The organism is Vibrio sp. 1641 (genome assembly GCF_033339995.1).
GTDB lineage: Bacteria > Pseudomonadota > Gammaproteobacteria > Enterobacterales > Vibrionaceae > Vibrio > Vibrio alginolyticus.
On record NZ_JAWOVP010000004.1, the window covers coordinates 1 to 56,540 of the forward strand.

At 45.1% G+C, this 56,540-nt stretch carries 59 protein-coding genes, 5 tRNA genes and 1 other RNA gene (1 of these 65 running past the window's edge); 29 read left to right on the top strand and 36 right to left on the bottom strand.

Translation table 11 applies throughout. From position 1 onward, the window contains the following. Position 1 precedes the first annotated feature (1 nt). From R7Z47_RS10485 to mutY, 8 genes are all read right to left on the bottom strand, one after another. Positions 2–74, bottom strand: a tRNA-Thr gene (locus R7Z47_RS10485). A gap of 72 nt (positions 75–146) precedes the next feature. Next, positions 147–222, bottom strand: a tRNA-Asn gene (locus tag R7Z47_RS10490). 44 nt (positions 223–266) lie between these two features. Then, a tRNA-Phe gene (locus R7Z47_RS10495) sits at positions 267–342 on the bottom strand. 7 nt (positions 343–349) lie between these two features. After that, positions 350–425 (bottom strand) — tRNA-Thr (locus R7Z47_RS10500). A gap of 66 nt (positions 426–491) precedes the next feature. Continuing rightward, a tRNA-Phe gene (locus tag R7Z47_RS10505) sits at positions 492–567 on the bottom strand. A 100-nt stretch (positions 568–667) separates the two neighbouring features. Next, on the bottom strand, positions 668–1,807 hold the full coding sequence (gene mltC / locus R7Z47_RS10510; RefSeq protein ID WP_136976888.1) for a membrane-bound lytic murein transglycosylase MltC: 1,140 nt from the start codon (positions 1,805–1,807) through the stop codon (positions 668–670). A 77-nt stretch (positions 1,808–1,884) separates the two neighbouring features. Beyond that, complete coding sequence (locus tag R7Z47_RS10515) at positions 1,885–2,157, bottom strand: oxidative damage protection protein (protein ID WP_005381002.1); 273 nt, start codon at positions 2,155–2,157, stop codon at positions 1,885–1,887. Positions 2,158–2,176: 19 nt separating this feature from the next. After that, the gene (gene mutY / locus R7Z47_RS10520; protein WP_017635575.1) at positions 2,177–3,253 is read right to left on the bottom strand and encodes an A/G-specific adenine glycosylase; all 1,077 of its coding nucleotides are present in this window, start codon (positions 3,251–3,253) and stop codon (positions 2,177–2,179) included. A 203-nt stretch (positions 3,254–3,456) separates the two neighbouring features. Here mutY and trmB point away from each other — a divergent pair, with 203 nt between their 5' ends. The 3 genes from trmB (at position 3,457) to glsB (ending at position 6,241) form a co-directional block, all read left to right on the top strand. Continuing rightward, positions 3,457–4,176, top strand: a complete 720-nt coding sequence (trmB, locus tag R7Z47_RS10525; protein WP_005384506.1) for a tRNA (guanosine(46)-N7)-methyltransferase TrmB — start codon at positions 3,457–3,459, stop codon at positions 4,174–4,176. 17 nt (positions 4,177–4,193) lie between these two features. Continuing rightward, positions 4,194–5,222, top strand: coding sequence for a TRM11 family SAM-dependent methyltransferase (locus tag R7Z47_RS10530; protein WP_136976889.1), 1,029 nt, complete (start codon positions 4,194–4,196; stop codon positions 5,220–5,222). A 98-nt stretch (positions 5,223–5,320) separates the two neighbouring features. Then, the gene (gene glsB, locus R7Z47_RS10535) at positions 5,321–6,241 is read left to right on the top strand and encodes a glutaminase B (protein WP_005381007.1); all 921 of its coding nucleotides are present in this window, start codon (positions 5,321–5,323) and stop codon (positions 6,239–6,241) included. A 90-nt stretch (positions 6,242–6,331) separates the two neighbouring features. Here glsB and hemW read toward each other — a convergent pair whose 3' ends face one another. The 7 genes from hemW to R7Z47_RS10570 all read right to left on the bottom strand — a co-directional run bounded on the left by hemW (position 6,332) and on the right by R7Z47_RS10570 (position 11,389). Continuing rightward, complete coding sequence (gene hemW, locus R7Z47_RS10540; RefSeq protein ID WP_005384511.1) at positions 6,332–7,510, bottom strand: radical SAM family heme chaperone HemW; 1,179 nt, start codon at positions 7,508–7,510, stop codon at positions 6,332–6,334. A gap of 18 nt (positions 7,511–7,528) precedes the next feature. Further along, positions 7,529–8,131, bottom strand: coding sequence for an XTP/dITP diphosphatase (locus tag R7Z47_RS10545; RefSeq protein ID WP_005381009.1), 603 nt, complete (start codon positions 8,129–8,131; stop codon positions 7,529–7,531). A 118-nt stretch (positions 8,132–8,249) separates the two neighbouring features. Then, positions 8,250–8,681, bottom strand: a complete 432-nt coding sequence (locus tag R7Z47_RS10550) for a DUF4426 domain-containing protein (protein ID WP_005384513.1) — start codon at positions 8,679–8,681, stop codon at positions 8,250–8,252. A 128-nt stretch (positions 8,682–8,809) separates the two neighbouring features. Beyond that, positions 8,810–9,100 (bottom strand): DUF167 family protein YggU, encoded by a 291-nt coding sequence (gene yggU / locus R7Z47_RS10555; RefSeq protein WP_005384515.1) that lies wholly within the window; start codon positions 9,098–9,100, stop codon positions 8,810–8,812. Then, a complete protein-coding gene (locus tag R7Z47_RS10560) occupies positions 9,100–9,657 on the bottom strand; it encodes a YggT family protein (RefSeq protein WP_005381012.1) in 558 nt (185 codons plus the stop codon). The genes yggU and R7Z47_RS10560 overlap by 1 nt, the downstream gene beginning before the upstream one ends. Before the next feature lie 52 nt (positions 9,658–9,709). Next, positions 9,710–10,528: a pyrroline-5-carboxylate reductase gene (gene proC / locus R7Z47_RS10565; RefSeq protein ID WP_005381013.1), complete on the bottom strand. Its 819-nt coding sequence runs from the start codon at positions 10,526–10,528 to the stop codon at positions 9,710–9,712. Between the two features lie 159 nt (positions 10,529–10,687). Then, positions 10,688–11,389 (bottom strand): YggS family pyridoxal phosphate-dependent enzyme, encoded by a 702-nt coding sequence (locus tag R7Z47_RS10570; RefSeq protein WP_206958365.1) that lies wholly within the window; start codon positions 11,387–11,389, stop codon positions 10,688–10,690. A 28-nt stretch (positions 11,390–11,417) separates the two neighbouring features. Here R7Z47_RS10570 and R7Z47_RS10575 point away from each other — a divergent pair, with 28 nt between their 5' ends. Then, entirely contained in the window at positions 11,418–12,458 is a 1,041-nt protein-coding gene (locus R7Z47_RS10575; protein WP_005381015.1) for a type IV pilus twitching motility protein PilT, read from the top strand. A gap of 30 nt (positions 12,459–12,488) precedes the next feature. After that, entirely contained in the window at positions 12,489–13,595 is a 1,107-nt protein-coding gene (locus R7Z47_RS10580) for a PilT/PilU family type 4a pilus ATPase (RefSeq protein WP_005381016.1), read from the top strand. Between the two features lie 62 nt (positions 13,596–13,657). Here R7Z47_RS10580 and ruvX read toward each other — a convergent pair whose 3' ends face one another. From ruvX to metK, 8 genes are all read right to left on the bottom strand, one after another. Further along, positions 13,658–14,083, bottom strand: a complete 426-nt coding sequence (gene ruvX / locus R7Z47_RS10585) for a Holliday junction resolvase RuvX (protein WP_005381017.1) — start codon at positions 14,081–14,083, stop codon at positions 13,658–13,660. A gap of 35 nt (positions 14,084–14,118) precedes the next feature. Then, positions 14,119–14,682: a YqgE/AlgH family protein gene (locus R7Z47_RS10590; RefSeq protein ID WP_005381020.1), complete on the bottom strand. Its 564-nt coding sequence runs from the start codon at positions 14,680–14,682 to the stop codon at positions 14,119–14,121. A gap of 127 nt (positions 14,683–14,809) precedes the next feature. Beyond that, positions 14,810–15,760 (bottom strand): glutathione synthase, encoded by a 951-nt coding sequence (gene gshB / locus R7Z47_RS10595; RefSeq protein WP_005381021.1) that lies wholly within the window; start codon positions 15,758–15,760, stop codon positions 14,810–14,812. A gap of 13 nt (positions 15,761–15,773) precedes the next feature. Then, entirely contained in the window at positions 15,774–16,505 is a 732-nt protein-coding gene (gene rsmE, locus R7Z47_RS10600) for a 16S rRNA (uracil(1498)-N(3))-methyltransferase (protein WP_154205024.1), read from the bottom strand. Between the two features lie 113 nt (positions 16,506–16,618). Beyond that, positions 16,619–17,314 carry a deoxyribonuclease I gene (endA, locus tag R7Z47_RS10605; protein ID WP_005384533.1) on the bottom strand — a complete coding sequence of 232 codons (696 nt, stop codon included), beginning with the start codon at positions 17,312–17,314 and terminating at the stop codon, positions 16,619–16,621. A 150-nt stretch (positions 17,315–17,464) separates the two neighbouring features. Next, entirely contained in the window at positions 17,465–17,962 is a 498-nt protein-coding gene (locus R7Z47_RS10610) for a SprT family zinc-dependent metalloprotease (protein WP_005381025.1), read from the bottom strand. A gap of 67 nt (positions 17,963–18,029) precedes the next feature. After that, positions 18,030–18,827, bottom strand: coding sequence for a DUF2189 domain-containing protein (locus R7Z47_RS10615; RefSeq protein WP_005381026.1), 798 nt, complete (start codon positions 18,825–18,827; stop codon positions 18,030–18,032). 402 nt (positions 18,828–19,229) lie between these two features. Further along, positions 19,230–20,384, bottom strand: a complete 1,155-nt coding sequence (metK, locus tag R7Z47_RS10620) for a methionine adenosyltransferase (RefSeq protein WP_005381027.1) — start codon at positions 20,382–20,384, stop codon at positions 19,230–19,232. 315 nt (positions 20,385–20,699) lie between these two features. Between metK and tkt the strand changes: the two genes are divergently transcribed. Beyond that, positions 20,700–22,694 carry a transketolase gene (gene tkt / locus R7Z47_RS10625; protein ID WP_318130061.1) on the top strand — a complete coding sequence of 665 codons (1,995 nt, stop codon included), beginning with the start codon at positions 20,700–20,702 and terminating at the stop codon, positions 22,692–22,694. Between the two features lie 91 nt (positions 22,695–22,785). On the opposite strand, the gene R7Z47_RS10630 is transcribed toward tkt, so the two are convergent. Further along, complete coding sequence (locus R7Z47_RS10630) at positions 22,786–23,679, bottom strand: LysR family transcriptional regulator (protein WP_017633561.1); 894 nt, start codon at positions 23,677–23,679, stop codon at positions 22,786–22,788. Between the two features lie 140 nt (positions 23,680–23,819). Between R7Z47_RS10630 and R7Z47_RS10635 the strand changes: the two genes are divergently transcribed. The 5 genes from R7Z47_RS10635 to mscS all read left to right on the top strand — a co-directional run bounded on the left by R7Z47_RS10635 (position 23,820) and on the right by mscS (position 30,785). Next, positions 23,820–25,778, top strand: a complete 1,959-nt coding sequence (locus R7Z47_RS10635; protein WP_005380999.1) for a ligand-gated channel protein — start codon at positions 23,820–23,822, stop codon at positions 25,776–25,778. 135 nt (positions 25,779–25,913) lie between these two features. Continuing rightward, positions 25,914–26,951 carry an erythrose-4-phosphate dehydrogenase gene (gene epd / locus R7Z47_RS10640; RefSeq protein WP_005384545.1) on the top strand — a complete coding sequence of 346 codons (1,038 nt, stop codon included), beginning with the start codon at positions 25,914–25,916 and terminating at the stop codon, positions 26,949–26,951. 151 nt (positions 26,952–27,102) lie between these two features. Then, complete coding sequence (locus R7Z47_RS10645; RefSeq protein ID WP_005384547.1) at positions 27,103–28,263, top strand: phosphoglycerate kinase; 1,161 nt, start codon at positions 27,103–27,105, stop codon at positions 28,261–28,263. Between the two features lie 154 nt (positions 28,264–28,417). Beyond that, complete coding sequence (gene fbaA, locus R7Z47_RS10650; RefSeq protein ID WP_005380996.1) at positions 28,418–29,494, top strand: class II fructose-bisphosphate aldolase; 1,077 nt, start codon at positions 28,418–28,420, stop codon at positions 29,492–29,494. Between the two features lie 424 nt (positions 29,495–29,918). Next, entirely contained in the window at positions 29,919–30,785 is an 867-nt protein-coding gene (gene mscS / locus R7Z47_RS10655) for a small-conductance mechanosensitive channel MscS (RefSeq protein WP_005380995.1), read from the top strand. A 47-nt stretch (positions 30,786–30,832) separates the two neighbouring features. On the opposite strand, the gene R7Z47_RS10660 is transcribed toward mscS, so the two are convergent. Both R7Z47_RS10660 and R7Z47_RS10665 read right to left on the bottom strand, forming a co-directional pair. Next, positions 30,833–31,315 carry a YbaK/EbsC family protein gene (locus R7Z47_RS10660; protein ID WP_005380994.1) on the bottom strand — a complete coding sequence of 161 codons (483 nt, stop codon included), beginning with the start codon at positions 31,313–31,315 and terminating at the stop codon, positions 30,833–30,835. A gap of 26 nt (positions 31,316–31,341) precedes the next feature. Continuing rightward, positions 31,342–31,971, bottom strand: coding sequence for a LysE/ArgO family amino acid transporter (locus tag R7Z47_RS10665; protein ID WP_005380992.1), 630 nt, complete (start codon positions 31,969–31,971; stop codon positions 31,342–31,344). A gap of 147 nt (positions 31,972–32,118) precedes the next feature. Between R7Z47_RS10665 and R7Z47_RS10670 the strand changes: the two genes are divergently transcribed. Both R7Z47_RS10670 and R7Z47_RS10675 read left to right on the top strand, forming a co-directional pair. After that, positions 32,119–33,015 (top strand): LysR family transcriptional regulator ArgP, encoded by an 897-nt coding sequence (locus tag R7Z47_RS10670; RefSeq protein WP_005380990.1) that lies wholly within the window; start codon positions 32,119–32,121, stop codon positions 33,013–33,015. A gap of 207 nt (positions 33,016–33,222) precedes the next feature. Next, positions 33,223–33,915, top strand: a complete 693-nt coding sequence (locus tag R7Z47_RS10675; RefSeq protein ID WP_005384550.1) for an oxidative stress defense protein — start codon at positions 33,223–33,225, stop codon at positions 33,913–33,915. Between the two features lie 71 nt (positions 33,916–33,986). On the opposite strand, the gene serA is transcribed toward R7Z47_RS10675, so the two are convergent. From serA to R7Z47_RS10700, 5 genes are all read right to left on the bottom strand, one after another. Beyond that, positions 33,987–35,219: a phosphoglycerate dehydrogenase gene (gene serA / locus R7Z47_RS10680; protein WP_017821632.1), complete on the bottom strand. Its 1,233-nt coding sequence runs from the start codon at positions 35,217–35,219 to the stop codon at positions 33,987–33,989. 274 nt (positions 35,220–35,493) lie between these two features. Further along, positions 35,494–36,150: a ribose-5-phosphate isomerase RpiA gene (gene rpiA / locus R7Z47_RS10685; protein WP_005380982.1), complete on the bottom strand. Its 657-nt coding sequence runs from the start codon at positions 36,148–36,150 to the stop codon at positions 35,494–35,496. Positions 36,151–36,203: 53 nt separating this feature from the next. Continuing rightward, positions 36,204–36,803 carry a 5-formyltetrahydrofolate cyclo-ligase gene (locus R7Z47_RS10690; protein ID WP_213916170.1) on the bottom strand — a complete coding sequence of 200 codons (600 nt, stop codon included), beginning with the start codon at positions 36,801–36,803 and terminating at the stop codon, positions 36,204–36,206. A gap of 5 nt (positions 36,804–36,808) precedes the next feature. Further along, positions 36,809–36,993: non-coding RNA, 6S RNA (gene ssrS, locus R7Z47_RS10695), on the bottom strand. 8 nt (positions 36,994–37,001) lie between these two features. Next, complete coding sequence (locus R7Z47_RS10700) at positions 37,002–37,310, bottom strand: cell division protein ZapA (RefSeq protein ID WP_005384553.1); 309 nt, start codon at positions 37,308–37,310, stop codon at positions 37,002–37,004. 249 nt (positions 37,311–37,559) lie between these two features. On the opposite strand from R7Z47_RS10700, the gene R7Z47_RS10705 reads away from it, so the two are divergent. The 3 genes from R7Z47_RS10705 to R7Z47_RS10715 are packed head-to-tail and all read left to right on the top strand — an operon-like array spanning position 37,560 to position 40,580. Continuing rightward, positions 37,560–38,138 carry a YecA family protein gene (locus R7Z47_RS10705; RefSeq protein WP_033907447.1) on the top strand — a complete coding sequence of 193 codons (579 nt, stop codon included), beginning with the start codon at positions 37,560–37,562 and terminating at the stop codon, positions 38,136–38,138. Between the two features lie 23 nt (positions 38,139–38,161). Further along, a complete protein-coding gene (gene ubiH, locus R7Z47_RS10710; RefSeq protein WP_005380974.1) occupies positions 38,162–39,340 on the top strand; it encodes a 2-octaprenyl-6-methoxyphenyl hydroxylase in 1,179 nt (392 codons plus the stop codon). Between the two features lie 31 nt (positions 39,341–39,371). Beyond that, positions 39,372–40,580 (top strand): FAD-dependent 2-octaprenylphenol hydroxylase, encoded by a 1,209-nt coding sequence (locus R7Z47_RS10715; protein WP_017633554.1) that lies wholly within the window; start codon positions 39,372–39,374, stop codon positions 40,578–40,580. A gap of 65 nt (positions 40,581–40,645) precedes the next feature. Here R7Z47_RS10715 and R7Z47_RS10720 read toward each other — a convergent pair whose 3' ends face one another. The 3 genes from R7Z47_RS10720 to ygfZ all read right to left on the bottom strand — a co-directional run bounded on the left by R7Z47_RS10720 (position 40,646) and on the right by ygfZ (position 42,926). Then, complete coding sequence (locus R7Z47_RS10720; protein ID WP_005380970.1) at positions 40,646–40,852, bottom strand: DUF1107 domain-containing protein; 207 nt, start codon at positions 40,850–40,852, stop codon at positions 40,646–40,648. Positions 40,853–41,491: 639 nt separating this feature from the next. Further along, a complete protein-coding gene (locus R7Z47_RS10725) occupies positions 41,492–41,965 on the bottom strand; it encodes an aminoacyl-tRNA deacylase (RefSeq protein WP_053306796.1) in 474 nt (157 codons plus the stop codon). Further along, positions 41,958–42,926, bottom strand: a complete 969-nt coding sequence (gene ygfZ, locus R7Z47_RS10730; RefSeq protein WP_104975591.1) for a tRNA-modifying protein YgfZ — start codon at positions 42,924–42,926, stop codon at positions 41,958–41,960. Before ygfZ ends, R7Z47_RS10725 begins: the two co-directional genes overlap by 8 nt. A 189-nt stretch (positions 42,927–43,115) precedes the next feature. Between ygfZ and R7Z47_RS10735 the strand changes: the two genes are divergently transcribed. Together R7Z47_RS10735 and R7Z47_RS10740 are read left to right on the top strand one after the other, a co-directional pair. Next, on the top strand, positions 43,116–43,376 hold the full coding sequence (locus R7Z47_RS10735) for a succinate dehydrogenase assembly factor 2 (protein WP_005380951.1): 261 nt from the start codon (positions 43,116–43,118) through the stop codon (positions 43,374–43,376). Continuing rightward, the gene (locus R7Z47_RS10740) at positions 43,345–43,806 is read left to right on the top strand and encodes a protein YgfX (protein WP_226977255.1); all 462 of its coding nucleotides are present in this window, start codon (positions 43,345–43,347) and stop codon (positions 43,804–43,806) included. Before R7Z47_RS10735 ends, R7Z47_RS10740 begins: the two co-directional genes overlap by 32 nt. Before the next feature lie 22 nt (positions 43,807–43,828). Here R7Z47_RS10740 and nadB read toward each other — a convergent pair whose 3' ends face one another. Continuing rightward, entirely contained in the window at positions 43,829–45,442 is a 1,614-nt protein-coding gene (gene nadB / locus R7Z47_RS10745; RefSeq protein ID WP_005380947.1) for an L-aspartate oxidase, read from the bottom strand. 554 nt (positions 45,443–45,996) lie between these two features. On the opposite strand from nadB, the gene rpoE reads away from it, so the two are divergent. The 11 genes from rpoE (at position 45,997) to acpS (ending at position 55,236) form a co-directional block, all read left to right on the top strand. After that, on the top strand, positions 45,997–46,575 hold the full coding sequence (rpoE, locus tag R7Z47_RS10750) for an RNA polymerase sigma factor RpoE (protein ID WP_005380946.1): 579 nt from the start codon (positions 45,997–45,999) through the stop codon (positions 46,573–46,575). A 26-nt stretch (positions 46,576–46,601) separates the two neighbouring features. Further along, positions 46,602–47,228, top strand: a complete 627-nt coding sequence (locus tag R7Z47_RS10755; protein ID WP_005380944.1) for a sigma-E factor negative regulatory protein — start codon at positions 46,602–46,604, stop codon at positions 47,226–47,228. Beyond that, positions 47,225–48,184: a sigma-E factor regulatory protein RseB gene (gene rseB / locus R7Z47_RS10760; RefSeq protein ID WP_005380941.1), complete on the top strand. Its 960-nt coding sequence runs from the start codon at positions 47,225–47,227 to the stop codon at positions 48,182–48,184. The genes R7Z47_RS10755 and rseB overlap by 4 nt, the downstream gene beginning before the upstream one ends. Positions 48,185–48,186: 2 nt before the next feature. Further along, positions 48,187–48,657, top strand: coding sequence for a SoxR reducing system RseC family protein (locus R7Z47_RS10765; protein WP_005380936.1), 471 nt, complete (start codon positions 48,187–48,189; stop codon positions 48,655–48,657). A 158-nt stretch (positions 48,658–48,815) separates the two neighbouring features. After that, positions 48,816–50,609, top strand: coding sequence for a translation elongation factor 4 (gene lepA, locus R7Z47_RS10770; protein ID WP_005384577.1), 1,794 nt, complete (start codon positions 48,816–48,818; stop codon positions 50,607–50,609). A gap of 104 nt (positions 50,610–50,713) precedes the next feature. After that, positions 50,714–51,613, top strand: a complete 900-nt coding sequence (gene lepB, locus R7Z47_RS10775; RefSeq protein WP_005380933.1) for a signal peptidase I — start codon at positions 50,714–50,716, stop codon at positions 51,611–51,613. Positions 51,614–51,634: 21 nt separating this feature from the next. Then, complete coding sequence (gene rnc / locus R7Z47_RS10780; RefSeq protein WP_005380932.1) at positions 51,635–52,312, top strand: ribonuclease III; 678 nt, start codon at positions 51,635–51,637, stop codon at positions 52,310–52,312. After that, positions 52,305–53,267, top strand: a complete 963-nt coding sequence (gene era, locus R7Z47_RS10785) for a GTPase Era (protein WP_005380931.1) — start codon at positions 52,305–52,307, stop codon at positions 53,265–53,267. The genes rnc and era overlap by 8 nt, the downstream gene beginning before the upstream one ends. 115 nt (positions 53,268–53,382) lie before the next feature. Beyond that, a complete protein-coding gene (gene recO / locus R7Z47_RS10790) occupies positions 53,383–54,114 on the top strand; it encodes a DNA repair protein RecO (protein WP_005384578.1) in 732 nt (243 codons plus the stop codon). Further along, the gene (gene pdxJ / locus R7Z47_RS10795; protein WP_005384579.1) at positions 54,111–54,845 is read left to right on the top strand and encodes a pyridoxine 5'-phosphate synthase; all 735 of its coding nucleotides are present in this window, start codon (positions 54,111–54,113) and stop codon (positions 54,843–54,845) included. Before recO ends, pdxJ begins: the two co-directional genes overlap by 4 nt. Before the next feature lie 10 nt (positions 54,846–54,855). Then, complete coding sequence (acpS, locus tag R7Z47_RS10800) at positions 54,856–55,236, top strand: holo-ACP synthase (RefSeq protein WP_005380927.1); 381 nt, start codon at positions 54,856–54,858, stop codon at positions 55,234–55,236. A 69-nt stretch (positions 55,237–55,305) separates the two neighbouring features. Here acpS and barA read toward each other — a convergent pair whose 3' ends face one another. After that, on the bottom strand, positions 55,306–56,540 hold the 3' portion of the coding sequence (gene barA / locus R7Z47_RS10805; RefSeq protein ID WP_033907441.1) for a two-component sensor histidine kinase BarA. The gene runs 1,564 nt beyond the window's last position; only the last 1,235 of its 2,799 coding nucleotides appear in the window; its start codon lies beyond the right edge, outside the window — the gene reads right to left on this strand; the stop codon is at positions 55,306–55,308.

Below are 56,540 nucleotides of genomic sequence, written 5' to 3' on the forward strand. Positions count from 1 at the left end.
GTGCCGACTACCGGAATCGAACTGGTGACCTACTGATTACAAGTCAGTTGCTCTACCTACTGAGCTAAGTCGGCACACTGTATTCTTTTTTAGAAGAGATTATCTCTTCAGTTTTTAAAATCTCACTTAAGTAAGATTCTAGAAATTGGCTCCTCCTGCTGGGCTCGAACCAGCGACCTGCGGATTAACAGTCCGTCGCTCTACCAACTGAGCTAAGGAGGAACTATTCTTTTTGTGTCTTGCTTATGAAGCAAACGCACCAAGTATGGTGCCTCGAGGCGGAATCGAACCACCGACACGAGGATTTTCAATCCTCTGCTCTACCGACTGAGCTATCGAGGCAAAAGAATGGTGCCGACTACCGGAATCGAACTGGTGACCTACTGATTACAAGTCAGTTGCTCTACCTACTGAGCTAAGTCGGCACACTTTATTCTTTGTGCTTTTGTCCGTGTTATAACATTTCGTTAAGACACCAACAAATCAAATTGTGGTGCCCGGAGGCGGAATCGAACCACCGACACGAGGATTTTCAATCCTCTGCTCTACCGACTGAGCTATCCGGGCAACGGAGCGCTATTAAACGGATTTTCCCGCGTTGCGTCAACCACTTTTTTTAAATAATTTCAAAAAAGTGGTTGTTCGAACGCTTTTTATTCAACTGTCACTACAAAGTTTGCTTCGAGTTAAATTCCTTTTTGAAATTTGTAACTTTTTCTAGGTAGCGACGCGCTTCTGCGTTCGGGTGTTTCTTGGTTAACGCCCAATAAACTTGGTTGGGTTGCAATGAATTAAGATCTTGCATTGCGCGTTTGCGATCACTGCGATGAAATGTGTTTAAAACTCCTCCAGTACCGCCATTGTAAGCTGAAATCATGCTGTACTCGAGAGAGGTAGGGTGGCGGACTTCTCTTAAATAACGATTTTTTAAGATATAGAAATACGCAGTACCAGTATCTATGTTGTTTTCTGGATTAAACAAATATTCAGGGCTTGGTTGGCCCGAGCGCTTTTTCACGAGTTTGAACACATCTCGTCCCGCTGTTTTAGGTACAACTTGCATTAGGCCATATGCATTTGCCCAACTTACCGCGTATGGGTTGAAACTGCTCTCGGTTTTAATAATGGCGTATATCAAGTCTTCTGGAATGTCGTATTTCTTGGAAGCTCGACGAACGATATCGGCGTATTGGTAGCTGCGTGTTGAAAAGTGGTCTTCAACCATGGGAATTTCGACATAATACGCTTTCTTGAAATCTACATTTTTGGTTTTTATTTTATTTGCGATGAGGTATTCCGCAAATCGGTTTGCCCGCCAAGACCATTGAATTGGCTTATTGTCTTGGTCGACAACTTGTTTATACAGGAATGGTTGCCCCTCTAACCTGATACCTTTAGAGGAGAATAAGTCGACATGAGCGGGATCGTCTGGTGTTAATAAGGTGGTGACAATCGCGTCTTTTAGGTGTTTTTGGGGCTCGGTCGGTGATACGGTCTCTATCGTGATCACGCCTTTGCGAAAGTCGACCTCGGCGCGGCTAAGGTAGTTATCGATGTACTTAACGTAATTACTTTTGCCAGCGTACTTGATTTCTTTTTTACCCCAGCGCTTTTGAATATTGCCTGAAAAGCTATTGATTAAGGCATCTAGCGCCGCAGTATCTTTTTCAAATTGTCCTGGTAGCTCAGCTAAGTTATTGGCAAAACGGTTTGTTGGCTCGTAGTTGACGTCATAAATCTTTTCGACGAATTCACGGCTACAGCCTGCCATTAAAAGTGCGGCAGCGATAAAGACAATTTTTTTCATAAGTATCAGAGTTATTGAAGGTAATAGAAAAATGACACCACAAATGGTTGTGATGTCATTGTTTAACTCAAGCGACTTTATTCGCTCGGCGGTGTGTAACCTTCGATATGAACGTCTTTTCCTTCAAAGAGGAAATTTACCATTTCTGTTTCGATCAATTTGCGGTGTTCTGGATCCATCATGTTGAGTTTCTTCTCGTTGATCAACATGGTTTGTTTGTGTTGCCACTGAGCCCACGCTTCTTTCGAGATGTTGTCGAAAATGCGTTTACCTAGTTCACCAGGGTAAAGTTGAAAGTCTAGACCTTCGCCTTCTTTCTTTAGTCGAGCACAAAATACAGTGCGGCTCATAATGACTCCTTGTATTCAATTAACGAAGTTCGTGGGGTAGCGTTTCCAGCAATAGTTTTACTGGCGCGGCTAAACCGACTTCTTCAGGTTTAGATAAGTTATACCAAAGACCTTTGTTGCCTTCCATTATCACGTCCGGTTGCTTTGATAAATCAATCAAAATTGGCGTGATATCTAGGTGGTAATGGCTGAATGTATGACGAAAGGTAATCAGTGTTTGCTTCTGTTTGATATTGCTGGCTTGAATGCCGCGTTGATCCAGTAGCAATTCAATGTCGCTTTCTGCATCCACATGTTCGGTTTGTGGGAAGCAGAATAAGCCACCCCAAATGCCTGTTTGTGGTCTTTGCTCCAACCACACCTCATGACCATTTTCGGTGTTGTGGTGAAGCATCACGAAACGAGTTTGCTTGATTGGTTTATCTTTCTTCGGTTTTTTGCCCGGGTAGTCGAGCACATTACCTTGTTGTTTTGCCACACACAGGTCAGCAACAGGGCAGAGGCTACATTTGGGTTTGCTGCGAGTGCAGACCATTGCGCCCATGTCCATCATTGCCTGGTTATACTTATCTACATCCGTTTGTGGGGTATGCGTTTCGGCAATTTCCCACAGCTGGTTTTCAACCTTTTTTTGTCCTGGCCATCCTGCAACTGCGAAACAGCGGGATAGGGTGCGCTTCACGTTACCATCAAGAATCGCGTGTGGTTGTTTATACACAGACGATAAAATGGCGGCAGCAGTAGAGCGACCAATCCCCGGTAGGGCGTTCATTTTCTCTATATCAAGAGGAAACTCACCATTGTATGTAGAGGCGACCTCTTGTGCTGCTTTGTGAAGGTTACGGGCTCGGGCGTAATACCCTAAGCCAGTCCAAAGGTGTAGGACTTCATCTTGCTCAGCATTGGCAAGATCGATTACGGTTGGAAAGCGCTCCAAGAAACGTTGGTAATACGGAATAACCGTAGTGACCTGAGTTTGCTGAAGCATAATTTCAGACAACCAGACACTGTATGCGGTCTTATTTTGTTGCCACGGAAGATCTTTTCTTCCATATGCGTCATACCATTCTAGGATGGCACTGGCGAAAGGTGTCACGACTTGCTCTGTATTCTATTATTGGTTAGGTGCAAAATTGCACCACATAATGGGCAAGAAGTACAACGGATAAACAGTAGGGATATAAAGAGGTGTTTCGTTGCTTTTGGGTTGCCATAGACCAAGAGCTCAACAAATACTTGCACCTAAGTAAATTCTTTGGATAATCCCCGCTTTGATTAATCAATGTGCAGGCAAAATCAATGAGTGAAGTAACCACTAACGAATACAACGAAGACGGAAAGCTGATCCGCAAAATCCGCAGCTTTGTACGCCGTGAAGGGCGTTTGACTAAAGGTCAAGAGAGCGCGATGAATGAATGCTGGCCTACGATGGGTATTGACTTCAAAGCTGAACTTCTCGATTGGAAAGAGGTGTTTGGCAACGATAACCCAGTAGTGCTTGAGATCGGTTTTGGTATGGGTGCTTCATTGGTTGAAATGGCAAAGAACGCGCCAGAGAAAAACTTCATCGGTATCGAAGTTCATAGCCCAGGCGTTGGTGCTTGTCTTGCCGATGCTCGCGAAGCGGGAATTACTAACCTGCGTGTAATGTGTCACGATGCGGTAGAAGTATTCGAACACATGATCCCAAATGGCAGCTTATCGACACTGCAATTGTTCTTCCCAGACCCTTGGCATAAGAAGCGTCACCACAAGCGTCGTATTGTTCAATTAGGTTTTGCGGAAATGGTGCGTGAGAAGCTTATCCCTAATGAAGGTATTTTCCACATGGCGACCGACTGGGAAAACTACGCAGAGCACATGATTGAAGTGATGAACCAAGCGCCAGGTTTCGAAAACATTGCTAAAGATGGTGATTTCGTTCCTCGTCCAGACGATCGCCCGCTAACGAAGTTTGAAGCTCGTGGTCACCGTCTTGGTCACGGTGTTTGGGATATCAAATATAAGCGTATTGCGTAACCAGAGGAGTTCATGGGATGTACCATTACGCGATATTAGCGAATCCGGGTCATAACCGAATTTACTTTGATAGCGCAATGACCATTGCCTGTTCTGAGCTAAAAGCAATTTTAGCTTCACAAGGCGTGGATGTGACAGAAATTGGTAGTAAAGACGTTGGCTTACCTGCTGCGTTGGTGTTTTCTTGTCAGGAAGCGCTAACCGATGAGCAGGCGCGAAGAATCGCAGCCTCTTCGATTTACTATGCGCTATTTGAAGTGCGCGAAGATGGTTTACTTCGACCAGTTCAATCGCCCGTATTTAACACTTTCCCGGAAAGTATGAGCCAGATTTTGCGCTACACCGGGAAAACAAACGAGCAGTTTACCCGTTTGATGGTGAATATCGGCATTAGTGCGTCCAATACGGGAAGTGAACAACTGACCTTAATGGATCCAATGTGTGGTAAAGGTACAACCTTATTTGAAGGCTTGATCCACGGTTTGAACGTGGTAGGGGTTGAGATCAACGCCAAGTGGGTGCAAGAGATCCAGACCTTTATTGTTAAGTTCATGAAGAATGGCCGCTTTAAGCACAAAGTGAGCAAAGAAAAGCGCACTGCGGGTGGCAAGAAAGTGGCGGATGGTTTCGTGGTTGAAGCTGCAGCAAATAAAGAAGATTACAACCAAGGCAATCTTCAGTTTATGAAGCTGTATTCGGCTGATACTCGTATCGCTGATCAAGTCGTGAAAAAGAACTCAGTTGATGTGATGGTGTCTGATCTGCCTTATGGCGTGCAACACGGCAGCAAAAATGCTAAGGACAGCAAACTGAACCGCAGTCCACTAGAGCTTTTAAACGAGGCTCTGCCTGCATGGAAAGTGGTATTGAAAAAGCAAGGTTCAGTGGTGTTGTCTTTCAATGAATTCACATTGAAATGGAAAGATGTCGCGGCATTATTTGAAGAGCAAGGTTGGAAGGTACTTTCAGAAGAGCCTTACATCGGTTATCTTCACCGTGTTGATCAATCTATCAACCGCAATATTATTGTGGCAGTAAAACCATAATCGACTTGAGTCGAACGAACCCTATGGAAAAGCCAACGACACGTTGGCTTTTTTTACCTCTGAGCTCAACGAGTTCTCTTGTAAATAGAAGGTAGAGAATGAAACCGACAGTGGAAATTTTGACAGATATTTTGGCGGAAGTACGCCCTTTAATCGGCCAAGGTAAAGTGGCTGATTACATTCCTGCTCTGGCAAAAGTACCCAGCAACAAGTTAGGTATTGCGGTATACACCAACGAAGGTGAGGTTATTAAGGCGGGTGATGCCGATGAACCTTTCTCTATCCAATCTATTTCAAAAGCATTGAGCTTGACGTTAGCGATGTGCTTGTACAAGCAAGAAGAAATTTGGTCTCGAGTGGGAAAAGAGCCTTCGGGGCAGGCATTTAATTCGCTAATCCAGCTAGAAATGGAGCAAGGTATTCCTCGTAATCCATTTATAAATGCTGGAGCGATAGTAGTGGCAGATTTGTTACAAACTCGCTTATCTGCACCTCGTCAGCGCCTGTTGGAATTTGTGCGTCAGCTTTCTGGTGATACCCATATTGTGTATGACAAAGTCGTTGCGGCATCCGAAATGATGCATGGTGATCGTAATGCGGCGATTGCATATCTCATGCGTTCGTTTGGCAACTTCGAAAATGAAGTGATTCCAGTACTACAAAACTACTTCCACGCTTGTGCGCTGAAGATGAGTTGCGTCGATTTGGCTAAAACGTTTAGCTATTTAGCAAACAAGGGCACATCGGTACAAACGGGTAAGCCTGTAGTTTCTCCTGTGCAAACCAAACAACTTAATGCACTGTTAGCAACGTGTGGCTTGTATGATGGCGCGGGCGAGTTTGCTTATCGCGTTGGTATGCCTGGTAAGTCTGGTGTTGGTGGTGGCATTATCGCGGTAGTACCTGGTGAAATGACCATTTCAGTATGGTCTCCAGAGCTTGATCCTTCAGGTAACTCGCTTGCGGGTACTAAGGCGCTTGAGCTGCTCTCAGAGCGAATTGGCCGTTCAATTTTCTAATGTTAGAAATGTGTCAACCTTATTTAGGACGGCACAGTTTCTAAATAAAAAGCCTCTCAATTGAGAGGCTTTTTTTGTTTTTGGGTTGCGTTACTCTTCGCTTTCTTCGGCCATAAAGGCTTCGAGCAAATCATTAAGGAAGAGCTTCCCTTTTTCAGTAATTTGCCAGTGGGTAGGCGTTTCACTCAGGTAGCCCATTTCTATCGCCCAGTTGATGGTTTCTTGAATCGTACTAAGCGGTAAGCCCGTGGTGTCCACGTAATCTTGCTTCGGACAGGCTTCAATTAAGCGGAATCGGTTCATAAAGAACTCGAATGGACGATCTTCATCCGCGACGACATGTTCCGTATGCAGATAAGGTTTGACCATATTTTGATAAGCCGCTAAATAGCCTCGCGGGTGTTTTACCTTTGTCGTTCGAATAATACGTCCGTCGGTAAAACTGAGTTTGCCATGAGAGCCACAACCGATACCAAGGTAATCACCAAAGCGCCAGTAGTTGAGGTTGTGCTGACACTGATAGCCCGGCTTACTGTAACCGGAGATTTCATATTGCACATAACCCGCGGCTGCAAGTTTTTGGTGTCCGAGCTCGAAAATATCCCACAAATCATCATCGTCAGGTAGCGTTGGTGGCTTGTAGTAGAACATGGTGTTTGGTTCGATGGTCAGCTGATACCAAGACAAGTGCGGCGGTGCCAACTCAATCGCTTTGTCCAAATCTGCCAAGGCTTGTTCGATGCTTTGATCAGGTAAGCCGTGCATGAGATCGAGGTTAAAGCTGTTCAAACCGATTTGGTGCGCCAGCTTAGCAGCATTGACGGCTTCGTCTTGGCCGTGAATGCGCCCCAAACGCTCAAGCTTCTGCTGCTCAAAGCTTTGTACGCCGATAGAGATACGCGTTACACCAGCTTTGCGGTAGCCAACAAAACGCTCTGCTTCGATGGTGCCTGGATTCGCTTCCATGGTGATTTCGATTTCAGGCTTGAACGGAATACGCGCTTCAATGCCCTTAAGTAGACGCTCGATGCCTTCTGCCGAAATCAAACTCGGCGTACCACCACCAATGAAGATTGAATGCAGTGGACGTGGCGCTTCGTTAAGTCGGTATTTCTCAATGTCGGTATCCAAATCTTCTAAAAGGGCACTGATGTACTCTTCTTCTGGAATCTCGGTTTTGAGTGCGTGAGAGTTAAAGTCGCAATACGGGCACTTTTGCACACACCAAGGGATGTGTACATACAAGCTGAGTGCTGGGGGCGTTAACATGGTCTAATTCGCTCGTGATTACTGAGACACTTGCTCAGACAGTTGAGCAAACAACGACTTGAGCGCTTTACCGCGGTGAGACAGTTGTTTCTTACGTGCAGGTTCAAGTTCGGCTGACGCACAGTTGTCTTCAGGAACAAAGAAGATAGGGTCGTAGCCAAAGCCATTTTCACCGTGTGCTTCAGTTAGAATTCGGCCTTCCCATTTACCGTGACAGACGATAGGCGTTGGGTCGTTCTCGTGACGCATGAGGACTAATACGCAGTGGAAACGTGCTGTACGCTCTGCTTCTGGTACGCCTTCCATTGCCGCTAGCAATTTTTCTAGATTCTCTTGATCAGATGCGCTCTCGCCTGCGTAACGTGCAGAGTAAATGCCCGGAGCGCCTTTTAAGAAATCGACTTCTAATCCAGAGTCGTCTGCAATGGCAGGAAGCCCTGTTTCTTGTGCGGCATGGCGAGCTTTAATGATTGCGTTTTCAATGAAAGTTGTACCCGTTTCAGCTACTTCCGATACATTGAATTCACTTTGCGCTAATACTTCAAAGCCGAAGTCAGACAATAAATCTGCCATTTCACGAACTTTGCCTTGGTTACCAGTTGCTAGCACAATTTTTTTCATGGGAATCTCTTTTAATAGTGATAGAGGAGAACAAATCGTTCTCCTCTAGATATTCTTTAACTAATAAATGGTTTTTAGCCTGCTTAGATCCAAAAGCTTTTGGAACATCACAACCCAATTACTCTTCAACATAAAACTTCTGGGTGAATTTAAGCTTACCTGAGCCTTTGTTTCCAGCTTTTACGTCAATATCGAAAGTAAAAGTTTCTTCGTGGGTAATTGACAGTTCGGCTAAGTAGTATATCGCATTGCCTTCTTTGACTTCACGAAAGGTCAAGGTCTGAGTTTGGCCGATAAGGTTCTTCGCGCGTCCAGCAATTTTTGCTTCTAATGCTGGCTTACCCAATGAAGCTCTATCTAACACGCTAATATTAACCACAGCGAGGTATCCATTACGTTTGATATCGTAGCTACGTGCGACTTTGGGTGTTAGGAATGTTGAGTTAAACGCGACATAGTGTACTTCGATATCTTTCATATTTTTAAACTGATCGGCGAAGCTTGGTAACGACAACAGGCTAATCAGTAATGCGGTAATCCATTTGCTCATTGTTACTTCCTCAAAGCACTTGTTATAAAACAACCATAGCTGCAATTTTACCTTGGTCAGGGGGTAAAAAATGCGTACTCAGTCGTTGGTATTAGTAAGTGTGGTACAAAATCGTAAATAAAAAGCCATCATAAGATGGCTTTAATTTCTGTCGGTATCTGGGTAGGCGATTCTATCCGAACTTGTTTGTGCCGTCCTAATTCACCTTTTTCTATGTGAACCAAGCCCTTAGCGATTTTAAACTGCTTGGCTAAGAACTTAGTTAGGTGTGCATTAGCTTTGCCATCGACAGGTGGAGCAGTAATGGCGATTTTTAGCTCTTCACCATGCAAGCCAACGATTTTATCGCGGCTAGCTTTAGGTTGAATATAGAGCTTCAGGATGATGTCCTCACCATCTTGCCAAACTGCAGCTGACATTATAGCTGGAACCAAATTGGACCAATGATATCGCCCATTAAGAAGTTCGCGAACTGCAAGCCGATAAATAACACCAGTACGCTTAAATCAAGACCACCAATAGCCGGAAGAATACGACGGATTGGAGCGCACATTGGCTCGGTCAGTTGATGGAATACGTACTCGATAGGGCTGCGGCCTTGGCTTACCCAGCTCAAAATTGCACGGATCAATAGTACCCAGAACAATAGGCCACCAGCGGCTTTGATTAATGATAGTAAGCCCAAGAATAAGAAGTCAGCGCTGAAAGAGACGGAACCGTTCGAAGCTATTAGGATAAGCACGACAAATTTAAGCACACACAACACGTAGGCAAACAACACGGTTGCTAGGTCAATATTCCCCACGGAAGGGATAACGCGGCGCAGTGGACCAATGACCGGCTGAGTCGCTTTTACTATAAATTGCGAGAATGGGTTGTAGAAGTCTGCGCGCGCAGCTTGCAACCAAATTCGCAAAATTACGACCATGATGTACAGGTCAAATAGGGTTGAGATGAGAAAACTCATTGAATTCATAAGGTACCCTTAACAAGTGATGGATGATACTAAACGGAGTTCATCCAAATAATTAAAACAGTTTTTCCATTTCTTCCGCGCGAGCCACAGCAGCTTGCATGGCTTTAGCGACAATATCTGAAAGTTGATGTTCGTTGAATGTACGCAGTGCTTCTGCCGTTGTCCCACCTTTCGATGTTACGTTCTCACGCAGGGTCGATAGCTCAGTTTCTGGGTTGCTAACCACCATACTGGCCGCGCCCAGTGCAGCTTGCTGAACCAATAGTCGAGCGGTCTCTTTATCAAAGCCTTGCGCAATCGCTTCTGCTTGCATCGCTTCCATAAACAGGAAGAAGTATGCTGGAGCACTGCCCGCTGCGGCAATCACATTATTGATGCCAGACTCTTGCTCAACCCAGCATACTTTACCGACCGCTTCCATTAACTCTGCGGCAAAAGCTTTGTCGTGCTCGGTTACATGAGTTGGTGCGAATAACCCACTCATACCCAACCCAAGTTGTGATGGCGTATTTGGCATAACACGAACCAAGTTCAATTTGGTGGCTAGCATATCATCCAATCGTGAACAGTTGATGCCTGCGGCAATAGAAATCACCAGTTTATTAGTGAAATCGATCGATTGCAGTGGTTTACAGACATCAGCCATCATTTGCGGTTTTACAGACAATACCACCACATCCGCCTCGGTCGCAGCTTGGATGTTATCGCTGGTGGTACGGATGCCAAAATCTTGTTCTAGCAGAAGGCGACGAGCCTCTGAAGGAGCCGTCGCGGTAATGTTTTGCGCTGGGTATCCGTTAGCAACCAAGCCGGAAACAATGGCTCTCACCATGTTGCCAGCACCAATGAAGGCGATTTTTTTATGTTCCATTTGTCTGATTTCCATCATGATATTTAGAATTTGTTGTGCGCTCAGGTGTATAATGGCGCCGCTGTTACTTACTGCTCCTATTGGCGAGTAAGATGATTGCGCATTTACGCTCTAACGATTGGCGACATAACTTATGTCGCGAGTGAGCGTTTTGTTGATTTAGCTGTAGTCTCGTGCGCCGAAAATAGCGGTTCCAATACGAACCATTGTACTACCAGCTTCGATTGCAGCGGTCATATCACCACTCATTCCCATTGATAATGTATCGATTTCTGGGAACTGTGCTTCGAGTGTTTGCTTCAACGTAGCCAACTTCTGAAATTCATGGAGTTGTGATTCGTAGTCAGACACGTTGGCAGGAATCGACATCAACCCTCTTAAAGTGAGGTTGGGTAGGCGAGAAATCAACTCCGCCAGCTCGAATACTTCCGCTTCAGTGACACCAGACTTAGATGCCTCACCACTGGTGTTAACCTGAATCAGAACTTGTAGCGGTTTAAGTTCGCTTGGACGCTGATCATTCAGGCGTTGAGCAATCTTGGTTCGATCGATGGTGTGAACCCAATCGAAATGTTCGGCAACAAGTCGCGATTTATTCGACTGAATCGGGCCAATGAAGTGCCATTCGATTCGATTATCTGGATAATGCTCGGCAAAGTGCTGAACTTTACTGACGCCCTCTTGGACGTAGTTTTCACCAAAGGAGGTTTGTCCCGCTTGGTAGGCTTCGAGAATTGCCTCGACAGGTTTAGTTTTGCTTACCGCTAGAAGTTGCACTGACTCTGGAGTTCGACCACATTTTTGCTCGTCATATCGAATTTGAGAGGTGATATGTTCAATATTTTGTTGAATACTACTCATAGCTGTACTTTAGACTTAAGGATTTTAAATGGATATCACTGAGTTACTGGATTTTAGTGTAAAACATAATGCCTCGGATCTACATCTTTCTGCAGGTGTCCCACCAATGGTTCGTATTGATGGGGATGTGAGAAAACTAGGTATTCCAGCGTTTACACACCAAGAAGTGCATCGTTTGGTTTTCGAAATCATGAACGATGCCCAACGCAGTGAGTTCGAAGAAAAACTCGAAGTCGATTTCTCTTTTGAGTTGCATAACGTTGGCCGTTTCCGTGTCAACGCCTTCAACCAATCTCGCGGTTGTGCGGCAGTATTCCGTACCATTCCAAGTAGCATTCCAACTCTGGAAGAGCTAGAAGCGCCAGAGATCTTCAAAAAAATTGCGAACGCTGAAAAAGGCTTAGTTCTGGTCACTGGCCCAACAGGTTCAGGTAAATCGACGACCTTAGCAGCCATTGTTGACTACATTAACCGTAATCACAACAAGCACGTACTCACAATTGAAGATCCGATTGAATTTGTTCACAACAACAATAAATGTTTGATCAACCAGCGTGAAGTTCACCGTGACACCCATAGTTTCCAAAATGCTTTGCGTAGTGCATTGCGCGAAGACCCGGATGTGATTCTAGTCGGTGAGATGCGTGATAAAGAAACCATCAGCCTTGCCTTAACGGCGGCAGAAACGGGTCACTTAGTTTTCGGGACGTTGCATACCAGCTCGGCGGCAAAAACTATTGACCGTATTATCGATGTTTTTCCTGGTAGTGATAAAGATATGGTCCGCTCGATGCTATCTGAGTCTCTTCGTTCGGTTATCGCGCAAAAGCTTCTGAAGCGTAATGGTGGTGGCCGTATTGCATGCCATGAAATTATGATGGCAACGCCTGCGATTCGTAATTTGATCCGCGAAGACAAAGTCGCGCAGATGTATTCGATCATTCAAACAGGTGCGGCTCACGGCATGCAAACAATGGAGCAAAATGCTCGTCAGTTAATGGCTCAAGGCATGGTTGCTCGTGAAGAGGTCGATAGTAAGATCGGATTAGAAGTGCAGCAATTCTCGTAACGTTCATACAGATAATGGTGAATACGGAAGATGGATCTAGATAAATTTCTCGAAGGCATGCTGGCGCTGAAAGCGTCGGATCTTTACATCACGGTTGGAGCGCCAATTCTATTTCGTGTGGATGGCGAATTGCGTCCGCAAGGGGAAAAACTCACCGAGAGTGATGTGGCTGCATTACTCGATAGCGCTATGGAACCAGATCGGCGTCAGGAATTTCGTAAAAGTCGCGAGTCGAATTTTGCCATTGTGAGAGATTGTGGTCGCTTCCGTGTGAGTGCCTTTTTTCAACGCGAGTTACCAGGCGCAGTGATTCGTCGTATTGAAACTAATATTCCTACTTTTGAGCAGTTAAAGTTACCGTTAGTGTTGCAAGATTTGGCGATAGCTAAGCGTGGTTTGGTGCTGGTGGTCGGTGCTACTGGATCGGGTAAATCGACCACCATGGCGGCGATGACAGGCTATCGAAACAGCAATAAAACCGGGCACATTTTGACGGTCGAAGATCCGATCGAATTCGTGCATGAACACAAGCGCTGTATCGTGACTCAACGCGAAGTTGGGTTAGATACGGAAAGCTATGAAGTTGCGCTTAAAAACTCGCTGCGCCAAGCACCAGATATGATTTTGATTGGTGAGATCCGTAGCCGTGAAACAATGGAATACGCGATGACCTTCGCCGAAACGGGTCACCTGTGTATGGCAACGTTGCACGCCAATAATGCCAACCAAGCTTTAGAGCGCATTCTTCACTTGGTACCGAAAGATCAAAAAGAACAATTCTTGTTCGATTTGTCGATGAACCTAAAAGGCGTGGTTGGTCAGCAGTTGATCCGAGATAAAAATGGGCAGGGACGTCATGGTGTATTTGAGATCTTGCTAAATAGCCCACGTGTGTCGGATTTGATTCGTCGCGGAGATTTACATGAGTTGAAGTCAACCATGGCTCGCTCAAATGAGTTTGGTATGCTGACGTTCGATCAATCTCTCTATAAGTTAGTGATGCAAGGTAAGATCAGCGAAGAGGATGCACTACATAGTGCCGACTCGGCAAATGATCTGCGCTTGATGTTGAAAACGCAGCGTGGTGAAGCATTCTCTACGGGCAGTTTGGCGAACGTTAAGATCGATATGGATTAATCCAATCCAGAAACAAAAAAAGGTTGGCAGGAGCCAACCTTTTTTCATTGTGCTTGAAGTGTTTACTCACCCCAAAGGGCTTCAAACCAGCTTTCTAGAATCACCACTGCTGACTGGCAGTCAACATTACCTTTCGATAGGGCTTTATAGCCGCCCATGCTGAACAACTCCGCACGAGCTTCTGCAGTAGATAAACGCTCATCATGCAGTTCAACAGGCAATCCGTATCGGCCTTGCAGACGCTTAGCAAATTTTCGTGCACGAGGGGTTATGGTCTCAAGGTCTTTACCATGCAGATCGGTCGGTAAACCGACCACTAGCAAATCTGGTTGCCACTCTTTGATTTGCTTTTCGATATCGTCCCAGTTTGGAATACCGTCATTGGCTTTAAAGGCTTTTAATGGGGAAGCTGTACCAGTAATTTCTTGGCCAATAGCGCTACCAATGCTTTTGGTTCCAAAGTCAAAAGCCATAATTGTGCGTGACATAAGGTGTCTCTATCTAATGTAACTGTATATTTGTACTAAGCATGTCCAGAGTCTGCTGAAAGGTGACTTGGGTCGATGCCCAGCTTTTCGACCGCTTTCTTCCAACGCTCGTTGATTGGTGTATTAAAGATAATTTCAGGCGTCGCTTCAATGGTGAGCCAAGAGTTTTCGACCAGCTCACTTTCTAATTGGCCTGCACTCCAACCGGAGTAGCCAAGTGCCACTAAGTAATCACTTGGTTCTGCTTCTGTTCCTAACACCGACAGAATATCACGCGAAGTGGTTACCGCGAGGTCATCGGTCATTTGGACGCTGGACTCGTAGTAATCTTTGGGTTTATGCAAAATAAAGCCACGATCTTCCGAGATTGGGCCGCCATTGTAAACTGGTCTATCTAGACTGGCTTCAAATAGGCGCGGGTGTACTGGCTGAACTTCCACCTGCTTGAGCATGTTGCCGACGGTGATATCAACAGGAGCATTGATCATCAGCCCCATAGCGCCGTCTTCGTTGTGCTCACAAACGTAGATCACGCTGTTTTGAAAGTACGGATCTTTCATCCCAGGCATGGCAACCAAAAAGTGATTTGTGAGATTCATACTCATATTGACCCTTAACTCTCGTAAATGCCCTTAAGCAAACATCATACAATTTACATCTAGGTATGTGCATGAGTTTGCTTAAGTTAATGTACTACGCTCTCTATTAACTGTAATACAGTTTGAGTTATTCGCCTTTTACTCGACGCTCAATCGCATCCATCAGCTTGCCTGTGATTGAGATATCAAAAGCTGCTTCAATTTCGCGAATACAGGTTGGGCTGGTGACGTTGATTTCTGTTAGCTTGTCGCCAATTACGTCAAGGCCAACAAAGATAAGGCCTTTTTCTTTCAGTGTCGGAGCAACGGTTTGCGCAATTTTGAGGTCGGTTTCGCTTAGCGGACGAGCTTCACCAGTACCACCAGCGGCTAGGTTGCCGCGCGTTTCGCCTTTAGCAGGAATGCGTGCTAGACAGTAAGGCATAGGTTCGCCATCTACCACTAGGATACGTTTGTCACCGTTGCTGATGTCTGGCACGAAGGTTTGTGCCATTGCGTAGTTTTGACCGTGGTTAGTCAATGTCTCGATGATCACAGAGACGTTTGGATCGTTTTCTTTCACACGGAAGATGGACGCGCCACCCATACCATCAAGCGGTTTCAGGATGACATCACCATGTTTTTCACGAAATTCTTTAATTTTCTCTGCTTTTCGCGTCACGATAGTTGTAGGTGTCAGCTCTGGGAACCATGCTGTAAACAGCTTTTCGTTACAATCACGTAAGCTTTGAGGCTTGTTAACGATCAGTGCACCTTGTTCTTCTGCACGCTCAAGGATGTAAGTCGCGTAGATGTATTCAGTATCAAACGGAGGATCTTTACGCATTAGCACCGCGTCTAGTTCAGACAGTTCGATAGTTTGCTCTGATTTGAACTCGTACCAACCGTTTGGATCTTCTTTTAGTTCCACCACTTTAGTATCTGCAATGGCAACGCCTTGATCGAGATGCAGATCATTCATTTCCATGTAGTGGATTTCATAGCCGCGTCGTTGCGCTTCAAGCATCATGGCAAAGCTAGAGTCTTTTTTGATGTTAATGGACGAGATTGGGTCCATTACGATACCGAGTTTGATCATTATTTTTCTCCGTTTAACCAAGATCGCCGAAACGAACTTGTAAGGCTGTAATTGCTGTCAGAGCCGCTGTTTCGGTGCGCAGAACGCGAGGGCCGAGTAGCGTTTCTTCAAATTGGTATTCTCGAGTCATCTCGATCTCTTCAGACGATAAACCGCCTTCAGGACCGATCAGTAGGCGCACTTTTTCAACCGGGGTTGGCAAAGTGTTGATTGAGTATTTAGCACGAGGGTGAAGGTTAAGCTTTAAACCATCGTACTCTTCTTGACACCACTCTTCCAAACTCATAATTGGACGAATTTCGGGCACGACATTACGCCCACATTGCTCACAGGCACTGATGGCGATTTTCTGCCATTGCGCGAGTTTTTTCTCAAAACGCTTTTGGTCAAGCTTGACGCCACAACGTTCAGAAATCAGAGGAGTGATGGTATTGACGCCAAGTTCAACAGACTTTTGGATGGTGAACTCCATCTTATCGCCACGTGAAATGACTTGACCAAGGTGCAGATCTAAAGGGGATTCAATACTGCTTTCTACACGCTCGGTGATGTTAACCAAAACTGATTTCTTGCTGACTTCACTGATAACCGCTGGGAACTCTGCGCCACTGCCGTCAAAAAGGAGAACGTCTTGGCCTTCTTTCATGCGCAAAACACGACCGATATGGCCTGCTGCGTCGTCACTTAAAGCAAGTGAGCCAAGTTGATGAATGGTTTCTGGATGATAAATTCGAGGGGTACGCATGAGATTTCCAGCAAGAGAATAAACTTAAACCCTAACATGGATGCTTTGCACCGAAAAAACAAGGGGCAAGAAGCGTTTCAATATCAGTAATTGAAACGCTTCGAGGTCGGAGGTTACAGTGCGCGGCAGGCTTCTTGAACAAATGGGTTGTGATTGCCCTGTACTTTTGCAATGCGCTCGTCACGCTCACATTCCCATTTATCGGCAGGATAGGTTTTGTTCCAAGCACTCATTAATTGCGTTTGCTGCTTCGACAGTTTGAAACCGTACTCTTTGCTCATGTATAGATAGGTACGAGCAATTGAACCACGCGCACGGTCTGGTGGCATGACTTTACGCTGCTTAAAGTTCACTTGCATCTCACAGCGACCATAACTCACGCCATCCATACCGTTCCATTGGCTGAAGTTGTAGTTCGAACGGTCACCGTTTACTTCACCAATAGCAGGAGTTAGGTTGTGCAAGTCTGCTTCCATCAAACGAAAAGTTTTGTCTTTTTTCTTACAGTTTTTACGTCCGCCATCTTGCCAGCATTGACGCTGGTGGCCAAATTGCCACGCAGGAACAATGTGCTCCCATTCGATTCGTGCAGCCCGTTTTTCTTGTTTACGGACTTGGTAACCGCAAGAGGCTAAATCGGGTAAGCCTTTCTTGCCTTGCCATTGAATGTTACAGCCACAGTAGAAGCTTGTTGGGTGGTCCTGATAAATTTTGACCGCCTCACGTTTGGCTGCAGAGAATGAGCTCGGTGGCGCGGCAATCGCAGTGCTAGAAAGCGCGATAAGCAACAGAGAGAGTAAGTATTTCATGATAAAAGTCTTTATAAAGTATGACTTTATTCATGATAACACGCATAAAATAGCTTTAGTGATGAGTAAGTTAACAATAAGTGGCGAAGGGAAGGTTTTGATCAACTCGATCTTTATTTTGGGAACGCAAGTAACACTATGAGGTAAGGGCTACGATAATTGAATGCCGGTGAAGTTAAGTGGTTGGCGGCATTTTTGACAAGAGTACGTCGCCTCTTTGCGCAGCACTTTATTATGACGGCGAATCGATAGAGGGTAGGTCATACAACCACAACGATACTCAAAGGTTTTACCTTGAACGGATTTTACTTCAAAGCTGTGAGTGGTTTTGGCTGGTACGTTAAATACGGCTTCCATGACGCCTTTCCATTCTTTACCGTGAGGCCTAACTCGCCCGTAAACCTGATAAGTAATCAGGTGTGCTACTTCATGAGGAATGACTTCATCTAAGAATGCTTGGGTGTTTTCGCGAAATAAAACAGGGTTTAGGCGTACTTGATTTAATTGAAGGTAGGCTTTTCCTGCCGCTTTCCCACGGACGTCGAAGGTGATTGTTGGAATCGGGAAAGAACGTTTGAAAGCTTGTTCCGCCATCGCGATACATCCCGCCATCACTTGCTTGGCTTTATAGCTGAGTTCTATATCCACAATTCACCTCGATAAATCAAATAAAAAAGCCCCCGCATTGCGAGGGCCAGATCATAGCATCAGTTAATTATGGTGTGTGTTTTTTCTTGATGGTGGCATGGTAAGCGTGCCATGTACCGTAGCCTAGAATTGGCATGGTAAACAACATTCCGATCCCGTAGGTCGCAAAGCCGATAAGAATACCGCCACAGATGATCGCTGCCCAAACAATCATTGCTGGAATGTTGGATTTCACGGCATTAAAGCTGGTAAACACAGCGGTCATCATGTCTACGCGACGCTCCATCATGAGCGGAATAGAAAAGGCTGAAATGCTAAACACCACACAAGCCAAAACAAAGCCAACTAAAGAGCCGATGACAAGGAAGGGTAGGAACTCACTTAAAGGTGCCCCTTGAACAGAAGGGTAGAGTGCATGAAGTAGAGCGGCAATGCGCATCCAAAATATCATACACACTGCGAGTAACACGGCGAACGCCCATTGAGATGTTGAGTTACGACCGATCGCTTTCATTGAATGGAACAAGCTTGCTTTGTGTCCGCGCTCTCTCTCCCAACTGGCATCATACAAACCCAGCGCGAGAAACGGACCAATTAACATGTAAACAATCAAACTGGGCATGACGACTAAGTGTGTGCCTTGCCACTGTACAAGCAAAACAATGCCTATCGCAGCTGCCATAAAACAGATGCCATAGAAAGCACTAATAAGCGGCATTCGCACGAAATCATGCAGACCTAATGCGAGCCAATGAAAAGGTGCAGAAAGATTGACCGTATTGCACGGTATGGTTCTGGCGTATTCGTTGTCTGGCACTTCCTTTCGCTTGTTGTGGAAGTCCGATGGATTAACAGTTCGAGGCATAACTCCTCCTTGATTTATTCCCACATTATCCGCTTATACCAACTGACAGCGGTTTTTGTTCAGTCAAACTTGAAGCGACTTTTTCAAGTTTACATCTGAGCATTGGCTTAGTTTGGTATCGGCCATAAAGATGCTTAACTCATGTCTTTACTTAAGTGTTGCTTCCACAGTCGCCAGCATCCGACGTCTCTATTTAAATTGGAATTAACAATATTTTAACTATTGGCGGAGATGGGATAATTTACAAATAATTGCTTAAAATTTATTCGGTATAAAAATGAGGGAGAAACAGGACTGCTTTGTGGGGCAGGGCGGTATGAGCCGAAATGACTAGATAAAAGTTGCTGAAAATAAAAAGCCCCCACCATAAGCGAGGGCTTGATTGATTCTTGCTTAGCTTGATTATTTGATGCCAGCGAAATCGCGTAGAAGTGCAGCTTTGTCTGTCGCTTCCCACGGGAATTCTTCACGACCGAAGTGACCGTAAGCCGCTGTCTTCTTGTAGATAGGTTGAAGAAGGTTAAGCATTTCTTGTAGACCGTATGGACGTAGGTCGAAGAATTGACGAACCGCTTCAATGATGATGTCGTGAGATACTTTCTCAGTACCGAACGTTTCCACCATGATAGACGTTGGATCAGCAACACCGATTGCGTAAGAAAGTTGGATCTCACAACGGTCAGCCATGCCTGCCGCTACGATGTTTTTCGCTACGTAGCGTGCTGCGTATGCTGCACTACGGTCAACTTTTGATGGATCTTTACCAGAAAACGCACCGCCACCGTGACGAGCTGCGCCGCCGTAGGTATCTACGATGATCTTACGACCAGTTAGGCCACAGTCACCCATAGGACCACCGATTACGAAGCGACCGGTTGGGTTAATGAAGAAGTTTGTTTCTTTGTTGATCCACTCAGAAGGTAGCACTGGCTTAATGATCTCTTCCATTACCGCTTCACGCAGGTCTGAAGTTGAGATTGAGTCACAGTGTTGAGTTGAAAGAACAACCGCGTCGATACCAACGATGTTACCTTGATCGTATTGGAATGTTACCTGAGATTTTGCATCAGGACGCAACCAAGGTAGTGTGCCGTTTTTACGAACTTCTGCTTGCTTTTGAACAAGACGGTGAGAGTAAGTAATTGGCGCTGGCATTAGTACTTCAGTTTCGTTACAAGCGTAACCAAACATGATGCCTTGGTCGCCTGCACCTTGTTCTTTAGGGTCAGCTTTATCAACACCTTGGTTGATATCTGGCGACTGTTTACCGATTGTGTTTAGTACCGCACAAGAATCTGCGTCAAAGCCCATATCTGAATGTACGTAGCCGATTTCACGAACGGTTTCACGAGTTAACTCTTCGATGTCTACCCATGCTGAAGTCGTGATTTCACCACCCACCATTACCATACCGGTTTTAACGTAAGTCTCACATGCAACACGAGCCTTTGGATCTTGCTCTAGAATCGCGTCAAGAACCGCATCAGAAATCTGGTCTGCAATTTTATCTGGATGACCTTCTGATACTGACTCAGAAGTAAACAGGTGCTTAGCCATGTTAGCTCCACTATATCTGGTTTAAAACTGGGGAATGATAAACTCTCCAGCGCAAATTAATACTAATTTTTGTAGGTGTATCTACATCTAGACGTCTATTCTAAATTTGATTGCTCGAATTACAAGCTCTTTTTTGGTTTTTGTTATAACCAAACGTTTGCCTGATTTATTGATAATTTTAAGAACTTCGAACGATTTGGCGCGAAAGGTGCAATATTTGTGAGGTTTTGGACTGGAAAACGTTTGCACACCCAACAGGGCTTTGAGAGAATTATGACCTACTTTTCGTTTCGCTTAATGTACTCAGGAGCAGACATGTCGTCTCGTAAACATCTTGCCAATGCAATTCGTGCTCTAAGCATGGATGGTGTTCAACAAGCTAACTCAGGCCACCCAGGCGCACCAATGGGTATGGCTGATATCGCTGAAGTTCTTTGGCGCTCTCACCTAAACCATAACCCTTCAAACCCAGAGTGGGCCGACCGCGATCGCTTTGTGCTGTCAAACGGTCATGGGTCAATGCTTATTTACTCTCTACTGCACTTAAGCGGTTACGAGCTATCTATTGACGATCTGAAAAACTTCCGTCAATTGCACTCAAAAACCCCAGGTCACCCAGAGTACGGCTACGCGCCTGGTATCGAGACAACAACGGGTCCTCTAGGTCAAGGCATCACTAACGCTGTTGGTATGGCGATCGCAGAGAAAGCACTAGCGGCACAGTTCAACAAAGAAGGTCACGATATCGTTGACCACTTTACGTATGTGTTCATGGGTGACGGCTGTCTAATGGAAGGCATCTCGCATGAAGCATGCTCTCTTGCTGGGACGTTAGGTCTAGGCAAACTGATCGCGTTCTGGGATGACAACGGCATTTCTATCGACGGTCATGTTGAAGGCTGGTTCTCTGACGATACACCTAAGCGTTTTGAAGCGTACGGCTGGCATGTAATCCCAGCAGTCGATGGTCACGACTCAGACGCGATCAACGCAGCAATTGAAGCAGCAAAAGCGGACCCACGTCCTACGCTTATCTGTACCAAAACAATTATCGGTTTCGGTTCTCCTAACAAGTCTGGTTCGCACGACTGTCACGGTGCACCACTAGGTCACGATGAAATCCAAGCGGCTCGCGAATACCTAGGTTGGGAGTACGGCCCATTTGAGATCCCGGCAGATGTTTACGCTGAGTGGGATGCAAAAGAAGCGGGCGCCGCGAAAGAAGCAGCTTGGAATGAAAAATTCGAAGCATACGCTGCAGCTTGCCCTGATGAAGCGGCAGAGCTTAAACGTCGTCTAAACGGCGAACTTCCTGCACAGTGGGAAGAAAAAGCGAACCAAATCATTGCTGATCTTCAAGCAAACCCAGCGAACATTGCATCACGTAAAGCGTCGCAAAATGCACTAGAAGCGTTTGGTCAAATGCTTCCTGAGTTTATGGGTGGTTCTGCTGACCTAGCGCCTTCTAACCTGACCATGTGGTCTGGTTCTAAGTCTCTAGAAATGGAGGACTTCTCTGGCAACTACATCCACTACGGTGTGCGTGAATTCGGTATGACCGCTATCATCAACGGTATCGCATTGCACGGTGGTTTCGTTCCTTACGGCGCAACATTCCTAATGTTCATGGAATATGCTCGTAACGCAATGCGTATGGCTGCGCTGATGAAAATTCAGAACATCCAAGTTTACACGCATGATTCGATCGGTCTTGGCGAAGATGGCCCAACTCACCAACCTGTTGAGCAAATGGCGTCTCTACGTGTAACTCCAAACATGAGCACATGGCGCCCATGTGACCAAGTTGAGTCTGCAGTTGCATGGAAACTAGCGATTGAACGTAAAGATGCACCAACTGCACTTATCTTCTCTCGTCAAAACCTAGCGCAACAAGAGCGTACTGCTGAACAAGTCGCAGACATCGCGAAAGGTGCTTACATCCTGAAAGATAGCGAAGGTAAGCCTGAGCTAATCCTTATCGCAACAGGTTCTGAGGTTGAGCTTGCAGTGAAAGCCGCTGAGCAACTAACTTCAGAAGGCAAGAAAGTACGCGTTGTTTCAATGCCATCAACAGACGCATTCGACAAACAAGACGCTGCTTACCGTGAATCTGTACTGCCATCAGACGTAACGGCACGTATCGCTATTGAAGCGGGCATTGCGGATTTCTGGTACAAGTACGTAGGCTTCGACGGTCGCATCATCGGTATGACAACATTCGGTGAATCTGCACCTGCTGGTCAGCTATTCGAGATGTTTGGCTTCACGACTGAAAACGTAGTGAACACAGCTAAAGAATTGCTAGCGTAATTGCAGGACCATCTAAACAGTCGAACGTAAACGACAACTGTTAGATGCTAAAGTTAGAAAGGCCATCATTATGATGGCCTTTTTATTTTTGTCAGGTTTTCCAACCTTGTGGAATGCTTTGGTGAATGCAGTCTAAAAGTACGGATAAGCGCAGTGGTGGTCGTCCTGCTGGTGTATAGCAGTTAATGGAAATAGGCTCAGAAAGCCAACCTTCTAAGCAAGGTGTGATTCGCCCTGGGTGATGTTTCTCATAGCCGCATGCTGTCCAAGTCGGCAGCAGTCCAATACCATGACCATTCGCGATACTGTCTATTTGCATTGCTATGTTGTCGCTGTATAACCGACTAACAAAGGGTTCTAAAAAGAACTCACCGTGTTGAGGGTGTGCTAGCATCAATCCATTTTCTTGCACTGAACCAAAATCGATCCATGGATGTGCTTCAAGTTCTTTGGGGTGCGGTATAGGCCCATGTTGTTTTAGATAATTTGGAGAGGCAAAAGGCGTATAGCGAAATACCCCCAGCACTTCTTTTCGCCAGTCTAGCTCTTTACGTTCACCGAGCCAGATGAACAAATCTGGGTCATGGTGCGCTTCAGAAAAGTCACTGGTAAGTTGAACCCTAACGTCAGGATTATCAGCAAGAAAACGATTGAGTACGCCGCCGAGCCAGCTTCTAACTAAGGCAGTGTGACAAACAATATGCAGTGGCCCTGAAACTTGGTTCGTTAAACCTTGAAGTGCATCATAACTCTCTTCACTTAACTCAAGAATCTGGCGGCTGTAGTGGGCAAAGATCTCTCCAGCTCTTGTCAGAACTAATCGATTACCTTGTCTGGCGGTTAGAGCCTGACCGAAGTCTTCTTCTAATTGTGCCAAGCGACGACTTAGCGTTGATTTTGGCTGATTAAGGGCTTTAGCAGCGGCTGTCAAACTTTTATGCTGATTGAGCGCATCAAAGGCTCTAATTGATGCTAAGTCGTGCATATTTCTTTTACTCCTTACTGCGTTATGTACGAGTTCCATAAATGGAAAGAACCGTTCCATAACTCTCACTATGCATCTCATTCTATTTGTGAATAATTCACTTTCGAAAATAATAATCATTATCAATTATGGAGATGTAGATGTCTACTCTTAGACTGCCAGTTATTACCGCAACTGGTATTTTAGCCTTCGTCAGTGTCCCTCATGTTTTTGCCAATGATGCAGTTTCTAAAATGGAAACAGTGGTTGTAACTGCATCAAGCTACGAGCAATCTCAAGCGGACGCGCCTGCAAGTATTAGTGTTATTTCACGTGAGGAGTTGGACTCCCGTTATTACCGCGATGTGACTGATGCACTAAAAAGTGTGCCAGGTGTTGTCGTGACAGGTGGTGGTGATACCACCGACATTAGTATCCGTGGTATGGGTTCTAAATACACTTTGATACTGGTCGACGGTAAACGTCAAAGCACGCGTGAAACTCGTCCAAATAGTGACGGTCCTGGTATCGAACAAGGTTGGTTACCTCCTCTTCAAGCGATTGAGCGAATCGAAGTTATTCGTGGCCCAATGTCGACGCTTTACGGTTCTGATGCGATTGGTGGTGTGATTAACGTCATCACACGAAAAGATGCGCTAGAGTGGACAGGTAATGTTCAACTGGGCACGGTACTACAAGAGAATAGCCGCTCAGGGGGAGAGCAGAGCGCGAACTTTTTCGTTAATGGTCCGTTGGCTGAAAATTTATCTCTCCAAGTATATGGTCAGTACACAACCAGAGAAGAAGATGACATCGAATACGGTTATGAAGATAAAGATATGCAGAGTATCTCTTCAAAACTGACTTACCAGATTAATGAGCGCCACTCGGTACAATTAGAAGGTGGCACGTCGGCACAAAGTCGTCGTGGTAATGTGGGCCTTTCAGTGCCGACCACTGGGTGTCGTGGTGGGTGTGAAGACTCACTGAATGAATATCGTCGTAATTACGTAACGGTAAGCCACAACGGTGATTGGGATTCGATTGGCATTTCAGATACTTACTTACAGCGAGAAGAGAGCGAGAACAAATCTCGTGAGATGACGATCACCAACACCACGTTCAAATCGAGCTTGGTGACTGGTATCGGAAACCATACGTTGACGACGGGTGTGGACGCCACTCATGCAGAGCTTGAGGATTTCACCTCCAACAAAGCGTCATCGAAGACTGAAACATCGAATACGCAGTGGGCTGTTTTCATTGAAGATGAATGGAGAATCGCTGATCCGTTTAGCGTTACGCTTGGTGGTCGTCTAGATCATGACGAAAACTATGGCGCGCACTTTAGTCCGCGTGTTTACGGTGTATGGCGAGTTGATCCGTCTTGGACGGTGAAAGGCGGTGTGGCAACAGGTTTCCGTTCTCCACAATTACGTGAAATTACTCCTGGCTGGGCGCAAGTCAGTGGTGGCGGTAATATCTACGGTAACCCAGATCTTGACCCTGAAACGTCGCTAAACAAAGAAATCAGCGTCTTGTATCAAGGTGATTCTGGCTTAGATGTCTCTTTGACAGCGTTCCATAACGAATTCAAAGATAAGATCACACGTGTTGTTTGTCCAGACACTATCTGTACTGATGGTCCAAACCAATGGGGCGCAGATCCAACGTACCGTATTAACGTGGATGAAGCCGTCACACAAGGTATTGAAGCGACCTTAGCATCGCCGTTAACGGAAACCATTTACCTTAGCTCGAGCTACACATTTACCGACTCAGAGCAAAAAACAGGTGAATATAAAGGCATGCCGCTGCAGCAGTTACCAAAGCATCTGTTTAATGTGGATGTGACTTGGCAAACGACAACAGATCTAGAGAGCTGGGCGAAAGTCACGTACCGAGGTAAAGAAATGGATCCGGTTACTGGCCCATCAAGAAACAGTATTGTAGAACCAGCTTATACCTTTGTGGACGCCGGTGTGACATACCAGTTAACCGACAATACTCGTATTAAAGGCGCTATCTATAACTTGCTGGACGAGGAAATCAGTTACGAAGAATACGGATATATTGAAGATGGTCGTCGCTACTGGTTAGGTTTAGACGTCGCATTTTAATTATCTATCGTTGTAATAAGGTCGAGCATAGTCTCGACCTTTTTTAATCCTGCTTTACTTTGATTCAACAGGTGCGTTTGTCAGCCTGATCAGGTAGTATCTGTGACACGAAATTTTTGGTAGGGCGAAGGATAAATGCTAAAGGTTGCGATCAATGGATTTGGACGTATAGGTCGTAATGTTCTGCGAGCGGTGTATGAAAGCGGAAAACACCAGCAGATCAAGGTTGTGGCGGTAAACGAACTAGCACAGCCAGAGGCGATGGCACACCTACTGCAATATGACACCAGTCATGGTCGCTTTGGTAAAAAAATTTCCCATGACCAAGAACATTTGCATGTTCATCATGACAGCGGTGAATATGATTCCATTCGCATTCTCCATCTCTCCGAAATCGAATTACTTCCTTGGCGTGATTTAGAAGTTGATATCGTCTTGGATTGCACTGGCGTATTTGGTTCGCAAGCGGATGGGCAAGCGCATATAGAAGCAGGCGCGAAGAAAGTACTGTTTTCGCACCCGGGCGCAAACGACCTAGATAATACGATTATCTATGGCGTGAACCACGAAACTCTGAAAGACGAGCACCGTGTTGTCTCCAATGGCTCTTGCACCACCAACTGTATCGTTCCCATCATTAAAGTATTAGACGAAGCCTTCGGCATAGAGTCTGGCACCATTACCACAATTCATTCGTCCATGAACGATCAACAAGTAATCGATGCGTATCATAACGACTTACGCCGTACCCGTGCTGCAAGCCAATCTATTATTCCGGTGGACACTAAGTTGCATAAGGGGATTGAAAGAATCTTCCCGAAATTTTCCAACAAATTCGAAGCAATTTCTGTTCGTGTTCCAACGGTTAACGTCACTGCAATGGATTTAAGTGTCACAATTAGTACAAATGTGAAAGTTAATGACGTAAATCAAACCATTGTTAACGCATCTCAGTGTACATTACGTAACATTGTTGACTATACTGAATCGCCACTCGTTTCCATCGATTTTAACCACGACCCCCATAGTGCGATTGTGGATGGAAGCCAGACTAGAGTGAGTAACGGGCAACTCGTAAAAATGCTCGTTTGGTGCGACAACGAATGGGGCTTTGCTAACCGGATGCTGGATACTGCCTTAGCAATGCAAGCTTCTTCGCAAGTGGAACAGTAATGACGAAGAAGTGATGGAGAATTTTTATTTCTAGCCTTGAAATAAATCCATAATATCTCCATATCTATAACCAGTTTGAAGAATTAACAGGCTTGGCAGGGTTGCCGAGTTTTCAAAAACTTTAATTATTAAATATTTGAGAGGACACATCATGTCTGTAATCAAGATGACTGACCTGGATCTTGCAGGTAAACGTGTATTTATCCGTGCTGACCTAAACGTGCCAGTAAAAGACGGTAAAGTAACTTCGGATGCACGTATCATCGCATCTCTTCCAACTATTAAGCACTGCCTAGAAGCAGGCGCTAAAGTAATGGTTACGTCTCACCTAGGTCGCCCAACTGAAGGTGAATACGCTGAAGAGTTCTCTCTACAACCAGTTGTTAATTACCTAAACGACGCACTAGATTGCGAAGTGAAGCTAGCAAAAGACTACCTAGATGGCCTAGAGCTAAATGCGGGTGAACTTGTTGTTCTTGAAAACGTTCGCTTCAACAAAGGCGAAAAGAAAAACGACGAAGAGCTATCTAAGAAATACGCAGCACTATGTGACGTATTCGTAATGGACGCATTCGGTACGGCTCACCGTGCTCAAGCATCTACTCACGGTGTTGGCATGCACGCAGACGTAGCATGTGCTGGTCCTCTACTAGCAAACGAACTAGAAGCGCTAGGCAAAGCAATGGACAAGCCAGCTCGTCCAATGGTTGCTATCGTAGGTGGTTCAAAAGTTTCTACTAAGCTAACTGTTCTTGAGTCTCTATCTAAAATCGCTGACCAACTCGTTGTTGGTGGTGGTATTGCTAACACATTCATCGCAGCTGCTGGCCACAACGTTGGTAAGTCTCTATACGAAGCAGACCTAGTTGAAACAGCTAAGAAGCTAATGGACGAGTGTGCAATTCCAGTAGCAACTGACGTTGCATGTGCGAAAGCATTTGACGAGAACGCAGAAGCTGAAATCAAGCACGTTTCTGAAGTACAAGACGACGACATGATCTTCGACCTTGGTCCAGATTCAACTGCTGAACTAGCTGAAATCCTTAAAAACGCTAAGACTATCCTATGGAATGGTCCAGTAGGCGTATTCGAATTCAAGAACTTCGAAGCTGGTACTAAAGGTATCTCTGAAGCTATCGCAGCTTCTGAAGGCTTCTCTGTTGCAGGTGGTGGTGACACGCTAGCGGCTATCGACAAGTTCGGTATCAAAGCGGATGTATCTTACATCTCTACTGGCGGCGGCGCTTTCCTTGAGTTCGTAGAAGGTAAAGTTCTTCCAGCAGTAGAAATGCTAGAAGCACGAGCTAAGTAATTAAAGCAAAGCGGGGGAGTGATTCTCCCGCTTTCTTGTTTGCTGCAACGTGTGAGGAACTCTGCTAGAATAGCCTCAGTTGTGAGCAAACGTTTGCAAGATTTTCAACTTAACAAGTTTTGTTTAAAAACGACAGATAAATAGGATTACATCCATGTCTAAGATCTTCGACTTCGTAAAACCAGGTGTTATCTCTGGCGATGACGTTCAGAAAGTATTTGAAGTTGCAAAAGAAAACAGCTTTGCACTTCCAGCAGTAAACTGTGTGGGTACTGACTCTGTAAACGCAGTACTTGAAGCAGCTGCAAAAGTTAAAGCTCCAGTTATCGTTCAGTTCTCTAACGGTGGCGCTGCTTTCTTTGCTGGTAAAGGTCTAAAACTTGAAGGTCAAGAAGCTCAAATCCTAGGTGCTGTTGCTGGTGCGAAATACGTTCACGCTGTAGCTGAAGCTTACGGTGTTCCAGTAATCCTACACACTGACCACGCAGCTAAGAAACTACTTCCTTGGATCGACGGTCTACTAGACGCTGGTGAAGAGTACTTCGCGCAAACTGGTAAGCCACTATTCTCTTCTCACATGATCGACCTTTCTGAAGAGTCTCTAGAAGAGAACATCGAAATTTCTGCTAAGTACCTAGAGCGCATGGCTAAAATGAACATGACTCTAGAAATCGAACTAGGTTGTACTGGTGGTGAAGAAGACGGCGTTGACAACTCTGATATGGATGCGTCTGAGCTATACACTTCTCCAGAAGACGTTGCATACGCATACGAGAAACTAAGCGCAATCAGCCACCGTTTCACTATCGCAGCATCTTTCGGTAACGTACACGGCGTATACAAGCCAGGTAACGTTGTACTAACTCCAACTATCCTACGTGATTCTCAAGCGCACGTTTCTGAGAAATTCGGTCTTCCAGCGAACTCTCTAAACTTCGTATTCCACGGCGGTTCAGGTTCTTCTCTAGAAGAAATCCGTGAATCTATCGGCTACGGTGTAATCAAAATGAACATCGATACTGATACACAGTGGGCTACTTGGGATGGTATCCGTAAGTTCGAAGCTGAAAACCACGATTACCTACAAGGTCAGATCGGTAACCCAACTGGTGAAGATGCACCAAACAAGAAGTACTACGATCCACGCGTATGGCTACGTGCAGGCCAAGCTTCAATGGTTACTCGTCTAGAGCAAGCATTTGCTGACCTTAACGCAGTTGACGTACTATAATCGTTACTGATTAAGTTACTTAAAAACCCGCTCTTTGAGCGGGTTTTTTTATGCCTATCACTTTCTTCCCTGCTGCTTTCTCCCGATATTTTTATGCGTTAGATTGTATTTGCTAGTGAGATATCTCACCTTTAACGTTTTTTTAAAGAAAACATGGGAATATCAGTCTTAAGAGTGGCGAAATCAGAGTGCATTGCGTAACCTGTAACAAGTCAGTGTCAGAAAGCTCTGATAAAGTCTTGTTTTGCATATCTTTGCGAAACTCTGACTTTGAAAAAAGTCAGAGTTGGGATATTGTGCCAAAAATCTGACACTGTTCAGTGGAGCAATAGGGATGTTGTTTTAGAAAAGAGCCTTTAAAAAACAAGGTTCATAAATTAACGGCAATTGGATTTATATCTCTTTATTTTTGAGGATAAGAATTATGGCAGGTGAATCGGTGGGTATCGATACCACTTTAACGGATGGTCTAACTCAGGCTGAAACTTGGCTGACAAACAATTCAGATCTACTGGTTCAGTACGGTGTGAACATTATCTCTGCGCTGCTTATTCTGTTTATCGGTAATCTTATCGTTAAGGCAGTCGCTGGTAGTGTTTCTAAAGTACTAGAAAAGAAAAACATGGATAAGGCCGTCGTTGAATTTATTCACGGTCTTGTTCGTTACTTGCTATTTGTAATCGTGCTAATCGCGGCTCTTGGTCGATTAGGAGTTCAAACCGCTTCTGTTGTTGCTGTGATTGGTGCGGCAGGTCTTGCTGTTGGTCTTGCACTACAAGGTTCACTATCAAACTTTGCAGCAGGCGTACTTATTGTTGCGTTCCGTCCATTCAAATCAGGCGACTACGTAGAAATCGGTGGTGTGGCGGGTAGTGTTGAAGCAATTCAAATCTTCCAAACCGTTCTAAAAACACCAGACAACAAAATGGTTGTTGTGCCTAACTCTTCAGTTATCGGCGGTGCCATTACTAACTACTCTCGCCATGCGACACGACGTGTCGACCTAGTGATTGGTGTTTCATACAAAGCAGACCTTAAACTAACGAAGAAAGTGATTCGTGAGACGCTAGAGAAAGATCCACGTATCTTGAAAGACCCAGATATCACAATTGGTGTACTTACGTTAGCAGACTCTTCAGTTAACTTTGTGGTTCGTCCATGGGTGAAAACTGCAGATTACTGGGGCGTATACTTTGATGCAATGCAAGGTATTAAAGAAGCATTGGATGAAAATGGTATCGAGATTCCATTCCCACAAATGGATGTTCACCTGAACAAAGTCGACGCTTAATCAAAAGCAGTCGATATTCAAAAGCGAGGCCAATAGGCCTCGCTTTTTTATATTTCGTAAAGGGTGTGATGACCAGCAAGTAAGAGGCGTTTTAGATGTTTACCTGCAAATCCAAATGTGAACTCAGGTAAGCCAGGCGTATAGAGCAACTCTTGATGTTGATAGAGATTGGTATCAACAATGATAGTGATGTATTCCGGTAAGCCTATTGGGCAAACCGCGCCGGGTACGCAACCTAACACTTCGACCATTTCATCGTCATTACAAATAGAGGGACGTTTACCTGTAATCGCTTTAATCTGCTTGGCATCGAGGCGCGAGTCCTTATCTGTCAGATAAACCGCGTAACCTTGTCCTTTGAGTGTTAAAAAGAGGCTTTTGGTATGCGTACCCGTCCAACCAAGCTCTCTCGCAATGCGTATATCTGTCTCAAAGTCTAAGATGGCTTCGTGCTGCCATTCCCGAAAAGGAATAGAGAGCGCGTTGAATCGCTCTCTATTGTTGTTATAAATACGTTTTAGTGACTCCATGTCTTTGCTGCCTTACTACCTGGTGATTACCAATACTTATCAATAAGCTCACTCGCTAAGATATACGCTATTGTGAACATCATCATTGCGATTGCAATGTCGATGGTTTTTTTCACTTTTGGTTTAGAGAGTGTTGGACCTAGTTTGGCTGCTCCTATCGATAAAGTGTAGAACCAAACAAAGGAAGCCAGAATCGTACCTAGTGCAAAAGCAATGCGATCATGGCCTTCAAATTGTCCACCGATCGAACCTAGAATAACGACTGTATCTAAATATAAGTGCGGATTAAGCACAGTGACAGCTAGCGCACCTAGAATAACCGTTCGACGACCTCGAGCTACAATCTCCCCTTTTGATTCCGATTCACTCTCTGGCTTAAAAGCACTTTTTAGCGAGAGCAGTCCATAGAAGCTCAAGAAAGCAATACCACCAAGTGTCACCGACGTCAGTAAGATTTCATTTTGAGACAGAATTGCACCACCACCAAAGATACCTAGAGAGATGAAAATCATATCTAGCACGCTACAAATAGTGGCGGTTGTTAGGTGGTGATTACGCTTTATGCCTTGATTCAAAACATACGCATTTTGCGCGCCGATCGGAATGATCATTGATGCTCCTAAACCAAAACCTTGCAATAGAACCCACAAGCTCACACTTCACCTCACTTCAAAATAACAAATACATTTACAGAGAGGGGAAAGATAAAGCGTTTATCTAAATAAGTATAATTAATGATTTTAATCTTACATTAGATAGACTAATTTAACGGGAGGCGTTTGATCAGGAGTGAGAGGAAAGGTATGCGAGGGTTAGATTACAAATGGATTGAGGCATTAGACGCTATAGTTTATCAGGGTAGCTTTGAGCGTGCTGCCGAGCATTTATTTGTTTCTCAATCCGCCATTTCTCAACGTATCAAGCAGTTAGAGAAGTTTCTCGCGCAGCCTGTTTTAATTCGAAGCCAGCCACCTAAGCCAACGCCAATTGGTAAAAAATTGTTGGGTCTTTATCGGCGAGTACGCTTGCTAGAGCATGAAATTCTCCCCGAACTAAAAAATGATACCAGTACGCGACCTGTGCAACTCTCTTTAGCGACTAATGCAGATAGCCTTGCAACATGGCTACTGCCAGCGCTGCAAAATGTTATGAAGCAGCGTCAAGTTGAACTAAAACTGACTATCTATGGTGAATACCGCTCTATTGAAAAACTCAAAAGTGGCGAAGTGACAGGAGCGATCAGCTTGGAGTCCCAGCCAATCCCCGGATGCAGAGCAGACTATTTAGGTCGCATCGATTATGTTTGTGTCGCGAGCCCAGAGTTCTATCAGCGTTATTTTTCTAAAGGCGTAAATAATCAGACATTGGCAAAAGCACCGGCCGTTTCATATGACCAATATGATGATCTACATAAAACATTTCTTACCGAGCACTTTAACGTCAATCCTGACAGCGTTATTCATCACAACATCAGTAGTTCTGAAGCGTTTCTAAAAGTGGCGTTAGCTGGTGTAGCTTATTGCTTGATCCCCCGCTTGCAAATTACCGACGAATTAGACAGAGGTGTGTTGGTTGATGTGACTCCAGGTTTTTTAATGTCCCATCGGATTTATTGGCACCACTGGCAGTTAGAAACTGGGGTACTACAAGAAATCTCACATGCGATAGTGGGGTATGCGCAGCAGCATCTACCTCAATAAGTTTGTCAGAGCTGCATATCGTTAACTTAGTGTGTTTTGTTTAAAAATTACGCCAATGTTACATAGTCAAAGTTGTGTTAGAAGTCACTATGGGTGCTTGGATAATCGGCGGAAGTTTCTATTATGAAACCACACGCTTTCTCAGCCATGATAGTGATGTTGGAATCTGAGATTAAGTACTTAATTTTGTATGGATGGATTTATTGAATGAAATTGTATTCATTTTTGCTGGCTTCAGCACTCAGCCTTACCAGTGCTTCAGTTTTGGCGAATACGCCAGAGTTTGCTCATGTTACGACAACGGGGTATGGCGAAGTGACGGCCACACCTGATATGGCTACGTTTTCTGTAAAAGTAGTCGATACGACAATGACGGCTGAACAAGCGAAATTGTCCGTAGATAAAACCGTTGAAGAGTTTCTAAAAAGCTTGTCGGATGCCGGCTTGTCAAAAGACAATATTACTAGCTCGAATTTATACCTTGCTCCTCAGTACCACTACCCTAAATCAGGAAAAGCAGAACTTGTTGGGTATCGAGCATCTCGCAGTATTGATGTCACGGTGACGGATCTGAAAAACCTTAACCAATACCTAGATATGGCGTTAGAAGCGGGAATTAATCAGGTTGATAATATTCAACTTAAGGTAAGCAACCAAGCCGAGTATCAGCAAAAGGCACGAATGGCGGCGATTAAGGACGCAAGAGAAAAAGCAGGGTCATTAGCGACTGGTTTTGAGAAAAAGTTGGGCGATGTATGGCAGATCAATTACAGACAGATGCACGTTCAGCCTGTGTTAATGCGTTCAATGGCGATGGATAGTAAAGAAGGAGCGAATAGCTACCAAGATTCAACTATGATCATTCGCGATCAAGTCGATGTCATTTATAAGCTAAAGTAAGGCTTAGCAAACAGTAAAAAGCAAAAGGCAGGGAGTCATAACCCCTGCCTTTGTCGTTTCTGTTTCACTGTTTAGTGAAGGATACGAGCACGGATTGTGCCTTCAATGTTTTTGAGCTTTGTTAGAGCTTCTTCTGCTCGTTCAGTTTCAACGTCGATCACTACGTAGCCTATTTCAGCGGCTGTTTGTAGGTACTGCGCGGCAATGTTAATGCCTTCTTCAGCAAAGATGGTGTTGATCTGAGTTAGAATACCAGGACGGTTCTTGTGGATATGAAGCAGACGAGAGCACTCTCCACTGTGTTCTGGCAATGACACTTCAGGGAAGTTTACGCTTGAAAGTGTCGAGCCGTTATCAGAGTACTTAGCCAGTTTGCCCGCCACTTCTAAGCCGATATTCTCTTGTGCTTCTTGCGTTGAACCACCAACGTGTGGAGTGAGAATGACGTTATCGAATTTTTGTAAAGGAGACTCGAACGGGTCAGCATTTGTTTTTGGTTCAGTTGGGAATACATCAATTGCAGCGCCGGCAAGGTGACCAGCTTCTAAGCTATGGCAAAGTGCAGGAATATCCACAACGGTGCCACGTGCCGCGTTGATAAAGATGGAACCTGGTTTCATTCGAGCAAATTCAGCTTCACCCATCATGTTTTTCGTTTCCGGTGTTTCGGGAACGTGCAAAGAAATCACATCACATTTGTTCAATAGTTCACTCATGGTATGTACTTGCGTCGCATTACCAAGGGACAGTTTGTTCTCAATATCGTAGTAGTAAACGCGCATACCTAAGTTTTCGGCAATAATACCAAGCTGCGTACCAATGTGACCGTATCCGATAATGCCAAGGCACTTACCACGAGCTTCGTAAGAGTTGTCTGCACTTTTCTTCCAAATACCGCGATGTGCAAGTGCATTCTTTTCAGGAATACCACGCACTAGTAAAAGGATTTGCCCAAGTACAAGCTCTGCCACGCTTCGAGTGTTAGAGAATGGTGCATTAAAGACAGGAATACCGCGTTTTGCTGCTGCATCTAGGTTTACTTGGTTAGTACCAATACAAAAACAGCCAATTGCAACCAGCTTGTTCGCCGCATTGATTACCTCTTCGGATAGGTTCGTACGGGAGCGGATACCAATGAAGTGCACGTCTTTTACCGCTTCAATTAGTTCTTCTTCCGGAAGGGAACCTTTATGGTATTCAATGTTGGTATAACCAGCTGCTTGAAGAACTTCAACTGAAGAAGGGTGGAGTCCCTCTAACAAGAGGATCTTAATCTTTTCTTTTTCCAGTGAAACTTTGGCCATTTTTTCTCGTCCTTAAAATGGAAAGGTGGGCTAATGTGGCGCACATTGGGCAAAACTATTAAAAAGGGGATAATTAACAGTTTTGTAGGAAGACAAACGTTTCCCTGTGCGTCTTCTGTTCAATAAAGTAACAAAAAAAAATTGCTTTGGGTAAGAAAATTACGGAATAAGAGATAATTTTCTTATAGAAAGGAATAAAAAACGGTGCCTTGCAGCACCGTATGTAATGAAATAACAGAAAAGTGAACCAGATAGGTTCATTTTGGGCTGTTATTTATTCTTCAATTTTTGCACCTTCTGGTGTGCCAGTGATCACTACGTCTGCACCACGATGAGCGAAAAGACCCACAGTCACGACACCAGCGATGCCGTTTATTTTGTCTTCCATTTCTTTCGGGTTGGTAATTTGCATATTGTGCACATCCAGAATCACGTTGCCGTTGTCAGTCACAACGCCTTCACGGTAAGCTGGGTCACCACCTAGTTTTACCAATTCACGAGCCACGTAAGAGCGTGCCATTGGGATTACTTCAACAGGCAATGGGAACTGGCCAAGTACGTCAACTGCTTTAGTGCCGTCAACGATACATACGAACTTATCAGAGATTGCTGCGACAATTTTCTCACGAGTCAGAGCCGCGCCGCCGCCTTTGATCATTTCACGTGCTGGGTTGATCTCATCTGCGCCATCAACATACACATCCAGCTTCATTACATCGTTACACTCGTATACTTCAATACCAAGCTCTTTAAGGCGCTCAGTTGAAGCGACAGAGCTAGACACTGCACCTTTAATATCATCTTTGATAGTGCCTAGTGCATCGATGAAGTGATTCACGGTAGAGCCAGTACCAACACCGACAATGCTGCCTTTCTCAACATATTTTAGTGCTGCCCAACCAGCCGCTTTTTTCATTTCATCTTGAGTCATGCCAATCTCCTGAATAGATGTTCGTTAACGTTTGCGGGCGTGATTATAGCGGCTTACTTGTCACTTTCCCATTGCCATATTTGGCTTGGGGTCACGATCTTAGGTAATGGAATGTCCCAGCTTTCAATTGGTAAGCGTTCTACATGTTGGCAGTCATGAGCGATACCGACAGGTTTAGCTCCCTCTCCAGTTATAAACCAACGTGACAGAGTACGATCGTAGTACCCCCCGCCCATGCCTAAGCGGTGTCCGATACTGTCGAACCCAACTAAAGGCGTGCAGATTAAATCAAGCTGGCGAACGGGTTTGAGGTGTCTGATATCGAGCTTGGGCTCTAAGATGCCGTACTTGTTGTAGACGAGCTGTTCATCACTTATATACTGAAGAAACAGTAACTGACCTTTAGAAAAGGGATGGATGACGGGCAGATAAACCGATTTTCCCTGTTGCCATAACCATTCAATGAGCGGTTTAGTATCAAGCTCACCGTCTGCAGAAAGGTAGATGGCAATATGTTGCGCCTGATCGATTTCAGGAAGTTGGGAAAATTGAGTAATAAGGTCGATTCCCGCTTGGTATTGTGTATCACAGCACAGAGCGTTGCGCTTTTCACGAATCAGTTTGCGGAAGTCTTGTCGAGAGAGGTCTGACATAGAGAGAATACCCCAGGGTGCCGTTGAGGATTGTGGCCCTTGAACCAGCTGGTTCAAGGCGGATCAGCAATGACAACCGTAGGCTTCTCGGTGCATGCCGAGCTTGCTCAATAGTTACCAAATACTAACCCTTAGGTATTGCTTATCGGCTCAGGGACTTAAATCCTGCTGACGCACACCCCAGGGTAAATTTTGTATTTACTGCTGTCCTTGCGTAACTTTGCTTAGTGCGTTCTCTAAAGACGCGGTGAGCTTTTCCATTCGCTCAGTAATTTCTTGCTGTTGACCATTGGATTCGTATGACTTGGTGTGCAACTCATAGCAAATATTCAATGCAGCAAAGGTCAGCAGTTGGATTTCATTGGTTACCTTAGTACGTTCGCTCATTTCTTTCAATCGGCGATCCAGATCTTTTGCCGCTGCAACAAGAGACTCTTCTTGTCCTGTCGGACAATTCACTCGTGTAAGTTTGCCTAATATTTCAACGTCGATCGCTTGATTGCTCATGATGAATAAACTCTATATTCGCGCTATCTAAGGTGTTGCTTCATACAACTACCGAGGAGCAAACTATAGGAAAACCGCTATTAAGATTCAAGCATTTCCCATCACAGAAAGAGAAATGATGACGAGATCACACAGGAATTGGGCAAATTGAACAAATGCTGTCCAAAATTGAATTTGATAGCCGTTTCAGACCACTAACCTTGATGGTAGGATATACCAATACATTATTACGCAAGAATGAGCCAAGTTATGAGTGAAATCACCCTTCCTGAATACCAATCTATTGCTGCTGAACTGCAATCTGCAAGCCTAGCAGTAACACCGGCGGAGTTACATGGCTTATTTGTCGGCATGTTAAGTGGTGGATTGGCGATTAATGATCAAACTTGGCAGCCTATTCTGTTTGACTACACCAATGATGGTATGGGTTGGCCTTCTACCGCGCTAGCTTTTGCTCAAAGCGTATTCACTGTTACTGTCAATGAACTAACTGGCACGTCGATGGAGCTGTCTTTATTATTGCCAGATGAGCCGGGCGAAGAAGGCTTATTCGCATTAGCCGACAGTGTGTCCGACTTTGTAAACCACTTTATTTCTGGGTTAGGTCTAGCAGGCGTTGCTCTTAATAAAGCATCTGATGACGCTAAAGAAGCACTGGCTGACTTAGAAGAGATTGCCAAATTAGGCATCGATGAAGATGACGATCTTGGTGAACAAGCGCAATTGCTAGAGCAAGTGATTGAGCACATCAAAGCTTGCGTACTAACAATTCATGCTGAATTTGGTGTTCGTCCTGAAAGCAGCGACAAAAAACCTACTATTCACTAATCGTAGACTGTCCAGAGGTTAGTATGAAGCAATATGATGTAGTCATTGCTGGTGGTGCCATGGCTGGTGCAACGTTAGCATTGGCGATTGACCATTTGTCTCAGGGAAAGCTCCGCATTGCAGTCGTTGAGCCTTTTAAAGCACAATCAGATATGCACCCTGGTTTTGACTCTCGCTCAATCGCATTGTCTTACGGTACTGTCAATCTGTTGCGTCAACTACAGCTCTGGACGTCAGTAGAACCGTTTGTCACCCCCATTGAACATATCCACGTTTCTGACCGTTCTCATGCTGGGATGACGGAGATTACCAAGCAAGAGGTTGGGGTTGAAGCTCTAGGGTATGTTGTAGAGTTAGCCGATGTTGGGCGTGTATATCAAGAATTATTAGACAGCAGCGAATCAATTACGCTGTTTTGTCCTGACTCCGTTACCGATATCGAGCGCGAGCAAAACTGTACCCATGTGACGTTGAAAAGTGGTGAGCAACTTGAAGCAAAACTGTTGGTAGCTGCAGATGGTGCTGTTTCGACCTGTTGTCAGAAAATTGGTCTAGAACTTTCTGAGCAAGATTTTGAACAAGTGGCTGTCATTGCCAATATTGTGACTCAAGAACCTCATCAAGGTAGAGCCTTTGAACGTTTTACTGAAAATGGCCCTGTTGCTTTATTGCCAATGAGTGACAATCGAATGTCCTTAGTTTGGTGTTTGCACCCTGAAGAAGCCCAAGCCGTTCTTGAGTTATCTGATCAAGCATTTCTCCAGCGTTTACAGAACGATTTTGGTTGGCGTTTAGGCGCGATGAAAAAAGTGGGTCGCCGTGCAAGTTACCCATTGCTTCTTCGCCATCGAAAGCAAAATATTTCACATCGCTTTGCGATTGTTGGAAATGCGGCGCAAACGCTGCACCCGATAGCTGGACAAGGCTTTAATCTCGGTATTCGCGATGTAGTCTCACTAGCAGAAGAAATTGTGCAGCAAAGTGAGGATGTGGGTCTTTATCAAGGCCTGATGCGCTTTAGTCAACGTAGAGAAGCAGATCGAAGCGAAACTATTTGGCTAACCAGTGCCTTGGTGCATGTTTTTTCAAATGATTTACCCGCGATGCGAATTGGCCGAAATACTGCCTTAGCAGCGATGGATAACCTTTCTATTTTTAAGCAGCCGCTACTACGCCATACTCTTGGCTTGGTAAAACGATGAACGGCCGCACTGAATTAGGTAATAAAAAGCAATGATGCAAAGTGTAGATATCGCCATCATCGGCGGAGGGATGGTTGGGTTGGCACTTGCTGCCGCGTTCAAAGACAGTGATCTGCGTGTCGCCGTTATTGAAGGTAAAGTGCCAGATGATTCGTTGAAAGAATTGCCCGATGTTCGTGTGTCTGCGCTGAGCCGCTCTAGTGAGACGATTTTGCGTAAACTTGGTGCTTGGCAGGGCATAGAACAGCGCCGAGCTTCACCTTACCATGGCATGGAAGTATGGGAACAAGATAGCTTTGCCAGTATTGAATTTAATGCACAAAGTATGGCACAACCTGATTTAGGGCACATTGTTGAGAATCGTGTGATTCAACTTGCGCTGCTTGAACAAGTCCAAAAGCTCGATAACGTCACTATGTTTATGCCTGCACGTTGCGCGACTCTCGCGGTCGGTGAGCAAGAAAGCTGGCTGACGCTCGATAATGGCCAAGCCATGACCGCTAAATTAGTGGTCGGAGCCGATGGGGCGAATTCGTGGCTTCGCCATCAAATGGATATTCCATTAACGCATTGGGACTATGGTCATCATGCTTTGGTCGCGAATGTCAAAACTGCTATGCCACACAACAGCATTGCGCGCCAGATATTTACTCCTCACGGACCGTTGGCATTTTTGCCAATGTCGCAACCAAATATGTGCTCTATTGTTTGGTCCACGGAGCCAAATCGAGCAGAGCAGTTAGTGGCGATGAGTGAACATGATTTCAATAAAGCGTTGACGAGTGAGTTTGATGCTCGACTTGGTCTATGTGAAGTAGTGGGAGAGCGTGCTGCGTTTCCTTTGAAAATGCGCTATGCGCGAGATTTTGTCGTCGAGCGAGTCGCGCTGGTTGGTGATGCGGCCCATACCATTCACCCATTAGCGGGGCAGGGTGTGAATTTGGGTTTATTAGATGCGGCCAGTCTTGCTCAAGAGGTGTTAGCACTTTGGAAGCAGGGACAAGATATCGGTAGTAAACGCAACCTAAGAAGCTACGAGCGTTGGCGAAAAGCGGAAGCGGCAAAGATGATCGCTACTATGCAAGGGTTTCGAGATTTGTTCTCTGGCGAGAACCCAGCTAAGAAGCTCGTTCGTGGCATTGGCTTAAGTTTAGCGGGGCAACTGCCGGGAGCGAAAGATGAGATCATGAAGCGCGCGCTTGGTTTAAAGGGACACTTGCCGGATCTGGCGCGTCAGTAAGTGCAAAGCGAACTTCAAATACACAAAAGGCTGGTTAATCCAGCCTTTGTTTTATCAACATTTTGCTAAGCATATGCGCATCGGAGTTTCATTATTTCTTGATTGATCTCTTTGACCGCTCGGAAATGGCGTTGCTCTGCTTTCTCCGGCAGTATTAACTTACCGTTATCAAACTCGAATCTACCGACCCCGTAAATATAAATTCTTCCTTTAAAAAGACGACTTATATGTTTAGCAATCATACTTGGTGTATAGCGCTTAAACAGTCTCATATTTACTTTCCTTTTATCTAACCTAGCCTAGGTATTCTACGTTCTGGACGCGAAAATTATTGTGACAGCAATAGTATTAAATACAGATGTAGGGTGTTGCGTCAGAGAATTGTGTTGTCTTAGACAATTTGACAGTGTCATCTCTTAAATAGCGTGAGGATTACCCCAAAAATAACCTCTCTAAAGGAACCCTTACGCCAATACACTCCTTTTTACGTGACGCATTAAGCAATAGTTTTGTTACAGAATTAAGAATAGAACGAAAACGGTTGTTTGCTAGTTGTTTCTATTAAGGTCGTGCCTCGCGCAACACACTTTACGTTCTAACGATTAGAGGAAATGAAAGAGAAAAAGTTCCACGTAAAAAAAAGCCCGCTTCAGCGGGCGAATAGTCACAGATGCATTACACAAAAGTGGATAACTAACTGCATGAATGCTGTCACTCAGCTAGCTGACTCACTTTATATCGGTTAAGTGCTTGTTTGAAACTTAACCAACAAATTCAGCATATACGAGTTTTATCTTTGTGACTATTTATGTTTTATATGTGATTAAAAATTCTCATGTCTATTTTTGTAGATATGAGCGAGATCACGCAGTGATAGAAACACTACGTGTCATTACATTGTTTTTAGACGATTAACGACAGATCTCAGCTACGGTCGGCTGGCACAATTGGATAAGATCTTGAATAGAAAGCGCCAGCCCAGCCATTCGATCGCCACTGCTGATCGTGACTTCCTGTTCTTCTAGTAAGCTGGGGTCGAACACGATTGGCATATGACGTTTGAGTAACAGAGGAGTGACAGTACCAACTTTGTAACCAGTGATGGACTCAACATCGGCTTGATCAACACAAGTCATCCGGCGACATTTCAGTAACGAGCGCACTTTTTTGGGATCAACGCTACGATCACCTGGTGCACAGGCTAGTGCATATTGATTACCCATGTCTCGTAGCAAGATTGCTTTCACCATTTGAGAAGGGCGAATGCCGCGTTGGTGCGCGGCATCCTCAATGGTGGTTGCTGGTCTTTGATGCGGTAACAGACGAAACGGAATGTGTTGGTCTGTGAGAAATTGCATCAAAGGAGTATTGATTGTATTACTCATCATCAAGACTGTAAGGCAGTGATTCGATTGTCCATTCACATTCTGGTTGCGCAACCAAACGAAGACGAGTGTCTTCATCGAGATTATTAGGCAGTACGATCAGGCCAATCGCGTGATTGTCACTGAACTGGTAGTGATTTAACAAAGCACCTACTGAACGCCAGTTTTCACCTACGCTGCGTTCGAGCTCAATTGGTTCGTCACTGAATGGAGCAGAAGTTGCACCTTTTACGATATACATCGCACGTTTATTGGTACCGCGATACTTCGCTCGTGCCACCGTTTCTTGTCCCGTGTAGCAACCCTTTGTGAAGCTTATGCCTCCTAAAGCTTGCACGTTGAGTGCTTGTGGAATGTGAGCATTCTGCGCGGATGCAGAGACAAATGGTAAACCTGCCTCAATATCGAAACGATTCCAAAGCTCATTTGTCGTAAAGACAGCGTCGGTAGTTTCAACGATTTGTTGTGCTTCTGGCGCACTTAATATCAGTAACCAGCGATCTTGGGCAACTTGCACTGCTGTGCCACCGTTAACTGGGCGAACGCTGCCAGTTGTCTTGCTCATTGTTGAAATGAATTCGTCGGCTTTGACGCCAGCAACGCCTAAGATAACGTCATCAGAAGCTTCAATCGTTACTTTAGAGAAAATAGCGTATTTCTTTATTTCACTAAGTTCTACGTCAATCGCCGATTTTGGTTGGATCATGCCGTAGCCATCATGATGATGAAAAAGGCGGAACACGCTCCACACTTTGCCTTTTGCATCACAATGTGCGCCCAGTGTTGATTGGTCTTGTTCTAAAGAAACAACATCGCAGGTAACCTGACCTTGTAAGTATGATTTTTTATCATCACCGATCATGGTGATCATGCCGAAGTTATCCAGCAGTGAGATAGATAACTCTGGAAGTGCGTCTTGAGTTGAGAGAGGTAATGCTGAAAAACGAGTTTGCCATTCCATAATTACAATGCCTTTTGAAGATATTTTTCCGCTATGTTATACCCAAATAACCTTGAGATACTAGGGGAGCGATTTACGAATCAACATTTGTCTGCTTTCACTATCGTATTGTGACCCGCACACTAGTGACGTAGCACATCCCTTGTTACACTCCGCACTAACAACAAGACATCTATGAAGGAATAGTGAATGTACACTCCGGAAGAAAAAGCGCGTATTAAATGGGCTTGTCGTCGAGGCATGCTTGAGCTTGACGTAGTAATTATGCCGTTTTTTGAAGAGTGCTTTGATACTCTGAGTGAACAAGAGCAGCGTGACTTTGTTTCTTTACTTGAATGCGATGATCCTGATCTGTTTACTTGGGTAATGGGGCATGGCCGTAGCGAAAATTTAGGTCATGCAGCAATGGTTGATAAAATTGTCGCCCATAACCTCAGCAAAGTTCGTTAATTTTACTGCTTCTCCCTCTCTGACTGCCCGAGTCTTCAATGTTGTACTTTTCTTATTGATGACTTGGGCTGTTATCTTCTCTAGTGTTCCGCTCGTATTATCGACTTATTTGTTATTACTGATTGTTAAGGCTCTCTCAAGCCAAGGCCTTGTTCAACCTACAAGTCATGGGCATTGGTATGTGCACTGCGATGGCTCGGTTAGGTTTGATGCCCTTGAGTATGGCGAATGCTCGGAAGATATTGAGTCCGAAAAGGGTCATTTACAGCGAGTCGATACATCGGCATCACCATTCAAGATAACATTCCAATTGCAATCTGGCCGTAGTGTTACGATTTGGCGTGATAGCTGTGACGATGAGCAGTATCGTCAACTATCTTTGGTATTACGCCAATGGGAAATGAAACAGGGAGCTAATGCTCCCTGCTGATGTAATAGTTTACTTGGTAGAGTTAAAGCTGTTTAGCTGGAACCAAAATCGTTGGTCCGCTGTTTTCCAGTTGGTTCGGATAATCAAGCGTGTAGTGCAAACCTCGACTCTCTTTACGCTGCATCGCACAACGAACCATCAACTCTGCGACTTGTAAAAGGTTACGCAGTTCTAATAAGTTGTTCGACACACGGAAATTGCTGTAGTACTCGTGTGTTTCTTGTTGCAACAGTTGGATACGGCGTAAGGCGCGCTCTAAACGTTTGTCAGTTCGCACAATGCCCATGTAGTCCCACATAAACAGACGAAGCTCGTGCCAGTTGTGCTGAATGATCACTTCTTCATCACTATTGGTTACTTTGCTTTCATCCCAACATGGCACCTGTGAGGGTAGCTCAACGTTAGTGTGATGTTTTAGAATATCTTTTGCCGCAGACCAAGCATAAACCACACATTCGAGAAGTGAGTTTGATGCCATGCGGTTAGCACCATGCAGCCCGGTGTAGCTAACTTCACCAATCGCATACAAATTTTTCAGATCGGTGCAGCCATTTCTATCCACCATGACACCGCCACAAGTGTAGTGTGCAGCAGGTACGATTGGGATTGGCTCTTTAGTCATGTCGATGCCCAAATCCATCAAACGTGAATAAATGGTTGGGAAGTGTTTCGTAATAAAGTCAGCAGGCTTATGACTGATGTCGAGATACATACAGTCGGCGCCTAAACGCTTCATTTCGAAGTCGATAGCACGAGCCACCACGTCACGCGGAGCAAGCTCTTTACGTTCATCGAAATCTGGCATAAAGCGAGAGCCATCTGGACGACGCAGGTAAGCACCTTCGCCACGCAACGCTTCAGTCAGCAAGAAGTTACGTGCTTCTGGGTGATATAAACACGTCGGATGGAACTGGTTAAATTCCATATTCGCCACACGACACCCTGCACGCCAAGCAATCGCAATACCATCACCAGACGACACATCTGGGTTAGAGGTGTATTGATAAACCTTTGAAGCACCACCTGTAGCGAGAACCACAAATTTGGCTCGCACGGTTTCGACATGCTCTTCGTTGCGGTTCCAAATATAAGCACCGATAACTTTGTTTTTATCACCGCCAATTTTGTCTTCGGTGATTAAGTCCAGAGCATTGTGACGTTCGAGAACATGAATGTTTGGATGGTTATGAGCGTTATCTTGCAGGGAGGTTTGCATCGCCATACCTGTCGCATCTGCCGCGTGAAGAATACGACGACGGCTATGACCACCTTCACGAGTTAAGTGGTAGCGAGGTTCATCGTCAGAGTCATCTTCTTCACGATCAAATGGGACACCACCGTCAATCAACCACTGTACGCACTCTTTTGAATGCTCAGCAATGAACCTTACGGTCTCCTCATCGCAAATACCATCCCCGGCGATTTGCGTGTCTTCAACGTGTGAATCAATGGTGTCTGACTCATCAAATACGGCAGCGATACCGCCTTGAGCATAGTATGTCGCCCCTTCGCTGCGTGGTCCTTTACTCAGCACCATCACCTTACAGTGGTTAGCAACGCGCAAAGCCAACGACAAACCTGCCGCGCCACTCCCTACCACTAATACATCACACTCATGTTCACGATTTGTGTTCATATAACTTTTATAATCCCAAGCTAAGGTAACAAGGCTACCTTGTGTATTATTTGCACACCATGTGCATTCCATTATCGCGACATCTGTCGCTAAGGGCTAAGTTGGGAGACCTATCGACGTCCGTGTTACGGCGGTGACTGAGCCACTCTTCTTTTTCATGCAGAGCATGAGCATGCTTCCTAAGTTATAATTTGTAACGCGGTGTTCAGATAGCCATTAGCCATGCAAATGAAAAGTAATAGTTTGTCAATGCCATTGCTTTTCCATGCTCGACCCAGCACAATCTGGGACAGAGATCATTCATTATACCCATTTCCCTCCAAGATGCTCGCTTGTCAAACTTAGACTAAAGTCAGGCAGCGGTGGTCATTTGGGTACAGACATCACACTGTGAAAAAACAATGACAAAAAACTTGAGAAACCATGGAACTTTCTCATTCACGTTAGGGTCACAATAGTGCTCAAGTAAGCAGTGGTGTCAATACTACGTTTTGCATAATTAGTACCCATATCTGAGAAGAGTAGGGGCATAACAAATAGGAGTATCCGCTCGAATGAACGAGCAGCTGACCGATCAAGTATTGATTGAGCGAGTTCAGAATGGCGATAAGCAAGCATTCAACCTGTTGGTAACAAAGTACCAGAATAAGGTATGTAATCTTATTTCCAGATACGTTAGTAATCCTGGCGATGTACCAGATGTAGCACAAGAAGCGTTTATTAAAGCTTACCGAGCTATCCCTAGCTTTCGTGGGGAAAGTGCGTTTTATACGTGGCTGTATCGCATTGCAGTGAATACTGCGAAAAATCACATTGTTGCTCAAGGGCGTAGACCTCCAGCGACAGATGTCGATGCTGAAGATGCTGAATTTTACGAAACAGGTAGTGCACTTAAAGAAATATCGAACCCTGAGAACTTAACGTTGTCCAAAGAATTGCAACGGGTGGTGTTCAGTGCAATCGAAGCTTTACCTGAAGATTTAAAAACCGCAATGACATTACGAGAGCTCGATGGCTTGAGTTATGAAGAAATTGCAGAAGTGATGGATTGCCCGGTAGGAACGGTACGATCGCGTATCTTCCGTGCTCGTGAGGCGGTGGAAAAGAAAATCAGACCTCTTTTGCAACGCTAGTACAAGTAATAACTATGGTGAAAATAATGGCTGACAAAGAAAAACTTTCAGCTCTCATGGATGGAGAATTGGTCGATAAGGCTTTAATTCAAGAGTTAGAGCAAGACCAAGAGAGCCGTGATGCTTGGCAGAACTATCACCTGATTGGTGATGTGATGCGAGGCGAAGCGCCAGCAAAACCTGAGTGGAATATTGCTGAAAGCGTGGCGTTAGCGTTAGAAGATGAACCTGCACACCGTGCGTTTGATTCGCACAGTGCAAATGTTATCTCAATTGCGGATACGCCAAAAGAGTCGCAACCAGAACCGCAAAAAGCAAAACGTCAGTTGCCAGGTTGGTTGACGCAGTTTGGTCAAGTTGCTGTTGCTGCATGTGTATCGCTTGTTGTTATTTTAGGTGTACAACAGTACGGTGGTAGCGATTCAATGTCGCCGCAAACAGATCAATTACCTGTATTGCAGACGGTTCCGTTTGCTGGCAGCGCAGAACCAGTGAGTTTGACTCGTGAGTCTGTAGAACGTTCTGTAGGCGAGGCAAATATGCAAGAGCAGCGCAAGCGTGTTCATGCTATGCTGCGAGACTACGAATTGCAGTTACGAATTAACAGTGATGCATCTCAACAAGATGCAAATCTGAATCCGGATATTGAATGAAAAAATTTCTGATCAGCGCTTGCGCTCTGTTCAGTATGATGTCTTCTCAAGCCTTTGCTGGTGATAAGCCAGCGGAGGCTTTATTGCATCAAATGAGCGAGGCGAGTAAGAATTTAAGTTACGAACTCTCTTATATCCTTATCAAAAAGAACAGCATTGAGCCGTTGCTGTATCGTCATGCTACGCATGGTGACGATCAATATGCTCATCTTGTCTACTTAAGTGGCCCTGTGCGTGAAGTGATTCGTCGCGGAACTGAAGTAAGTTATATCGAAACGGGTTTAGAACCGTTCACCATCGAGTCAGGTAAAATGGTCGCTCCGACTATGCCTATGCTCAACACCAATATCGATGAGCTAAACTTGTATTACGACTATGTAAAAGTGGGCAGAGCTCGTGAAGCTGGTGTGGCAACACAAGTGCTGCGTATTGTTCCTAAAGACGGTCTGCGCTATTCATACGTACTATGGATCGATGAAAAGAGTAAATTGCCGTTACGTGCCGACCTTGTGGACCGAGATGGTGAGATGCTTGAACAATATCGCACTATTTCTTACACGGTAAACCCAAAAATCGCAGAGTTAATGAGTGGCCTGCAAGATGTTCAATTACCTGCTGTTCTCACCATGCCAAAAGGCGATATTGGGACCAGTAATTGGCAGGTTGGTTGGATCCCTGAGGGTTTCGAGCCGAACGAGCTCAACCGCTATCGAATGGCCGTTACTAACCAAATGGTGGAGAGTCAGCTGTATTCTGATGGTCTGTTTAGCTTCTCTGTTTACGTAGCAAACAAAGATGAGCATTCGTTAAAAGGGCAGTTGGTTCGCCAAGGCAGAAGAACGCTACACAGTTTTGTGAGCGGTCAACATGAAATCTCTGTTGTAGGAGACATTCCACCGACCACAGCACAGCGTATCGCCCAATCTGTCACATTTAATGTAACAAAGAGTAAATAACAATGATGACCGCGTTGGCTACCGTTACAGACGTGCATCGTCGCGGCAAGCAATTCGAAATTGATTTAAGTTGCGAACAGCAGACCAGTTGCAGTAGTTGCTCTTCACAGAAAAGCTGTGGAACGGGCGTTGTTACTAAAGCCATTGGTAACAAGAGTTTATCTTGGCACCTGCGCACGGATAAATCGGTGAAAATAGGTCAAGTCGTCGAGATTGGTTTTCCTGAGTCGAGCCTAATAAAATCAGCAATGGCGGTTTATTTACTGCCATTGTTTGGTTTGATTATCGGTGCGATGTTTGGTCACTTCCTATTAGCGCCGCTGACAGCCGGCGGGGAAGGCATCATCATATTGGCATCGGTATTGTTTGCCGCTGGTGGAATGTGGATCGCAAAACGTGTTTCTCGTCCGTTAGAAGATGAATCCAAGCGCCAAGTTACCCTCGTTCGGGTACTTGGAGAGCCAATCCAGTAAGTGCTGTCCCCCTCCACTAAAGGTTATTTGGGTATGTACTTTAAATTACGTGCGCCCGTTAACGAAATTCGGTAGAATCTGCCAACTTGATTGAAATGCCGTCAGTAGATGGCGTTTCTTACTGTCCCTATTTGTAAAGAGTTAGTCACCCTAAATCTATGAAGCACATTCGTAACTTTTCGATTATCGCCCACATCGACCATGGTAAGTCGACCCTATCAGACCGTCTAATCCAAGTTTGTGGCGGGTTAACCGATCGTGAAATGGCCGCACAGGTTCTGGATTCTATGGATCTTGAACGTGAGCGTGGCATCACCATCAAATCTCAGAGTGTGACGCTAAACTACACCGCTAAAGACGGTGAGACGTATCAGCTGAACTTCATCGATACTCCGGGGCACGTTGACTTTGCATATGAAGTATCACGTTCTCTAGCGGCTTGTGAAGGTGCGCTATTGGTTGTGGATGCGGGTCAAGGTGTTGAGGCTCAAACACTGGCTAACTGTTACACCGCGATCGAAATGGATCTAGAGGTTGTGCCAATCTTAAACAAGATTGACCTACCTGCAGCTGATCCTGAGCGTGTAGCGGAAGAAATTGAAGAAATCGTTGGTATCGATGCAATGGAAGCAACCCGCTGTTCTGCGAAGACAGGCATCGGTGTTGATGACGTTCTAGAGAACATTGTGTCAGCGATTCCAGCACCGGAAGGTGATCCAGATGCGCCACTACAAGCGCTGATCATTGACTCATGGTTTGATAACTACCTTGGCGTTGTTTCTTTAGTGCGTATTAAAAACGGCGAACTGAAGAAGAACGATAAGATCAAAGTGATGAGTACGGGCCAAGTTTGGGGTGTAGATCGTCTTGGTATCTTTACGCCAAAACAAGTAGATACCGATATCCTTCGTACTGGTGAAGTAGGTTGGGTTGTTTGTGGTATCAAAGACATTCTTGGTGCCCCTGTTGGTGATACGCTGACTCTAGCGAAGAATGGTTGTGATAAACCGCTACCAGGCTTTAAGAAAGTTAAACCTCAGGTTTACGCAGGTCTGTTCCCTGTATCTTCTGACGATTACGAGAACTTCCGTGACGCACTAGGCAAACTAAGCCTAAACGACGCATCGCTATTCTACGAGCCAGAAAACTCTGCAGCACTAGGCTTTGGTTTCCGTTGTGGTTTCCTTGGCATGCTACATATGGAAATCATCCAAGAGCGTCTAGAGCGTGAATACGACTTGGATCTTATCACCACAGCACCAACGGTAGTTTACGAAGTTGAGAAGACGGATGGCGATCTGCTGTATGTTGATAGCCCAGCAAAACTACCAGCGATCAATGACATTGAAGAAATTCGTGAACCGATTGCGCGTTGTAATATCCTTGTGCCTTCAGAGTACCTAGGTAATGTAATCACCCTGTGTGTTGAAAAGCGAGGCAGTCAAGTTGATATGGTTTACCACGGTAACCAAGTCGCTGTGACTTACGATATTCCAATGGCCGAAGTGGTACTGGATTTCTTCGACCGTCTGAAATCAACATCACGCGGTTACGCATCTTTGGATTACAACTTCCAGCGTTTTGAAGCTTCGAACATGGTACGTGTAGACGTTCTTCTTAACGGTGATACTGTTGATGCATTGGCGATGATTACACACAAAGATCAGTCTCAGACTCGCGGTCGTCAGTTGGTAGAGAAGATGAAAGAATTCATCCCTCGCCAAATGTTTGATATCGCAATCCAAGCGGCAATTGGTAACCACATTATCGCTCGTTCAACGGTAAAACAGTTGCGTAAGAACGTTATCGCGAAATGTTACGGTGGTGACGTAAGTCGTAAGAAGAAACTTCTGAAGAAACAGAAAGAAGGTAAGAAACGCATGAAGCAGATCGGTAACGTTGAGCTGCCTCAAGAAGCGTTCCTAGCCATCCTTCACGTAGGTAAAGACTAAAGTTGAACTTTGTCTCACACTTGTCGGTCTTAAGACGTTAGATATTAAAATAAGTGAAAGGGTTTCGGCTCTTTCACTTTCGTATTTTTAGATAAGGGAATTTAATGGCGAATACATTCTCACTGATGTTGGTTATTGCGACTTTGGTAACTGGCGTTGTTTGGCTATTGGAAAAGCTGGTTTTCGCGAAAAAGCGTCAGGAAAAACTGGCTGAGATTCAAGCTCAGACGTCTAATGGTTTGGATGCAGTGACCTTGCAAAAAGTTGAGCGTCAGCCTTGGTGGGTTGAAAATAGCGTCTCTATTTTTCCTGTGATCGCGTTCGTTTTAGTATTACGTTCTTTTATCTACGAACCATTTCAAATCCCATCAGGCTCAATGATGCCTACCTTGCTAGTTGGCGATTTCATTTTAGTTGAGAAGTACGCGTACGGTCTAAAAGACCCAGTATGGCGTACTCAGCTAGTGGAAACTGGTAAGCCTGAGCGTGGTGATATCGTGGTCTTCAAATACCCACCACAACCAAGTGTGGACTACATTAAGCGTGTAGTTGGTTTACCTGGTGATATCGTGCGTTATTCAAGTGATAAGCAGCTTTGCGTGCAAAGCCAAGGCGAATCGGCATGTAAGCCAGTTAAACTGAGCAATGTTGAAGAAAGTCAGTTTAGCTCGAACGGTATTCCAATGATCCAACTGGATGAAAAATTGGGTAACGTTGAGCACAATATTTTGGTTAACCCTCTTGTGCGTAACCGCGTGGAGCAATATTTCCCACGCAGCGGAACGACAGAGTGGGTTGTACCACAAGGTCAGTATTTTGTGATGGGTGATAACCGTGACAACAGTGCTGACAGCCGTTACTGGGGCTTTGTTCCAGAAGCCAACTTAGTCGGTAAAGCTGTCGCGATCTGGATCAGCTTCGAGTTTGATCGTGGCGCAGATAGTGTTCTACCTTCATGGATTCCAACTGGTGTGCGTTTTAACCGCATCGGTGGCATTCACTAACCATTCAAATATCGAGAGAGTATGAATTCTCCAATTGATAAACTAGAGAGAAAGCTCGGCTACCAGTTTCAAGATGCCGGGCTTATCAATTTGGCGCTGACGCACCGCAGCGCCAACAGTAAGCACAATGAACGTCTTGAGTTTCTGGGCGATTCAATTTTAAGTTTTGTCATCGCTGATGATCTGTACCATCGTTTCCCAAAAGTGAACGAAGGTGACATGAGCCGCATGCGTGCTACTTTGGTTCGCGGACATACATTGGCGGAACTGGGTCGTGAATTCGATCTAGGAGATTATTTAAAATTAGGTCCAGGTGAATTGAAGAGTGGCGGTTTTCGCCGAGACTCTATTTTAGCCGATGCGGTTGAAGCCATTATTGGCGCAATTTACCTAGACAGTGATCTTGAAGTTGTGCGAGGCATTGTACTGAGTTGGTATCAGTCACGCCTTGAAGCCATTAAACCAGGCGTTTCACAGAAAGATCCGAAAACTCGCCTACAAGAGTTCCTACAAGGCAGAAGAAAACCGCTGCCTGTCTACACAGTGACTAATATTAAAGGTGAAGCGCACAACCAAGAGTTCACGGTTGAGTGCGAAGTAGCAGGTGTGGATAAGCCTGTAATCGGTAAAGGCACCAGCCGCCGCAAGGCAGAACAAGCGGCTGCTGAAACAGCACTTGAGCAATTAACAAATGGCTGATAACGAATTCGATATCGATGCGTTTTTCGCATCACAAGGTGAGCCAAGCTCGCCAGAAAACCAACACTGTGGCTTTATTGCTATTGTTGGTCGTCCAAACGTAGGTAAGTCGACACTTTTGAACAAGATTTTGGGTCAGAAGATTTCGATCACCTCTCGTAAGCCGCAAACGACACGCCACCGTATTATGGGTGTGGATACGGACGGCGATTACCAAGCAATTTACGTCGACACGCCTGGACTTCACATTGAAGAAAAGCGTGCGATCAACCGTTTGATGAACCGTGCAGCTAACTCGTCATTGAGTGATGTAAACCTTGTGTTCTTCTTAGTCGATGGTACGCATTGGACTAAAGACGATGAGATGGTGCTGACCAAACTTCAAAAATCGAACTTCCCAGTTGTGCTTTGTGTAAACAAAGTCGACAACGTACAAGATCGTAACGACGTGATGCTACACATGGCGGAGATGTCGAAGAAGATGGACTTCGTGGATGTTGTGCCAATCTCTGCCAAGCAAGGTAAGAACATTGACGTACTGCGTAAGCACGTGCGTAATCACTTACCTAAAGCAACGCATCACTTCCCAGAAGAATACGTGACTGACCGTTCTCAGCGTTTTATGGCGTCTGAGATTGTGCGTGAAAAGCTGATGCGCTTTACTGGTGAAGAGCTGCCATACTCAGTAACGGTTGAAATTGAACGTTTTGATTACAACCCAGAAACCGACGGTTTCCACATCAATGCCTTGATTCTTGTTGAGCGTAATGGCCAGAAGAAAATGGTGATTGGCAAAGGCGGCGAGAAGATTAAGACTATTGGTCGCGAAGCGCGTTTAGATATGGAAGAATTGTTCGGTCGTAAAGTTTACCTAGAAACCTGGGTAAAAGTGAAATCTGGCTGGGCAGACGACGAACGAGCGTTGCGTTCGTTGGGTTATATAGACGATTTATAATCTTGGCTGCGAAGGTGCTTCGCTCCAACATCGATGAAAAATCAGTATCGATTAAAATAAGGAGCCGCTCGGCTCCTTATTTTTTATTTCACACTTTTTAGGCACAATGACTTAGATGAGTAATCTGTCTTCCGAAGGTTTACAGCGCTGTTTTGTATTGCACCGACGCCCTTACAGTGAATCGAGCTTAATCCTTGATGTATTTAGTGAGGAATATGGCCGAATGACTTTAATGGCCAAAGGCGCGCGCAGTAAGCGTTCGAACTTAAAAGGCGCATTGCAACCTTTTACCCCGCTATTACTTAAATGGTCGGGGAAAGGCTCGATGAAAACTTTGCGTCAAGCCGAGCCGATAAGTCTAGGTTTGCCGTTAACGGGCATTAATCTCTACTCAGCCATGTACGTCAATGAACTGATTGGCCGTATTTTGATGGCTGAAGTGCCGATGCCAGCACTATTTCATGATTATTTGCATGCGTTAACCGAGTTGGCGCACAACGAGAACCCTGAGCCTGCACTGCGTCGTTTTGAGTTAGCCTTGCTGTCTGCGATGGGGTATGGCGTGGATTTTTTGCATTGTGCAGGTACCGGCGAGCCCGTCGATCCAGAAATGACCTATCGTTACCGGGAACAGAAAGGGTTTATTGCTTCGGTTAGGCGCGATAACCTCACGTTTTTAGGGAATGAACTGATTGCTATCAGTGAGCGGCGGTTCGTCACTAAAGAGCAGCTAAAAGCGGCAAAACGCTTTACACGTATAGCCTTAAAGCCGTATCTTGGCGGCAAACCTTTAAAAAGTCGTGAATTTTTCATTCAGACCCCCAGAGCACGGAGTAACGGAAAATGAGCTCAATTTATTTAGGCGTCAATATCGACCATATTGCCACTCTACGTAATGCACGTGGTACAAAATACCCAGATCCTGTTCACGCTGCTGAAATTGCAGAGCGTGCAGGCGCGGACGGTATCACTATCCACTTACGTGAAGACCGTCGCCATATTTTGGATCGTGATGTACGTATTCTGCGTGAAACCATTCAAACGCGTATGAATCTAGAGATGGCAGTGACGGACGAAATGGTTGAGATTGCGCTGCAAACTAAACCAGAGTTTGTGTGTTTAGTGCCTGAAAAGCGTGAAGAACTGACGACGGAAGGTGGCTTAGATGTAGTAGGGCAGCTTGAAAAAATTAAAGCTGCGACGAAAAAGCTGACAGATGCAGGCATTAAAGTTTCGCTATTTATTGATGCTGACCGTCAACAGATTGAAGCTGCGAAAAAGTGTGGCGCTCCGTTTATTGAGCTACATACTGGCCATTATGCAGATGCGACGACAGAAGACGAGCAACAAGCTGAACTGAAGAAGATTGCCGCTGGTGCTAGTTATGCACATGATCTAGGTATTATTGTTAATGCCGGGCATGGCCTGACTTATCACAATGTCGCACCAATTGCTGCATTACCAGAAATTTACGAACTCAACATTGGTCACTCAATCATTGGTCGCGCGGTATTTGATGGTTTAAATAAAGCGGTTGCTGACATGAAAGCATTGATGATTGAGGCTCGCCAGTCATAGGGCTATCTAGATGGCGATTATAGGGTTAGGGACCGACATTGCAGAAATTGAGCGTATTGAAAAAGCGTTAGCTCGTAGTGGTGAACCTTTTGCTCAGCGGATTCTTTCAGAAGAAGAAATGGCCAAATTCTCACAGCTTAAGCTGCAAGGTCGTTATCTTGCTAAGCGCTTTGCTGTTAAAGAAGCTGCCTCAAAAGCATTGGGGACAGGGATCGCAAAAGGGGTCACGTTTCACGACTTTTCCATCTCGAACGATGAGCTTGGAAAACCAGTGCTCGCATTGACGGGCACAGCCAAGCAAATAGCGGATGCGATGGGCGTTAACCATATTCACCTGTCCATTTCCGATGAGCGTCATTACGCTGTGGCGACGGTCATTTTTGAATCCTAGCTTGTAAGTCTTAAACAAAATACTAAAAAGCCAGAGCATTTGCTCTGGCTTTTGTTTCTCTTCAATAGATCACTGTTCAAGGTATAACTTTGCGGTTGTTGTTACTTTAATCATTTCATCTTGCAGCTCGAACATTTCAGGCTCAACTTCCTCAAGACTGATCCCTGAGCGCAGTGCTTGCTCAAGCGTCGCACAGAGTGATTTCAGCCTTGGAACACCACAATATGAACTACTGCCGTGCAGCTTATGGATGACATGAATTAGGTCGTCACGAGAGATATCTTCTTGCTCCAGAGCTTGGTCAACGACTGCTTCTACTTCAGGGATGAACTCAATCAACATGCGCAGCATATCTTTGGCGAGATCCTCTTTATTCGCGCTCTGTTTTAAGGCCGCTTGCCAATCAATAATCACATCCTGTTGAGGTGAAGAAACGGATTGTGGTGCGCTTCCTTCAGGTTCATCAACGTATGAAGGGGCGACTTTGCCAATGCTCTCTGTACAAGCATTTGGGTTCCAGTGAACCAAAACCTGTTGTAGCACATGCTCTTCAATAGGTTTGGTCAAGTAGTCATCCATTCCTGCCGAGAGCAAGCGGTCTCGTTCCCCAGCCATTGCATGCGCCGTTACCGCAATCACTGGCGTGTCTTTATTTAGCTCCAACTCTTTAATGTGCTTACAAGCGGTCACACCATCCATTTGTGGCATTTGGATATCCATGAAGATTAAATCGTACTTTTTCTCTGTCGCCAGGTTCACCGCTTGCTGGCCATTGCTACAGGCGGTGACGGTTTCTACTCGTTCGCGGAGCAGTGCAGAGATCAGCTTCAAGTTTGCAGGGTTGTCATCCACTGCTAGTACAGTCAGAGGTAAACGGTCCCCTTCGCTTGGCGTAATTGGAGCGCTTAATACCGGTGGCGATTCTACATGTTCGCTAATCAGGCTTTGTAGCAACTTACGGCGAGACAATGGCTTCGTCAGGCACTGGACGTGATGCTCTGTCATTATTTGGTCCGCAAGCGCCAATTCGGTACTCGGTGTCCCTAGGAGAACACTCGGAGCCATGCGTTTCGCTTGTTCTATCCAAGGTGTAATAACTTCCGCATCGTGAGTCTGGTTGGCCGCTAAATTCAACAGTACATAATCATATTGTTCTTCGTTGTTTGGTAGCGAAGAGCGGTAGGTTACTAAAATACCCTCCTGACTTAGAATCTGTTGGGTTACGGATGCGGCTTGCATGTTTGGTTCAATCAGCAGTAACTGCTTCCCAGTCAGAAGTTCCACTTCAATCAGTTCGCTCATTG

Excerpts from the sequence above, each read along its gene's own strand:
- mltC (WP_136976888.1), bottom strand. The coding sequence starts at position 1,807 with ATGAAAAAAATTGTCTTTATCGCTGCCGCACTTTTAATGGCAGGCTGT.
- R7Z47_RS10515 (WP_005381002.1), bottom strand. The coding sequence starts at position 2,157 with ATGAGCCGCACTGTATTTTGTGCTCGACTAAAGAAAGAAGGCGAAGGT.
- trmB (WP_005384506.1), top strand. The coding sequence starts at position 3,457 with ATGAGTGAAGTAACCACTAACGAATACAACGAAGACGGAAAGCTGATC.
- R7Z47_RS10530 (WP_136976889.1), top strand. The coding sequence starts at position 4,194 with ATGTACCATTACGCGATATTAGCGAATCCGGGTCATAACCGAATTTAC.
- glsB (WP_005381007.1), top strand. The coding sequence starts at position 5,321 with ATGAAACCGACAGTGGAAATTTTGACAGATATTTTGGCGGAAGTACGC.
- hemW (WP_005384511.1), bottom strand. The coding sequence starts at position 7,510 with ATGTTAACGCCCCCAGCACTCAGCTTGTATGTACACATCCCTTGGTGT.
- R7Z47_RS10545 (WP_005381009.1), bottom strand. The coding sequence starts at position 8,131 with ATGAAAAAAATTGTGCTAGCAACTGGTAACCAAGGCAAAGTTCGTGAA.
- R7Z47_RS10550 (WP_005384513.1), bottom strand. The coding sequence starts at position 8,681 with ATGAGCAAATGGATTACCGCATTACTGATTAGCCTGTTGTCGTTACCA.
- yggU (WP_005384515.1), bottom strand. The coding sequence starts at position 9,100 with ATGTCAGCTGCAGTTTGGCAAGATGGTGAGGACATCATCCTGAAGCTC.
- R7Z47_RS10560 (WP_005381012.1), bottom strand. The coding sequence starts at position 9,657 with ATGAATTCAATGAGTTTTCTCATCTCAACCCTATTTGACCTGTACATC.
- proC (WP_005381013.1), bottom strand. The coding sequence starts at position 10,528 with ATGGAACATAAAAAAATCGCCTTCATTGGTGCTGGCAACATGGTGAGA.
- R7Z47_RS10570 (WP_206958365.1), bottom strand. The coding sequence starts at position 11,389 with ATGAGTAGTATTCAACAAAATATTGAACATATCACCTCTCAAATTCGA.
- R7Z47_RS10575 (WP_005381015.1), top strand. The coding sequence starts at position 11,418 with ATGGATATCACTGAGTTACTGGATTTTAGTGTAAAACATAATGCCTCG.
- R7Z47_RS10580 (WP_005381016.1), top strand. The coding sequence starts at position 12,489 with ATGGATCTAGATAAATTTCTCGAAGGCATGCTGGCGCTGAAAGCGTCG.
- ruvX (WP_005381017.1), bottom strand. The coding sequence starts at position 14,083 with ATGTCACGCACAATTATGGCTTTTGACTTTGGAACCAAAAGCATTGGT.
- R7Z47_RS10590 (WP_005381020.1), bottom strand. The coding sequence starts at position 14,682 with ATGAATCTCACAAATCACTTTTTGGTTGCCATGCCTGGGATGAAAGAT.
- gshB (WP_005381021.1), bottom strand. The coding sequence starts at position 15,760 with ATGATCAAACTCGGTATCGTAATGGACCCAATCTCGTCCATTAACATC.
- rsmE (WP_154205024.1), bottom strand. The coding sequence starts at position 16,505 with ATGCGTACCCCTCGAATTTATCATCCAGAAACCATTCATCAACTTGGC.
- endA (WP_005384533.1), bottom strand. The coding sequence starts at position 17,314 with ATGAAATACTTACTCTCTCTGTTGCTTATCGCGCTTTCTAGCACTGCG.
- R7Z47_RS10615 (WP_005381026.1), bottom strand. The coding sequence starts at position 18,827 with ATGCCTCGAACTGTTAATCCATCGGACTTCCACAACAAGCGAAAGGAA.
- metK (WP_005381027.1), bottom strand. The coding sequence starts at position 20,384 with ATGGCTAAGCACCTGTTTACTTCTGAGTCAGTATCAGAAGGTCATCCA.
- tkt (WP_318130061.1), top strand. The coding sequence starts at position 20,700 with ATGTCGTCTCGTAAACATCTTGCCAATGCAATTCGTGCTCTAAGCATG.
- R7Z47_RS10630 (WP_017633561.1), bottom strand. The coding sequence starts at position 23,679 with ATGCACGACTTAGCATCAATTAGAGCCTTTGATGCGCTCAATCAGCAT.
- R7Z47_RS10635 (WP_005380999.1), top strand. The coding sequence starts at position 23,820 with ATGTCTACTCTTAGACTGCCAGTTATTACCGCAACTGGTATTTTAGCC.
- epd (WP_005384545.1), top strand. The coding sequence starts at position 25,914 with ATGCTAAAGGTTGCGATCAATGGATTTGGACGTATAGGTCGTAATGTT.
- R7Z47_RS10645 (WP_005384547.1), top strand. The coding sequence starts at position 27,103 with ATGTCTGTAATCAAGATGACTGACCTGGATCTTGCAGGTAAACGTGTA.
- fbaA (WP_005380996.1), top strand. The coding sequence starts at position 28,418 with ATGTCTAAGATCTTCGACTTCGTAAAACCAGGTGTTATCTCTGGCGAT.
- mscS (WP_005380995.1), top strand. The coding sequence starts at position 29,919 with ATGGCAGGTGAATCGGTGGGTATCGATACCACTTTAACGGATGGTCTA.
- R7Z47_RS10660 (WP_005380994.1), bottom strand. The coding sequence starts at position 31,315 with ATGGAGTCACTAAAACGTATTTATAACAACAATAGAGAGCGATTCAAC.
- R7Z47_RS10670 (WP_005380990.1), top strand. The coding sequence starts at position 32,119 with ATGCGAGGGTTAGATTACAAATGGATTGAGGCATTAGACGCTATAGTT.
- R7Z47_RS10675 (WP_005384550.1), top strand. The coding sequence starts at position 33,223 with ATGAAATTGTATTCATTTTTGCTGGCTTCAGCACTCAGCCTTACCAGT.
- serA (WP_017821632.1), bottom strand. The coding sequence starts at position 35,219 with ATGGCCAAAGTTTCACTGGAAAAAGAAAAGATTAAGATCCTCTTGTTA.
- rpiA (WP_005380982.1), bottom strand. The coding sequence starts at position 36,150 with ATGACTCAAGATGAAATGAAAAAAGCGGCTGGTTGGGCAGCACTAAAA.
- R7Z47_RS10690 (WP_213916170.1), bottom strand. The coding sequence starts at position 36,803 with ATGTCAGACCTCTCTCGACAAGACTTCCGCAAACTGATTCGTGAAAAG.
- R7Z47_RS10700 (WP_005384553.1), bottom strand. The coding sequence starts at position 37,310 with ATGAGCAATCAAGCGATCGACGTTGAAATATTAGGCAAACTTACACGA.
- R7Z47_RS10705 (WP_033907447.1), top strand. The coding sequence starts at position 37,560 with ATGAGTGAAATCACCCTTCCTGAATACCAATCTATTGCTGCTGAACTG.
- ubiH (WP_005380974.1), top strand. The coding sequence starts at position 38,162 with ATGAAGCAATATGATGTAGTCATTGCTGGTGGTGCCATGGCTGGTGCA.
- R7Z47_RS10715 (WP_017633554.1), top strand. The coding sequence starts at position 39,372 with ATGATGCAAAGTGTAGATATCGCCATCATCGGCGGAGGGATGGTTGGG.
- R7Z47_RS10720 (WP_005380970.1), bottom strand. The coding sequence starts at position 40,852 with ATGAGACTGTTTAAGCGCTATACACCAAGTATGATTGCTAAACATATA.
- R7Z47_RS10725 (WP_053306796.1), bottom strand. The coding sequence starts at position 41,965 with ATGAGTAATACAATCAATACTCCTTTGATGCAATTTCTCACAGACCAA.
- ygfZ (WP_104975591.1), bottom strand. The coding sequence starts at position 42,926 with ATGGAATGGCAAACTCGTTTTTCAGCATTACCTCTCTCAACTCAAGAC.
- R7Z47_RS10735 (WP_005380951.1), top strand. The coding sequence starts at position 43,116 with ATGTACACTCCGGAAGAAAAAGCGCGTATTAAATGGGCTTGTCGTCGA.
- nadB (WP_005380947.1), bottom strand. The coding sequence starts at position 45,442 with ATGAACACAAATCGTGAACATGAGTGTGATGTATTAGTGGTAGGGAGT.
- rpoE (WP_005380946.1), top strand. The coding sequence starts at position 45,997 with ATGAACGAGCAGCTGACCGATCAAGTATTGATTGAGCGAGTTCAGAAT.
- R7Z47_RS10755 (WP_005380944.1), top strand. The coding sequence starts at position 46,602 with ATGGCTGACAAAGAAAAACTTTCAGCTCTCATGGATGGAGAATTGGTC.
- rseB (WP_005380941.1), top strand. The coding sequence starts at position 47,225 with ATGAAAAAATTTCTGATCAGCGCTTGCGCTCTGTTCAGTATGATGTCT.
- R7Z47_RS10765 (WP_005380936.1), top strand. The coding sequence starts at position 48,187 with ATGATGACCGCGTTGGCTACCGTTACAGACGTGCATCGTCGCGGCAAG.
- lepA (WP_005384577.1), top strand. The coding sequence starts at position 48,816 with ATGAAGCACATTCGTAACTTTTCGATTATCGCCCACATCGACCATGGT.
- lepB (WP_005380933.1), top strand. The coding sequence starts at position 50,714 with ATGGCGAATACATTCTCACTGATGTTGGTTATTGCGACTTTGGTAACT.
- rnc (WP_005380932.1), top strand. The coding sequence starts at position 51,635 with ATGAATTCTCCAATTGATAAACTAGAGAGAAAGCTCGGCTACCAGTTT.
- era (WP_005380931.1), top strand. The coding sequence starts at position 52,305 with ATGGCTGATAACGAATTCGATATCGATGCGTTTTTCGCATCACAAGGT.
- recO (WP_005384578.1), top strand. The coding sequence starts at position 53,383 with ATGAGTAATCTGTCTTCCGAAGGTTTACAGCGCTGTTTTGTATTGCAC.
- pdxJ (WP_005384579.1), top strand. The coding sequence starts at position 54,111 with ATGAGCTCAATTTATTTAGGCGTCAATATCGACCATATTGCCACTCTA.
- acpS (WP_005380927.1), top strand. The coding sequence starts at position 54,856 with ATGGCGATTATAGGGTTAGGGACCGACATTGCAGAAATTGAGCGTATT.